This window comes from Paraburkholderia sp. EG286B (assembly GCF_040965655.1).
Lineage (GTDB): Bacteria > Pseudomonadota > Gammaproteobacteria > Burkholderiales > Burkholderiaceae > Paraburkholderia.
In genome coordinates, this window is record NZ_JBFRCF010000029.1 from 1 (window position 1) to 57671 (window position 57671).

Annotated in this window: 47 protein-coding genes and 6 pseudogenes (1 of these 53 running past the window's edge); 42 read left to right on the top strand and 11 right to left on the bottom strand. The window is 59.8% G+C overall.

The annotated features are described in order from the left end of the window. Positions 1 to 535 precede the first annotated feature (535 nt). Together AB4Y42_RS37445 and AB4Y42_RS37450 are read left to right on the top strand one after the other, a co-directional pair. A pseudogene (locus AB4Y42_RS37445) lies at positions 536 to 1207 on the top strand (reverse transcriptase domain-containing protein); the annotation flags it as partial. A 165-nt stretch (positions 1208 to 1372) separates the two neighbouring features. Further along, positions 1373 to 1845 (top strand): annotated as a pseudogene (locus AB4Y42_RS37450) (IS6 family transposase); the annotation flags it as partial. A gap of 158 nt (positions 1846 to 2003) precedes the next feature. Here the strand turns inward: AB4Y42_RS37450 and AB4Y42_RS37455 are convergent. Then, entirely contained in the window at positions 2004 to 2903 is a 900-nt protein-coding gene (locus AB4Y42_RS37455) for a LysR substrate-binding domain-containing protein (RefSeq protein ID WP_368697022.1), read from the bottom strand. Positions 2904 to 3015: 112 nt separating this feature from the next. Here AB4Y42_RS37455 and AB4Y42_RS37460 point away from each other — a divergent pair, with 112 nt between their 5' ends. The 8 genes and pseudogenes from AB4Y42_RS37460 to AB4Y42_RS37495 form a co-directional block, all read left to right on the top strand. Next, complete coding sequence (locus AB4Y42_RS37460; protein ID WP_368697023.1) at positions 3016 to 4263, top strand: acyl-CoA dehydrogenase; 1248 nt, start codon at positions 3016 to 3018, stop codon at positions 4261 to 4263. A gap of 41 nt (positions 4264 to 4304) precedes the next feature. After that, the gene (locus AB4Y42_RS37465; protein ID WP_324161447.1) at positions 4305 to 4886 is read left to right on the top strand and encodes a flavin reductase family protein; all 582 of its coding nucleotides are present in this window, start codon (positions 4305 to 4307) and stop codon (positions 4884 to 4886) included. Between the two features lie 66 nt (positions 4887 to 4952). Continuing rightward, complete coding sequence (locus AB4Y42_RS37470) at positions 4953 to 5924, top strand: VOC family protein (protein ID WP_368697024.1); 972 nt, start codon at positions 4953 to 4955, stop codon at positions 5922 to 5924. A gap of 325 nt (positions 5925 to 6249) precedes the next feature. Further along, positions 6250 to 7365, top strand: coding sequence for a porin (locus AB4Y42_RS37475; protein ID WP_368697025.1), 1116 nt, complete (start codon positions 6250 to 6252; stop codon positions 7363 to 7365). Between the two features lie 12 nt (positions 7366 to 7377). Further along, positions 7378 to 8658, top strand: coding sequence for an MFS transporter (locus AB4Y42_RS37480; RefSeq protein WP_368697026.1), 1281 nt, complete (start codon positions 7378 to 7380; stop codon positions 8656 to 8658). Positions 8659 to 8735: 77 nt separating this feature from the next. Beyond that, complete coding sequence (locus AB4Y42_RS37485; RefSeq protein ID WP_368697027.1) at positions 8736 to 9593, top strand: alpha/beta fold hydrolase; 858 nt, start codon at positions 8736 to 8738, stop codon at positions 9591 to 9593. Further along, complete coding sequence (locus AB4Y42_RS37490; protein WP_368697028.1) at positions 9590 to 10453, top strand: alpha/beta fold hydrolase; 864 nt, start codon at positions 9590 to 9592, stop codon at positions 10451 to 10453. The genes AB4Y42_RS37485 and AB4Y42_RS37490 overlap by 4 nt, the downstream gene beginning before the upstream one ends. Before the next feature lie 157 nt (positions 10454 to 10610). Then, positions 10611 to 11009: pseudogene (locus tag AB4Y42_RS37495) on the top strand (tyrosine-type recombinase/integrase); the annotation flags it as partial. Here AB4Y42_RS37495 and AB4Y42_RS37500 read toward each other — a convergent pair. The 5 genes and pseudogenes from AB4Y42_RS37500 to AB4Y42_RS37520 form a co-directional block, all read right to left on the bottom strand. Next, entirely contained in the window at positions 10998 to 11327 is a 330-nt protein-coding gene (locus AB4Y42_RS37500; protein ID WP_368697077.1) for an EAL domain-containing protein, read from the bottom strand. The pseudogene AB4Y42_RS37495 and the gene AB4Y42_RS37500 overlap by 12 nt on opposite strands. Continuing rightward, positions 11275 to 12564: pseudogene (locus AB4Y42_RS37505) on the bottom strand (putative bifunctional diguanylate cyclase/phosphodiesterase); the annotation flags it as partial. The pseudogene AB4Y42_RS37505 and the gene AB4Y42_RS37500, both read right to left, overlap by 53 nt. A 45-nt stretch (positions 12565 to 12609) precedes the next feature. Continuing rightward, a complete protein-coding gene (locus AB4Y42_RS37510; protein WP_368697029.1) occupies positions 12610 to 13116 on the bottom strand; it encodes an MHYT domain-containing protein in 507 nt (168 codons plus the stop codon). A gap of 148 nt (positions 13117 to 13264) precedes the next feature. Beyond that, positions 13265 to 13966, bottom strand: coding sequence for an IS6 family transposase (locus tag AB4Y42_RS37515; RefSeq protein WP_368697030.1), 702 nt, complete (start codon positions 13964 to 13966; stop codon positions 13265 to 13267). Positions 13967 to 14187: 221 nt separating this feature from the next. Beyond that, positions 14188 to 14808 (bottom strand): annotated as a pseudogene (locus AB4Y42_RS37520) (IS6 family transposase); the annotation flags it as partial. A gap of 130 nt (positions 14809 to 14938) precedes the next feature. Between AB4Y42_RS37520 and AB4Y42_RS37525 the strand changes: the two are divergent. The 4 genes from AB4Y42_RS37525 to AB4Y42_RS37540 all read left to right on the top strand — a co-directional run bounded on the left by AB4Y42_RS37525 (position 14939) and on the right by AB4Y42_RS37540 (position 18573). Continuing rightward, positions 14939 to 15487, top strand: a complete 549-nt coding sequence (locus tag AB4Y42_RS37525) for a hypothetical protein (protein ID WP_368697031.1) — start codon at positions 14939 to 14941, stop codon at positions 15485 to 15487. A gap of 65 nt (positions 15488 to 15552) precedes the next feature. Then, positions 15553 to 16599: an IS21 family transposase gene (gene istA, locus AB4Y42_RS37530; protein WP_368697032.1), complete on the top strand. Its 1047-nt coding sequence runs from the start codon at positions 15553 to 15555 to the stop codon at positions 16597 to 16599. Beyond that, the gene (istB, locus tag AB4Y42_RS37535; RefSeq protein WP_368697033.1) at positions 16596 to 17435 is read left to right on the top strand and encodes an IS21-like element helper ATPase IstB; all 840 of its coding nucleotides are present in this window, start codon (positions 16596 to 16598) and stop codon (positions 17433 to 17435) included. Before istA ends, istB begins: the two co-directional genes overlap by 4 nt. A 34-nt stretch (positions 17436 to 17469) precedes the next feature. Beyond that, a complete protein-coding gene (locus AB4Y42_RS37540; protein ID WP_368697034.1) occupies positions 17470 to 18573 on the top strand; it encodes a transposase family protein in 1104 nt (367 codons plus the stop codon). A gap of 47 nt (positions 18574 to 18620) precedes the next feature. Here the strand turns inward: AB4Y42_RS37540 and AB4Y42_RS37545 are convergent. Then, a pseudogene (locus AB4Y42_RS37545) lies at positions 18621 to 18725 on the bottom strand (IS6 family transposase); the annotation flags it as partial. Between the two features lie 630 nt (positions 18726 to 19355). Continuing rightward, positions 19356 to 21140 carry a diguanylate cyclase gene (locus AB4Y42_RS37550; RefSeq protein WP_368697035.1) on the bottom strand — a complete coding sequence of 595 codons (1785 nt, stop codon included), beginning with the start codon at positions 21138 to 21140 and terminating at the stop codon, positions 19356 to 19358. Between the two features lie 991 nt (positions 21141 to 22131). Here AB4Y42_RS37550 and AB4Y42_RS37555 point away from each other — a divergent pair. From AB4Y42_RS37555 to AB4Y42_RS37590, 8 genes are all read left to right on the top strand, one after another. Further along, positions 22132 to 22377, top strand: a complete 246-nt coding sequence (locus AB4Y42_RS37555; protein WP_368697036.1) for a LysR family transcriptional regulator — start codon at positions 22132 to 22134, stop codon at positions 22375 to 22377. 1094 nt (positions 22378 to 23471) lie between these two features. Next, positions 23472 to 24221: an electron transfer flavoprotein subunit beta/FixA family protein gene (locus AB4Y42_RS37560; RefSeq protein WP_368697037.1), complete on the top strand. Its 750-nt coding sequence runs from the start codon at positions 23472 to 23474 to the stop codon at positions 24219 to 24221. A 9-nt stretch (positions 24222 to 24230) separates the two neighbouring features. Beyond that, positions 24231 to 25163, top strand: a complete 933-nt coding sequence (locus AB4Y42_RS37565; RefSeq protein ID WP_368697038.1) for an electron transfer flavoprotein subunit alpha/FixB family protein — start codon at positions 24231 to 24233, stop codon at positions 25161 to 25163. Positions 25164 to 25499: 336 nt separating this feature from the next. Continuing rightward, on the top strand, positions 25500 to 27284 hold the full coding sequence (locus AB4Y42_RS37570; RefSeq protein WP_368697039.1) for a bifunctional 3-(3-hydroxy-phenyl)propionate/3-hydroxycinnamic acid hydroxylase: 1785 nt from the start codon (positions 25500 to 25502) through the stop codon (positions 27282 to 27284). An 18-nt stretch (positions 27285 to 27302) separates the two neighbouring features. Further along, the gene (gene mhpD, locus AB4Y42_RS37575) at positions 27303 to 28100 is read left to right on the top strand and encodes a 2-keto-4-pentenoate hydratase (protein ID WP_368697040.1); all 798 of its coding nucleotides are present in this window, start codon (positions 27303 to 27305) and stop codon (positions 28098 to 28100) included. Positions 28101 to 28133: 33 nt separating this feature from the next. Beyond that, positions 28134 to 29075 carry an acetaldehyde dehydrogenase (acetylating) gene (locus tag AB4Y42_RS37580; RefSeq protein WP_368697041.1) on the top strand — a complete coding sequence of 314 codons (942 nt, stop codon included), beginning with the start codon at positions 28134 to 28136 and terminating at the stop codon, positions 29073 to 29075. A gap of 12 nt (positions 29076 to 29087) precedes the next feature. Further along, complete coding sequence (gene mhpE / locus AB4Y42_RS37585; RefSeq protein ID WP_368697042.1) at positions 29088 to 30098, top strand: 4-hydroxy-2-oxovalerate aldolase; 1011 nt, start codon at positions 29088 to 29090, stop codon at positions 30096 to 30098. A gap of 23 nt (positions 30099 to 30121) precedes the next feature. Continuing rightward, the gene (locus AB4Y42_RS37590; RefSeq protein ID WP_368697043.1) at positions 30122 to 30598 is read left to right on the top strand and encodes a PaaI family thioesterase; all 477 of its coding nucleotides are present in this window, start codon (positions 30122 to 30124) and stop codon (positions 30596 to 30598) included. 32 nt (positions 30599 to 30630) lie between these two features. Here AB4Y42_RS37590 and AB4Y42_RS37595 read toward each other — a convergent pair whose 3' ends face one another. Beyond that, the gene (locus tag AB4Y42_RS37595; RefSeq protein ID WP_368697044.1) at positions 30631 to 32433 is read right to left on the bottom strand and encodes a sigma 54-interacting transcriptional regulator; all 1803 of its coding nucleotides are present in this window, start codon (positions 32431 to 32433) and stop codon (positions 30631 to 30633) included. Positions 32434 to 32796: 363 nt separating this feature from the next. Here AB4Y42_RS37595 and AB4Y42_RS37600 point away from each other — a divergent pair, with 363 nt between their 5' ends. The 11 genes from AB4Y42_RS37600 to AB4Y42_RS37650 all read left to right on the top strand — a co-directional run bounded on the left by AB4Y42_RS37600 (position 32797) and on the right by AB4Y42_RS37650 (position 45589). Next, positions 32797 to 33333, top strand: a complete 537-nt coding sequence (locus tag AB4Y42_RS37600) for a flavin reductase family protein (RefSeq protein WP_368697045.1) — start codon at positions 32797 to 32799, stop codon at positions 33331 to 33333. A gap of 16 nt (positions 33334 to 33349) precedes the next feature. Then, positions 33350 to 34543 carry an acyl-CoA dehydrogenase family protein gene (locus tag AB4Y42_RS37605; protein ID WP_368697046.1) on the top strand — a complete coding sequence of 398 codons (1194 nt, stop codon included), beginning with the start codon at positions 33350 to 33352 and terminating at the stop codon, positions 34541 to 34543. 90 nt (positions 34544 to 34633) lie between these two features. Then, positions 34634 to 35872, top strand: coding sequence for an MFS transporter (locus tag AB4Y42_RS37610; RefSeq protein WP_368697047.1), 1239 nt, complete (start codon positions 34634 to 34636; stop codon positions 35870 to 35872). A 10-nt stretch (positions 35873 to 35882) separates the two neighbouring features. Further along, positions 35883 to 37136, top strand: a complete 1254-nt coding sequence (locus AB4Y42_RS37615) for a CaiB/BaiF CoA transferase family protein (protein WP_368697048.1) — start codon at positions 35883 to 35885, stop codon at positions 37134 to 37136. Next, positions 37137 to 38210 carry an acyl-CoA dehydrogenase family protein gene (locus AB4Y42_RS37620; RefSeq protein ID WP_368697049.1) on the top strand — a complete coding sequence of 358 codons (1074 nt, stop codon included), beginning with the start codon at positions 37137 to 37139 and terminating at the stop codon, positions 38208 to 38210. It abuts the gene before it with no gap. 16 nt (positions 38211 to 38226) lie between these two features. Continuing rightward, on the top strand, positions 38227 to 39393 hold the full coding sequence (locus tag AB4Y42_RS37625) for an acyl-CoA dehydrogenase family protein (RefSeq protein ID WP_368697050.1): 1167 nt from the start codon (positions 38227 to 38229) through the stop codon (positions 39391 to 39393). Positions 39394 to 39421: 28 nt separating this feature from the next. Beyond that, positions 39422 to 40183 carry an enoyl-CoA hydratase/isomerase family protein gene (locus tag AB4Y42_RS37630; RefSeq protein ID WP_368697051.1) on the top strand — a complete coding sequence of 254 codons (762 nt, stop codon included), beginning with the start codon at positions 39422 to 39424 and terminating at the stop codon, positions 40181 to 40183. A gap of 48 nt (positions 40184 to 40231) precedes the next feature. Then, positions 40232 to 41176, top strand: a complete 945-nt coding sequence (locus AB4Y42_RS37635) for a 3-carboxyethylcatechol 2,3-dioxygenase (protein WP_368697078.1) — start codon at positions 40232 to 40234, stop codon at positions 41174 to 41176. A 73-nt stretch (positions 41177 to 41249) separates the two neighbouring features. After that, entirely contained in the window at positions 41250 to 42113 is an 864-nt protein-coding gene (locus AB4Y42_RS37640) for an alpha/beta fold hydrolase (protein WP_368697052.1), read from the top strand. Between the two features lie 154 nt (positions 42114 to 42267). After that, positions 42268 to 43455: an acetyl-CoA C-acyltransferase gene (locus AB4Y42_RS37645; protein ID WP_368697053.1), complete on the top strand. Its 1188-nt coding sequence runs from the start codon at positions 42268 to 42270 to the stop codon at positions 43453 to 43455. A 13-nt stretch (positions 43456 to 43468) separates the two neighbouring features. Further along, positions 43469 to 45589 carry a 3-hydroxyacyl-CoA dehydrogenase NAD-binding domain-containing protein gene (locus AB4Y42_RS37650; RefSeq protein ID WP_368697054.1) on the top strand — a complete coding sequence of 707 codons (2121 nt, stop codon included), beginning with the start codon at positions 43469 to 43471 and terminating at the stop codon, positions 45587 to 45589. Positions 45590 to 45915: 326 nt separating this feature from the next. On the opposite strand, the gene AB4Y42_RS37655 is transcribed toward AB4Y42_RS37650, so the two are convergent. Continuing rightward, positions 45916 to 46721, bottom strand: a protein-coding gene (locus AB4Y42_RS37655) for an IS5 family transposase (RefSeq protein WP_368697055.1) whose coding sequence is annotated in 2 segments (ribosomal slippage) — positions 45916 to 46391 and positions 46391 to 46721 — 807 coding nt in all. Because the reading frame shifts where the segments join, the coding sequence is not laid out codon by codon here. Positions 46722 to 46903: 182 nt separating this feature from the next. Next, a complete protein-coding gene (locus AB4Y42_RS37660) occupies positions 46904 to 47728 on the bottom strand; it encodes an IclR family transcriptional regulator (protein WP_368697056.1) in 825 nt (274 codons plus the stop codon). Positions 47729 to 47909: 181 nt separating this feature from the next. Between AB4Y42_RS37660 and AB4Y42_RS37665 the strand changes: the two genes are divergently transcribed. From AB4Y42_RS37665 to AB4Y42_RS37705, 9 genes are all read left to right on the top strand, one after another. After that, positions 47910 to 49073 carry an acyl-CoA dehydrogenase family protein gene (locus tag AB4Y42_RS37665; RefSeq protein WP_368697079.1) on the top strand — a complete coding sequence of 388 codons (1164 nt, stop codon included), beginning with the start codon at positions 47910 to 47912 and terminating at the stop codon, positions 49071 to 49073. Positions 49074 to 49078: 5 nt separating this feature from the next. Beyond that, positions 49079 to 49939, top strand: a complete 861-nt coding sequence (locus AB4Y42_RS37670; RefSeq protein ID WP_368697080.1) for a CoA ester lyase — start codon at positions 49079 to 49081, stop codon at positions 49937 to 49939. Then, positions 49936 to 51213 carry an acetyl-CoA hydrolase/transferase family protein gene (locus AB4Y42_RS37675; RefSeq protein ID WP_368697057.1) on the top strand — a complete coding sequence of 426 codons (1278 nt, stop codon included), beginning with the start codon at positions 49936 to 49938 and terminating at the stop codon, positions 51211 to 51213. The genes AB4Y42_RS37670 and AB4Y42_RS37675 overlap by 4 nt, the downstream gene beginning before the upstream one ends. Then, positions 51210 to 52439, top strand: coding sequence for a CaiB/BaiF CoA transferase family protein (locus AB4Y42_RS37680; RefSeq protein ID WP_368697058.1), 1230 nt, complete (start codon positions 51210 to 51212; stop codon positions 52437 to 52439). The genes AB4Y42_RS37675 and AB4Y42_RS37680 overlap by 4 nt, the downstream gene beginning before the upstream one ends. A gap of 42 nt (positions 52440 to 52481) precedes the next feature. Next, positions 52482 to 53816 carry an MFS transporter gene (locus tag AB4Y42_RS37685; RefSeq protein WP_368697059.1) on the top strand — a complete coding sequence of 445 codons (1335 nt, stop codon included), beginning with the start codon at positions 52482 to 52484 and terminating at the stop codon, positions 53814 to 53816. Between the two features lie 74 nt (positions 53817 to 53890). Beyond that, on the top strand, positions 53891 to 54658 hold the full coding sequence (locus AB4Y42_RS37690; protein ID WP_368697060.1) for an enoyl-CoA hydratase/isomerase family protein: 768 nt from the start codon (positions 53891 to 53893) through the stop codon (positions 54656 to 54658). A gap of 23 nt (positions 54659 to 54681) precedes the next feature. Then, positions 54682 to 55794, top strand: a complete 1113-nt coding sequence (locus AB4Y42_RS37695) for a nitronate monooxygenase (protein ID WP_368697061.1) — start codon at positions 54682 to 54684, stop codon at positions 55792 to 55794. Between the two features lie 315 nt (positions 55795 to 56109). Further along, on the top strand, positions 56110 to 57180 hold the full coding sequence (locus AB4Y42_RS37700; protein WP_368697062.1) for a porin: 1071 nt from the start codon (positions 56110 to 56112) through the stop codon (positions 57178 to 57180). A gap of 404 nt (positions 57181 to 57584) precedes the next feature. Further along, positions 57585 to 57671 carry the 5' end (the start) of an MFS transporter gene (locus AB4Y42_RS37705; protein WP_368697063.1) on the top strand. 1272 nt of this gene lie beyond the right edge of the window, so only the first 87 of its 1359 coding nucleotides appear in the window; the start codon lies at positions 57585 to 57587; its stop codon lies off the right edge, out of view.

Consider the following 57671-nt stretch of genomic DNA (forward strand, 5'->3'; position numbering starts at 1 on the left):
ACAGCCTCTTCAGCTACATCGACCTACGGCTTATGCGGTGGGCTCGGAGAAAGTACAAGCGGCTGCGGCAGCACAAGCGACGTAGTGCGGAATGGCTACGCAAGGTGAAGTCCGCCCACCCCTGGTTGTTTGTCCACTGGCGTGTCGTCGGGGTATCGGTTGGATAACGGGAGCCGAATGAGTCGAGAGGCTCACGTTCGGTTGTGTGTCCAGGTAAGGCTGGCGTGTTCAGCAGGAGATAGACCTGCCGGAGTAGAAGTCAGAAGCTCCGTAGCTGGGATAGCAGGGTGGCGGGAAACCAAGACTCTGAAGCCTATCGACGACCGTCTCCTTGGGGGACGTGCGAGTCATCGGGCCGTAATGAAGATGAGCGTGGATGTGGCCTCGAAAGTGAATAGATCCGAGGGCCGAGCCCGCAACCGTGAGGGTGAAGGCAGCATGGGTAGCCGAATTCTGACCGACACGGCTACGCCACTTCGGCGGGGTGGAAGCGACGGCACGATGACAAGGACATGCTAAGCAACTGGATGAACTGATGGGGCGCACCTACCGGCCACTGCGGGCACGGCGACAGGAGATACCGAAGGATGGGGGCAAGGTCCGCGTCCTTTCGATTCCTGCTATCCGCGACCGTGTGGTCCAGGGTGCGCTCAAGCTCATACTGGAGCCGATCTTCGAGGCAGACTTCCAGCCGGGGTCGTATGGCTATCGCCCAAAGCGTACCGCGCATGAAGCGGTGCAGCGAGTGGCGACGGCAATTGTTCAGTGGAAGACCCGAGTCATAGATCTGGATTTGCGTGCCTACTTTGACACCGTGCGGCATCATCTGCTGCTCGAAAAGGTGGCGCGTCGGGTCAATGACCGGGACGTCATGCATTTGCTGAAGCTGATGCTGACGGCCTCGGGTAAACAAGGCGTTCCGCAAGGCGGGGTGATTTCGCCATTGCTCAGTAACGTCTACCTCACTGAGGTGGACCGGATGCTGGAGCGGGCGAAAGAATCCACGCGCAACGGGAAGTATACCTACGTCGAGTATGCCCGCTTCGCTGATGATCTCGTCGTGCTGATCGATGCACACCCACGCCATGACTGGCCGCTGGGGGCGGTAAGCAGGCGACTACGGGAGGAGTTTGACAGGCTACAGGTCGAGGTGAACGAGGAGAAGAGCCGCACCGTGGATCTGAGATGCAAGGAGAGTTTCGGCTTTCTGGGGTTTGACTTCCGTCAACTCCGCAGCTTCGGGACACGGGCGTGGCGAGCGCACTACACGCCAAAGCTGAAGAAGCGTACGGCGTTACTGCGCAAGCTCAAGGAGGTGTTCCGGCGATACCAGTCACAGCCGGTCAATCGGGTAGTCGAACTGATTAATCCGGTGCTGCGGGGCTGGGTGTCGACGAGACCTACATCAAAGTCAAAGGGCAATGGAAATATCTGTACCGCGCCGTCGACAAGGCCGGCAACACGGTTGACTTCCTGCTGCGAGCCAAGCGGGATAAGGAAGCGGCCCGACGGTACTTTGAGAAGGCCATCGATCAGAATGGCGCGCCCGAAACCGTCACCATCGACAAGAGTGGTGCCAATCTGGCCGGGCTGGACGCCGTGAACGCCGAGCGGGAGACGCCTATCAAGATCCGCCAGGTCAAGTATCTCAACAACATCGTGGAACAAGATCATCGGGCGATCAAGCGCCGTACCCGACCCATGTTGGGATTCAAGACATTTCGCTGCGCCCGGATCCTGCTGGGTGGAATCGAGACCATGCACATGATCGCGAAAGGCCAGATGATCGATGGCGCTGGACCGAAGCGCTCCGCTGCCGAGCAGTTCTATTTCATCACGATGTAAGTCGTCCTATCTATATCGTCTCGCTCCGGCCGGACTTTCTTACCGCGACAGAACCGCCAGATGAAACATGGCCGAACAAACGCTCAGATGCTGCTAGTCGAGGCATTGGAAACCTCATCTTCGCCGAACAGCCCGGCAGATTGGCTGCGATGCCGCCATCAAAGCCCATCAATTGTCTTCCGCAATCGCGCCAGCAGCCATTTCTTGAAAGTCTTGACCCTCGGATTGAGGTCTTCGTCTTTGCGGTGAATGAAGTGGTAGCCCTGATGGGTTTGACAGGTATGTGGAAGCACGCGTACCAGCCTTCCTTCCCGAATATCCCGCTGGAAGAGAAACAAGGGCACCACCGTGAAGCCAAGGCCTGAGATGGCGGCTTCCCGCATCATCAGCACTTGCAGGAAGCGTGGAGATTTGCCCAGGTCGGGCATTTGAAGTCCGTTGTGCTCGAAAAAATCCTGCCACGGGTCGTGGCGCGCACCGGCAAAGCTGAGCAAGGGCTGCTTCAGCAAGTCGGCGGGTTCCCGCACCTGATCCAGGTTCTTCATGTGCGGGGAGCACGCTACCACCATTTCAGCGCTGTAGAGCAAGGTGGTTGAATCGTAGCCCGGCCAGGGCGGCGAGCCATAGCGGATATGTGCGTGGATGCGCGGATCGTTATCGATGTCCCCGAGCTCGTGGAGCATGATGTCGATTTGAATATCGGGGTACCGGGTGCGGAAATCGCTGATGTTGTGCACCAGCCAAAGCGAAAAACCGGCGTTGACGGATAGCGTGAGCGCGGGCATGTCCGCACCGCTGCGCAGCGCATGGCTCGCTTCGGCGATCTGGTTCAGGCCCGCCGTGATCTGCTCGTGATAAACCTTGCCCGCTGGCGTCAGGGAAATCCAGCGGCCGTTGCGCTCGAACAGACGGGCTTCGAGCTGCTCCTCCAGCGTCTGAATCATGCGGCTGACGGCGCCCTGGGTCACGTGCAGCTCCGCAGCGGCCGCCGTAAAGCTTTGCAGGCGTGCGGAAACCTCGAAATACCTGACTGCCGTGAGGGAAGGAAGGGGCTTCATACCAGTTCGTGTTGCATGAGTTCATCTCATTCTAACGGACAAGTAATCGTTTTAACTTGCGGACTTGCCCCACCTACACTGTGTCCACTCGAACGACATCAACAGAGACACCATGGACGCAGTGATCGAAACCCAGCCTTTCACGGTTGCCGATGGCGAAGGTTACCGCCAGCGCGCGCTGAAATCCGGCGCGGAATTCCTGAAGGCAGTCGACGGCATTCTGCCCGTTCTGCGCGCCGGCCGCGAGCAATCCGAGCGCGACGGCCGTGTGCCTGACGCCAGCGTCGAAGCGATGATCGACGCTGGCGTGTTCCGCAGCTTCACGCCGCTGCAATACGGCGGTCTGGAACTCTCGCCCGCGGACTTCTTCGACGGCCTGATGCGGATCGCGCAGTGCGACAGCTCCGCTGCCTGGATCGCCGGCCAGATCACCTGTCATGCGCTCGAAATCGCCTCGATGGACCCGCAGCTGCATGAGGATTTCTGGGGCAACTACGGCCCGGATGCCCGCGCCTCCAGCTCCTACGCGCCGCTCGGCAAGACCGAGCCGACTGAGGGCGGCTATATCCTCGATGGCAGGTGGACCTTCTCCAGCGGCGTCGATTACGCCCATTTCGTGATGCTGGGCGGCGGTGAGCGCAACTTCATGGTGCCGATCGAGGATTTGACCATCGACCACAACAGCTGGGACGTGCAGGGCCTGCGCGGCACGGGCAGCAAGGCGGTCATTGCGAACAAGGTGTTCGTGCCGAACCATCGCATTCACGTGCTTGCGGATGTCATCAACGAAAACAACGCCGGCTACGAAGTGCTCAACACGCCGTTGTACCGCGGCGTTTCCTGGCTGACGGTATTCTTCTCGACCGCCGCCAACACCGTGATTGGCACGGCAATGGAAGGTGTGAAGCTATTCCAGGAACAGTCCCGTAATCGCCTGACGAAAATGGGGACCGGTGCGCGCCTGACCGATAATCCGTTCCTCCATCTCAGGTTCGCGGATGCGCTGACCCGGGTGAACGATATTCGCAACCGCACGCTGAACACCTGGCGCCATGTTTTCGATCAGGCCTGCAAGGGCACGCCGGTTTCGCTCGTGGATCGCCTGCGTGTGCGCTACGAATCGGCCGACGCGTTCGCTGCCTGCTTCGATGCGTTCCATGACATCTGGCCGCTGGTTGGCGCGGTGGCTTCGCTGAGTACCAACCCCATGCAGCTGATATTCCGCAATCTGATGGCTGCCCGTGTGCACGGTACGGGTGGTAAGGAATTCGCCGCGGGCTTGTATTCGCGAGCGTTGATGGGCCTGCCGGCACCCGAATTCAAGGTCCAGGACTTCGCCGCCGCCAACTACTGGCGCTGATGGCGCGTACCTCACGGACTGACATGAAGGAGCAGAGACAAATGACGGTGGAACAACAGACACAACCGGTACAAGCGGCGGCCGTCAGCGGGCCGTGGCCCGTGGTCGATCGCGGACAACCGCTTGAGGATAGCCGCGCGTTTCGCCGCTGTCTGGGCCGGTATCCGACGGGCGTGACGGTCATTACAGCGAGGCATGGCGACAATCTGGTCGGCATGACGGTGAATTCTTTTGCCTCGGTTTCGCTGGATCCCCCGCTGATTCTGTGGTCGATCCGGCGCGAATCGAAGCAGGTCGAGGCCTACCGGAACGCGGAGCATTTCGCGGTGAACATGCTCGCGCACGACCAGATGCAGGTCTCGCAATGGTTCGGCAAGGGCCTGCCGGAAAAATTCGAGCGGGTGTCGTGGGAGGCTGGCCTCGGGGGCGCGCCGCTGATTCATGGCGCGGTCGCGCAACTGGAATGCGAGCGCGTTTCGGTGCAGGAGGCAGGCGACCATCTGATCCTGATCGGCGAGGTCAAGCAGTACGCGCACTTCGACGGCAAGCCGCTGACCTTCAGTAACGGCGAATACGTGATGACGCAAGGTTTGCCGAGCGAGCAGACCGCCCGCCCGAACTGATCGGGTGGAGATCGGTGCGGCGGGCGCGTACCGTCGCGTCTACTGAAAAGGATAGAGGAGAACGAATTGAAGATCGACGAAATCGGTTATCTGGGCATCGACGCTACCAATACCGCCGAATGGCGTGCGTTTGCGTCGGATTATGTGGGCTTCGAGGTCCGTGATCTGGCAAACGAGTGCCTCGGCCTGCGGATGGACGACTACGCCTGGCGCATGCTGGTGCAGCCCGCACAGCGCAATGGCGTCGGGTTTCTCGGCATGAAAGTCGAGAGCCTGGAAGCCCTGGAAACGGTGCGTAGCGAATTGACGGCAGCGGGCGTTGCCGTGCACGAAAGCAGCGAGGCCGAGCGTGCCGTGCGCGGCGTGCAGCATATGCTGTGGGCGCTGGATCCGGATGAGAATCGCGTCGAGTTCTTTGCTGGCCGTAGCATCGACGAAAGCGAATTCAAGCCGGGCCGCCCGATTGGCGGCTTCCGTACCGGTTCGCTGGGGCTCGGTCACGTCGTGCTCGGCACACCCTTGCTGGTGGAAATGGAACATTTCTACATGAAGTTGCTCGGGTTTGGTCTGACAGACTACCTGGACACAGAAATCAAGGTGCGTTTTATCCATACCAACGATCGGCATCATTCGCTGGCGCTGGTCAAGACGCCTTCCAGGTTCCTGCACCACGTCATGGTCGAATACAAGTTCATGGACGACGTCGGCCGTCTGTACGACAAGGCGTTGACGATGCCGGGCATGGTTCAGACCAGTCTCGGCCGGCATGCCAATGATCATATGCTGTCGTTCTACTCCAAAACGCCCGGCGGGTTCCTTCTGGAAGCGGGTTGGGGCGGGCGAGCGATCGACCGTGCCACCTGGAAGCCCGAGGAGCTTTGGGGCTTCAGCTTTTGGGGGCACGTACGCAGTTGGGAAACGCCTGAAAACCAGGCCAAGCAGCGCGAACACATTGAGTCTGCCGCCAGGCTGGGTTTGCGCGCGCCGGTCGAAGTCAACGGCGAAGGCGGTTTCGTGAGCCGGACGATGGCCATTTAAGGGCGCGATGCGTGTTTGCCCGGCGGAAAGGCCACGACGTTGTCGTTCCGCACGCAACTAAAACGTCGTGGCCTCCCTTGTTTCTGGGCATTCGTTACAATACCGCCTCCATGATTCTGGCTCATTCAAGGTGCAAAAATATTGTTTTGAGGGGTGGGTGACACCCCGTATGCTTTGTTGACCCCATCACCGGCAATGGCGCAGGACGAATGGGTGGAAAACGCTGGGCACCTGATGGCTAACTGAGTTGGGCTCGGTGCATGCGGCATCCAAAAGAGCAGTCAATAAAAATGGTATTCGGAGACGGAAGTTGAAGCATCGGGTAATGATGGCAGCGGTCGCTGCGATGTTCGCCGGCACTGCGCATGCACAAGGCAGCGTCACGCTCTACGGGGTGATCGACGACGGTATCACCTACATCAGCAACGCAGGTGGTCACAGTAACGTCAGGATGGACAGTGGCGTGGTGTCGTCGGACCGCTGGGGCCTGACCGGCAAGGAAGAGCTGGGTGGCGGCCTGAAGGCAATCTTCACGCTGGAAAACGGCTTCGACTTGAATTCGGGCGCGGCATCGCAGGGCGGTGCGCTGTTTGGCCGGCGGGCATTCGTCGGTTTGTCGAGCGACCGGTTCGGTACGCTGCTCGCCGGCAACGACTACGACTTCATCTACGACTATGTGACGTTCTACACGAACGCCGGACAGATCGGTGGTATGTACTCGTTCCATCTTGGCGATGACATCGACCGTCTGGCTGGCGAGCAGGTGCACAACGCGGTTCGCTACGAAACGCCGAATCTGGGTGGTTTTGCTGCCGGGGCAATGTATGGCTTCAGCAACGTGGCAGGTGCATTTGGTGGCACGCCTACGGTGCCGCGCACACTCAGCATAGGTCTCAAGTACAGCCCGACGGGCAGCTTCAACGCGCCGTATTCGTTCGGCGCGGCGTTCACGAAGGTGGATGGCGGCAACGAAGCACCGGGCGTGGGCACGATCGCCCAAGTCGCGCTGAACGCACAGTCGATCTATACCGCAGCCTTTGGTGGGCTCGTGAAGTTCGGCGACTTCTCGGTCAACGCCGTCTACACCTATACGAATGCATCGAAAAGCGCCTACGGCACCGTGACGGTGAACGCCTATGAAGGCGGCCTGAGCTGGCATGCCTCACCGGCACTGACGATGGGCGCCGGCCTCGCCTACGTCAATGAACGCAAGCTCGGCAAATTCGATATCGCGACGTTCGGCATGGACTATCGCCTGTCGAAGCGCACCGGTGTGTTCGCCGTCGGCACCTACCAGCATGCATTCGGTGGCGCGAGCAACGCGGGTAACTTCTTCGCGGTGACTCCGTATTCGATATCGCCCTCGATGCCAAACGGTGTGGGTTCGTCGTCGACGTCGAGCCAGACGGTCGCGCAGATCGGTATTCGTCACCTGTTCTAACAGGAGAGCTTCATGAGCAGTCCACTAAGTACCAAGATGATGCCCTCCGCGCTGGAGGCCGTGTCGCCCATAAGCAAGGCCACCAGCATATGGATCGTCTGCGGTGCCGCCATTGGCCTGATGTTCGGCTTTGGGCCGATGTTTTTCAGCGTCACGGGCGTCTTCCTGAAACCGATGGCAGCGACGTTCGGATGGGGACGTGCCGACGTTGCGGTATTGCCGATGTTCTCGATGGTCGGGACCGCACTGGGTGCGCCTGTCGGCGGCTTTCTCGCTGACCGTCTGGGCTGGAGCAAGGTCGTGGCAGGTGCGATCGTGTTCATGGCGATATCGATGGCCGCGCTTGCCGCTGCCCCCGCCAATCACGCCTACTTCGCCATTGTCGGGCTCCTGATCGGCTTCTTCGGGGCCGGGACGACAGCGGCTGGCTATCTGGGCGTGTTGCCGCGCGTCTTCGACAAGCGCCTGGGGATGGCGCTCGGATTCGCGATGATCGGTACCGGTTTGGGTGGCTTCCTGGCGCCGATCGCGGCCAACCGCTTTGGCGCGATGATGGACTGGCGCCAATGGTATGGCGCGAGCGCGTTGGTCGCGCTAGTGCTCGGCATCGCGGCGCATCGACTGATGTTCCGCAATCTCCCGGCGCAGCAATACTCTGCCGCGGATGTGCAGGCGGCCGCTTCGGTCGAGGCGGGGCTCACGCTCCGCGAAGCGATGCGCGGCTATCGTTTCTGGTTGCTCGCGAGTGTCATGTTCGTGATATCGGGCGCGATTCTCGGCGGCTTCGTGCATCTTGCACCGTTCGCCAGTGACCGCGGTCTCGGGCGCACGGTCGGCGCGGAGGCGGCGGGTCTCGTAGGTGCGGGTCTGGCGATTGCGCGGGTCGGGCTGGGCGTGGTGCTCGACCGTGTGTTTGGTCCGTTCGTGGCCTGTGCCGCCTTTCTCGTCGGGGCGCTGGGCTTCGTGATCTTCGTGACCAGTGCGTCGCATGTGCCCTCGATGATCCTGCTGGCCGCGCTGCTCCTGGGCATTTCGACGGGCTCGGAAGGCGATCTGATTCCGTTCCTTGCGCGCCGGTATTTCGGCAAGCGCTCATTCGGCGCGATTTACGGCTGTCTGTTCGGCGCGGCGACGCTGGGCGGCGCGGCTGGTCCGTTCGTGTATGGCCTCGCGTTCGACCGTCTCCACTCTTATACCCTGGTGCACGAGGTATCGCTGGCAGCCTGTCTGCTCGGTGCAGTGGGGATTCTGGTGATGGGCCGCTATCCGGCGGAAAAGGCCGGCAACGCATGATGGCTGGACCGTGACGGGTGCGCCAGTGTGCGGTGCCGGCTTGCACCACCAGCAATGAAACTACGGAGTACATATCAATGACCTTGACGAGAGATAACACCTCGAAATTCGTGCAGGCCGGTGCGACCCGGGTGCATTACCACGAAGCCGGTTCCGGCCCCGTGCTGCTGTGTATTCACGGCGGCGCACCGGGCGCTTTCGGATGGGGGAATTTTGGCCGCAATTTGGCAGCGTTGTCGCGTCATTTCCGGACGCTGATCGTCGATCTGCCCGGTTACGGCAAATCCGACAAGCCGCAGATAGACGGACCGCGCACCAGTTTCTACGCGAATACCTTCCGCGACATGCTGGACGCGCTGGGCATCGACAAGGCACATGTGATGGGTCTTGCGACCGGCGGTTCGGTAGCGCTGAAGATGGCACTCGATTTTCCCGAGCGGATCGATCGCCTGGTGGTGATCAGCTCGCCGGGTGGCCTGTCGCTGTTCCAGCCGATGCCGCCCAAGCCGTCCACGCACAATTACTATGGCGGCGATGGCCCAAGCATGGAGCGCATGCGCGCCAATCTCGAAGCGCTGGTCTATGACAAGACGATCCTGACCGAAGAGGTAGTGCGCGAGCGTTACGAGGCCAGTATCGAGCCTGAATTCATGAACCAGGCGCCGGAAGGCAAGGGTGGCGCGGCGGGACAAACGCTGGAGCCGTTGTGGCAGGACCTGCACAAGATCCAGGCCGAGACGCTGATTGTCTGGGGCCGCAATAACCAGACGATTAACTATGACAACGCCCTGTACATGCTGAGCCGGATTCCCAAGGCGCGGGTACATATCCATGGCAACTGCGGCCTGTGGGTGCCCTACGAAAAGATGGAAGAGTTCAATAGCAATGTCACCGGCTTTCTGACGGTGGATCTCACCGCGAGACCTGCATCATGATGAAGCACACCAGCATCTGGCAACACCTGTTCAAGACGCCGCACAAGTTGGGGTGGGTCGATGTCGGCGGCGTTGGCACGCGCTATCTGGAAGCCGGCCCTGCCGATGCGCCGGTGGTGATCCTGTTGCACGGCACGGCCGGCAGCCTGGAGAATTTCAGCACGAATTATGCGGCCTATGCGCGCCATTTCCGCGTCGTCGGCCTGGACATGTTGGGCTGCGGTTGGACTGACAAGCCGGATCACGATTATCTGATCAAGGATTACGTCGAGCACGTGCGCGGCTTCATGGACGCACTAGGCATCGCCAAGGCGTCCGTGGTTGGCGTTTCGCTGGGCGCCTGGGTCAGCGCGGCGCTCGCGTTGGCGTATCCGACGCGCGTCAAAAAACTGGTGCTGGTGGCGCCGGCGGGCATCATTACCGATCCGGAAGAAGAAAGGCGCTATGGCGACGCGGTGCGTAAGAGCCGCTCTTCCGCTGCGGCGGAACCGACCTGGGAGATGGTCTCTGGCGCGCTGACGAAGCTGATGCTGAATCCGGAAACCCTGTCCGACGAACTGATCGCCGTTCGCCTGGAGATTTACCGTGATCCACGCATGAAGGCGGCCATGCCGCGTCTGTTGGCGTTCTCGCTGGGTGGGCAAGCGCTCAGCGAAGAGCAGTGGCGCAGCCTGTCTCAGCCGATGCAGGTGATCGCCGCGGTAGATGCTCCGAACATGTTCCTCGGCAATGCGCATGCGATCGCCAGGATCGCGCCGAACGCACAGTTGCTGGAACTGAAGGGGTGTGACCACTGGGCTCAGTACGAGCAGCCGGATGCGTTCAACGAGCACAGCATCGCGTTCCTGCAGGGCGTTTAATTTTCGCTGACTGATGAGCGGCTCAATACCATTGCCACCCTGAGCTGATTGAATGCCGAAGGTGGCGACGCGCCAACGCAAGCGCGCGACAATGCGTTTTGCTTGAACGGCCGCTTTCCGCATCAGAGTGTGACCGCTTCAGGTCCGCTAGAGGCCGTTCGAGATCACGGAGCAGACCCGTCAGAGTATTGAAGCCTGGATCAAGGTTCGAAAATTAAAACCCATCGACTATCTGTTTCCTAGTCGGCTCCAGGCGTCGCCGCATCTTTCGATGCGCCAAATTGCTCGGCTGGTCCACCGATGGATTGCGTCCATCGGTCTCGACGACACGGCGTACGGCACGCATACGATGCGTCGCAGGAGGGCTTCATTGATTTACCGACGAACGAAGAACCTTCGGGCGGTTCAGTTGCTGCTCGGTGTCGCTCGACGTTGGCTGTTCAGGTCAGGTCGCCAGCGGTTTCCTGGCGGGCAACTTGAGGGCTCCCTCCGACGGTGTTCGCACCGTGGAGGCTTCCTGCCATCTCCCAACAGCGCGTCTGCTTTAGCTTCTTAGTGCAAGCGAGCCGGCCATTGCGCGCCGGAACTCGCGGCCAGAGAGTGGCGATCCGCAAAGAAGAACTTGCATCTGATCGCAGTCGAGCGCGAGCAGCTTGAGCGACTGCGAGACGGTCTCGACGCCGTCGGCGATGACCTCGATGCCGAGCACGCGCGCGAGCGCCACCACCGCGGAAAGCAGCGCCGAACTGCGCGACGACGTGTCGTCGAGACTGCTCACGAACGCACGATTGATCTTTGTCTGATCGACTGCGAAAATCCCGTAGATGACCAAGGCTCGAAAGCGCCGCGCCGAAGTCATCGAGCACCACGGCATAGCCGCGCTCGCGCAGTGCCTGCACGACCTGGCTCGTGCGCCCCAGGTCTTGCATCGCGGTGGCCTCGCTGATCCCGAACATGAGCCGCTGCGGCGCCACGCCCTCTTCCGCTACGATCGCGTCGACACGATCGACGATGCGCGGCAGGTTGAACTGCATCGCCGTGAGGGTCGTCGCGACGGGCATCGGCGCGAGCCCCTCGCGATCCCATTCGACGATATGCGCGCAGATCCGGCGCAGCACCCAGTCGCCGATCGCGACCATCGGGCCCGCATGCTCGGCCACAGGAATGAATTCGACTGGTGGCACGTTGCCGAGTACTGGATGCGTCCAGCGCAACAGGGCTTCAGCGCCCATCATCGCCTTGCCATCGACGGTGAGTATTGGCTGGAACACGAGATCAAATTGCTCGCGCATAAGCGCAACCTGCAGGTCGCGCTGGATGTGCAGCGAGCGCATCGTGGATTGGCTCATGCTGTCCTCGAAGCGGCGGAACGTGTTGCGGCCGCTACGCTTGGCGGCATACATCGCGCAATCCGCTTGGCTCAGGAGTGCGTCGAGCGAGGCGCCCGCGCCATGCGCGAGCGCAATGCCGATGCTCGCACCGATGCGGACAGGAATCGAGCCGTCAAGCACGAATTCTTCTGCGAGGGTCGTCAGGATCTGCCGCGCGACGGCGTCGGCGGCATTGACGGCATCATCCCTGCCGGCGGCCGGCGGCCGGCGGCCGGCGGCAGGCAGCCCTGCGGCCACGACCACGAACTCGTCGCCGCCCAGCCGCGCCACAAGATCACCCTTGAGTGCGCAGCCCGAAATGCGCGCAGCAGCCTGCCGGAGCAGATCGTCGCCGACCTTGTGGTCGAGCGTATCGTTGATGGCCTTGAATCCATCGAGATCGACGAACAGCACGGCCAGCGCCTCGCCAGTGCGTGCGCTGCGCTGCAAGAGTTCCTTCGCGTGAGCCATCAGATAGACACGGTTGGGCAGGTCGGTGAGCGCGTCGTGCGTGCCGAGATGACGGATGGTGTGGGTCGCACGATCGAGCGAAGCGGACAGGCGACTCGCCTGCGTGCCGAAGATCCACAGCGTGCCGATCAGAACGACAGTCGAGGCCACACCCACGGTAAGCGCGAGCGCGTTGGCATCTACCTTGTGCGTGCTCAGGCAGCGGCTGCCTTCCGCGAAGGTGGCGGCGCTCATTCCCGTGTAGTGCATTCCTGTTATCGCGAACGCCATGATCGCGGCAGCGGCGAGGCGCTTCCAGACGATGTAGTCCCGGTGCTAATAGCGCAGATGGAACGCTAGCCAGAGCGCGGCGATAGACGCCCCAATTGCGATGGCGATCGATAGCGCGACGCGCGCGTGATCGTAGTCGATGGATGGCGTCATGCGCATGGCAATCATGCCGGTGTAATGCATGGCCGCCACACCGAGCCCCATCGCGGTGCCCGCCGCGAGCAACCGGCGCGCCGAGAGACAGCCGCGGCTCACGGTGGCGAACGCGACGAGCGCCGCGAGCACGGCTAGCACGGCTAGCACGAGCGAGACGGCGGTTACATCGATGTCGTAGCCCACGGCGATCGGCAGCGTGAGTGCGATCATGCCGATGAAGTGCATCGACCAGATGCCGATGCCCATCGCGCATGCGCTGGCGGCGAGCCACACATGACGCCAGCGGCTGCTCGTCACTGTACTGAGCGTGGCCGAGCCTTCGAGCGCGGTAAATGATGCGAGAAAGGCAACCACCACAGACAGGCATGTCAACAGCGGATTGTAGATACCATTCATTCGCGGCCCTCTGCGTGCTCGTTCTCCTTGCGCATCGTTCTGGCTGGTTCTATTGCCCGCAAGGAGGGTACGGCTCCGGTCCATCGCGGCGCAGGTTCTGTCGCGGTAAGAAAGTCCGGCCGGAGCGAGACGATATAGATAGGACGACTTACATCGTGATGAAATAGAACTGCTCGGCAGCGGAGCGCTTCGGTCCAGCGCCATCGATCATCTGGCCTTTCGCGATCATGTGCATGGTCTCGATTCCACCCAGCAGGATCCGGGCGCAGCGAAATGTCTTGAATCCCAACATGGGTCGGGTACGGCGCTTGATCGCCCGATGATCTTGTTCCACGATGTTGTTGAGATACTTGACCTGGCGGATCTTGATAGGCGTCTCCCGCTCGGCGTTCACGGCGTCCAGCCCGGCCAGATTGGCACCACTCTTGTCGATGGTGACGGTTTCGGGCGCGCCATTCTGATCGATGGCCTTCTCAAAGTACCGTCGGGCCGCTTCCTTATCCCGCTTGGCTCGCAGCAGGAAGTCAACCGTGTTGCCGGCCTTGTCGACGGCGCGGTACAGATATTTCCATTGCCCTTTGACTTTGCTGTAGGTCTCGTCGACACGCCAACTCTTACCGCCCGGGCGCTTGCAGCGGCGGAACGCCTTTTCAACCACAGGCAGAAGCTTGATGGCCCACCGGTGCACGGTCGAATGATCGACCGAGATCCCGCGTTCCGCCATCATCTCTTCCAGATTGCGCAAGCTCAGCGGGTAGGCCACGTACCAACGCACGCACACCAACATTATCTCGAGCGGATAGTGCAATCGCTTCAGCACTTTGGCTACTGCTGGACTCGGCGCTTTCATTATCGTTCACATCATTCTGTATGGTACAGCAGCATACCAGCCTCCGCTATTGCAACAGAACCTCAACAAAAGTCAGTTGGGCGAGATAGACACCTGCTGCTCATGCTCGATCTGAACGAACTGAATCTTGCCGCGGCCGCCTGCGTTTTTGCAGCCAGGAAAGGGATCTGGTGTAAATTGGTGGCGTGTTCGCGATAGCTCCCATAGATAGGGATACCTTATCAATTGAAGAGGACGGCGTTCCAGACGGAGGGCGCAGTGATGCCTTCGGGCGCGAGTGCGGAGAGGTCGAACTGCTCCTTGCGAATGCGACGCGTCAACTCGATACCGGAAATCGTGGTCGCGGCACTTCTGAACCTCTTGAACCCGAGCATCACGTTCGTTCTGAACTTGATATGGCGATGGTCCTGTTCGACCAGGTTGTTGAGGTACTTCGATGAGCGCACCTTCGTGTCCTTGGGAGGCAGGCCATCAATTTTCATCTCACGTACGGCCCGGTGGGACGCGGCGTACCCATCAAGCGTGACCGTCTCCGGTGGCTGGCCGTGAAGCTTGATTGCCTTGCTGAAAAAGGCCTTCGCTGCTGCCACAACGCGCTTCGCCCTGAGCATGAAGTCGACCGTCTGGCCGCTCCGATCTACCGCCCGATAAAGATAAACCCATTTGCCCCAGATTTTGAGATACGTCTCGTCAACCCGCCAAGGCCGTCCCGCAGAGGTGGCGAAGTGGATCCAGCGCTTGATGAACTCGGCCGTATAGCGCCGCACCCAACGCAGGATCGTCGTATGAGAAAGCGACAACCCTCGCTCAGCCATCATCTCGACTAGATCGCGCAGGCTGAGTGGGCGGCGCCAATTAACTTGGCCGGCGCATTGACTCAGGATATTTGTTACCCAACCGTGGTCGTTGCCTCATGTATTTTGCTACCTGCCAGATGGCTGGCAGGGGCGACTTATGGCGAGGCGACTCAGCATGGCAACAAGAAGGGAATTGATAGAGGCAGTCGGCGAGCGTTACCGGGGAGCGGGCCGGGATAGCAAGCGTCAGATTCTTGATGAGTTTGTCAGACTGACAGGCTATCACCGCAAGCACGCGATCCGCGTGTTGTGCAACGAAGTCCGGACACCAAAGGCTAAGCCAGGCCCGCAAAGGCGATACAACGACGAAGTGCGTGCAGCGCTGATCACTCTATGGGAAGCGGCTGATCGGATCTGCGGGAAGCGCCTGAAGGCCGTGATTCCGACTCTGATTGAGTCGATGGCCCGGTATGGTCATCTGTCGCTGTCGCACGACCTGCGCGAGAGGCTGCTCGAGGTCAGTGCGGCCACGATTGACAGACTGCTCGCCGACGTTCGTGATCAGGCCTTCGATGGTCAGCGCAAACGCTCCGGTGGTATCGGCAACGCGATCCGTCGCGCCGTCCCCATCCGGACCTTCGCGGACTGGAACGATCCGTTGCCCGGGTATCTGAAGATCGACTTTGTCGCGCGCAGTTGTAAATTGATACAGCAACGCAGTTAGGAATTGATACACCTCGTTGTAGGGTTGCTCCTTTTGGGCGGCCCGTGATCAGCTACGAGGAGTACATGGAAATCGAGATTCTGCGTCGCCAGGGAAACAGCCTCCGGGACATCGCGGTCGAGACCGGCATGTCAGTCAACACAGTCAGGAAGTATCTGGAATCGGGTCCGCCGCAGCGTAAGGCCCGGCAACCAGTCGCCGGCAAGCTTGCACCCTTCAAGGTCTATCTGGAGGGCCGGGTCGAAGCAGCGAAACCGGACTGGATTCCGGCGACGGTGCTCAAGCGGGAGATTGAGGAGCGCGGCTACACGGGCGGGTTACGCCGGGTGCAGGAGTATCTGCAGAAGCTTCGACCCGCTGCACGCCCCGATCCAGTGGTCCGGTTCGAGACAGAGCCGGGCCATCAGATGCAGATGGACTGGATCGAGTTTCGCAAGCCGGGGCACAAGCTCGGCATGCTCGCGGCGTTCGTTGCGACGTTGGGCTACAGCCGCGTCAGCTACGCGGAGTTTGTCACCGACATGCGTATCGAAACGCTGCTGGCTTGCCATGTGCGGGCATTCGAGGCATTTGGCGGCGTCACCAGAGAGATCGTGTACGACAACATGAAGACGGTGATCCTGAAACGCGATGCCTATGGCAAGAAGCAGCACCGATATCATCCGGGGTTCGCTGACTTCGCCAAACACCATGGGTTCGTGCCTCGCGTGTGCAAGCCATACCGCGCGAAGACGAAGGGCAAGGTCGAGCGTATGAACGGATATCTGCGCTACAGCTTCTGGGTCCCGTTGGTTTCAATGCTTAAACAGGCAGGGCTCACAGCCGACTGCGGCCTGTGCAATGAGCGCGTCAGACTGTGGTTGCGCGACGTCGCCAACGTCCGTGTGCACGGCACTACCAAACGGGTTCCAGCCGAGGCGTTGCTCGAGGAGCGGCCGCATCTTCTGCCACTGCCGGCACCCTACGTGGGACGATCGGTTAGAACGGGCGCGACGCCACATCAGCAGCCGAAACCAGCATCACGGTACGCGAGCCCGGAGTGGAACAGACCGTTGCAGCACCCGTTGTCGGTCTACGACGCGTTCAGCCGCGCGCAGGAGGTAAGCGCATGACGCCACAGATCGAACGACTGACTGTGTTGTGCAAGCAGCTCAACCTGCTGCACTTGCCGACACAGATTGCACATCTCGGCCAGATGGCCGCGAAACGCGAACTCGGCTATCTCGACTTCCTCGAACAGGCCTTGAAGGATGAAGCGATGGCACGCGCGGAACGAATGCGCCGGATGCTGACGCGTCTGGCTGGCTTCCCGGCAATCAAGACGCTTGATGAATTCGACTTCGAATTCGCACTCGGCGTGCCGAAAGCACTGGTTCTCGAACTCGGCAGTCTTGCCTTTGTGGAGCGTGCCGAGAATGTGGTGCTCCTCGGACCCAGTGGCGTTGGTAAAACCCATCTTGCTGTCGCGCTTGGATATCGTGCAACGCAGGCCGGGTTTCGCACTCGCTTCATCACTGCCGCCGATCTGCTGATGCAATTGACGACAGCGTTGCGCCGCAACCAGCTCGAGGAAACCATCAAGCGGATCACGAAGCCCTACAAGCTTCTCATCATTGACGAGATGGGATACCTGCCCATGGACCGGGAGCAGGCGAACCTGCTCTTCCAGGTGGTCGCCAAACGATACGAAACCGGCAGTCTCATCCTGACCAGCAATCTGCCGTTCGGCCAGTGGGACCAGACCTTCGCTGACGATGCAACGCTCACGGCGGCGCTCCTCGACCGGCTTCTTCATCACGCACACGTCGTGCCGATCTCCGGCGACTCGTACAGGTTGAAGGAAAAACGTCAGGCCGGCATGATCAACCGCATGCCACCACCGCACCTAAACGACGCAGACGACATCAAACGCAAACGCAATTCGAAGGAGGCAGCCCCCAGTCATTAACCGCATGAGCGGGTGTATCAAATTACGATTGCGTTTGCGTCCGAAGCTGTATCAACTTGAGATTGCGTTTGACAACTTCGTTGAACATTGCGGTGGCGTCAAAGTCGACGGTGACTTTGTGCACAGTTTGGTGATGACGGACATCGCGACAGGCTGGACCGAGTGCCTGGCGATGCCATTCCGTAACCACGCATTCGTCATTGAGCTTGTCGAGCGGGTACGGGCCGTTCTGCCGTTTCCCCTTCGGGGCCTCGACAGCGACAACGACACAGCGTTCATGAACGAGGCCGTGTTCGACCTCTGCAAGGCGACAGGTATCGAGCTGACGCGCTCGCGCGCCTACAAGAAGAACGATCAGGCGTGGGTCGAGCAGAAGAACGGTTCGATTGTGCGACGGCTGGTCGGCTACGGCAAACTGAGGGGCATGGAAGATACCGAAGTGCTGGCGTCGCTCTACCCGAGCTCGCGGCTGTACATCAATTATTTCCTGCCGTCGTTCAAGCTGAAGTCGAAGACGCGCCACGGCGCGCGCGTAACGAAACGCTACGAGGCTCCGCTGACGCCACTTGAAGGTGTTCTTCGTTCGCCCGCTGTCCCGGAAGTAACGAAACAGCGATTGCGCGAAGAATTCCGCTCGCTTGATCCTGTAGAACTCTTGCGCCGCATGCGTGACGCGCAGCGCCGTCTCGCGGAGTGCCAAGCCACGGACGGAATGGTGGCAGACGCCGGTTCGGCAGCGGACTTGACGGTCGATGAGTTCGTGAAGAGCCTGGCTACTGCATGGCAAGCTGGCGAGGTGCGCCCGACCCATCGCAGGAAGGCTCGGGTGCTGCACGACTGGCGCACCCGAGAGGATCCGTTTGAGCACACGTGGCCAAAGATCCAGGCGTGGCTCGAAACGGAACCTGGCATTACCGCGAAGCGCCTGCAGGGCCGTCTCATCGAAATGGCGCCGGCAATGTATTCAAGTGCGCAGTTACGCACGCTGCAGCGACGTGTAAAGGCATGGCGGGCAAACCGCGCGAGGGAGCTGGTAACCCGAATCCTCGGCGAGCCCGACGCGATGGAAGCTGGCACTGCTACGCAATGCCAGCTTCCATCGCAAGACAAACCCGAGGTGGCGAACACACCAGAGTAACATCATCCCGTGAGGCAACACGACCGGCCATGCTGCTTGATGCTCTCTAGGCTGAGTTTGTAGCGAAGATACCGGCGCACACAAAGAATAATCACGTCGCGGTCAAAGTGACGGCCCGCGAACAACCCGTCCAGATCCTTCAGTTTGCTCATAGCGGGCCTCAAAATCGGTCAGCCCGCAACTCTAACCGATTCGTTGATCGTTGTTTGCACCATAACCGTTGAGAACAGCAAGACTCATGAGGTCGATATAAGCCGCTAACCACCCTACAGTACCGGCCTTGCCCGCTATCATGGAGTTTGACCTCGAGGATGAGGGGCGCCCTTTGGGGCGCTTTCCCGTTGGGGGAGCACACCGACCGCATCGAATCTGCCAGTAGGGCTCTCGTCGCGCGCAAACGCTGAAAAGGGCTTGGCGGGGAGTCGCCGCAAAGCATGTCACTGCAGCGCCGCAAAGGGCAATGTCGACACCGCAAAGCTTGGAAACTCTGCGCGAGACTTTGTCGATACCCCTTTGTAAGGCTGGGTCATCCGCGTTTGCACGCGTGTTTGAAGTCCTGCGAGCGCGCGACGACGCAGATTGGAGCCGGATATCTAGTCGCGCTCGCCAGCGCCGCTGCGTGCCATGCGCCGATAATCCCGCAGAGCACCTTAATCTTTTCTCTCGGATAGCCAAGATTGCGGAGCAATACATGGCCCCGACAGGACTGCCAGATATCTGCAGTCATCGACTGCTCGTATACGAGCGCGGTTCCTCTCCGATTGTCTGCGTATTCGAGCAAGCTAGCTGTCCACCGGGGCCTCGTCAACTCCATCTGCCACGCATGTGCAATTGCGACCTTGCCGTTTTGCGGCATAGAGCGCCCGGTCCGCTGCAGCCACCAGGAGCGTCGGGTCGTGACCATCGCTCGTGTGGAGGACGGCGACACCGAGGCTGATGGTAACAATCCCGGAATTGCTCCCCCGGTGCGGAAGACGGAGGCTTTCTATCGCCTGTCGGATTCGCTCGGCTACGACTAGTGCGCCATCCCGGTCGGTGTCGCGCAATATCAACGCAAATTCCTCGCCGCCATATCGCGCTACGGTGTCAGTAAAGCGCGCGGCCGACGATGCAATTGTTCCGGCGACGATGCGCAGGCATTCATCGCCGCGTTGATGGCCGTAGAAGTCGTTATAGCTCTTGTACGCGTCAACGTCCGTCATGATGACGGCCAGATATCCCCGCTTGTCGGCACGCGATTCCTGTTGCCAGTGATGCCCCAGCTCGCGGTCGAAATGGCGCCGATTGAACAGTCCAGTCAGTCCATCCCGGAAGGCGAGGCCGCGTAACTCGGCTCTTTCGTCAGCGGCACGTTTCTCCAATAGCCTTCGTTCAGTGATGTCTCGGACCGTAGCGGTCAGAGAATCGGGCTTTCCCGAGAACGGTTCGATTACGCAGCGCAGGTGGGCCTCCATCCATAGAGCGCTACCGTTCATGTGTCGGAGGCGACTGGTTTCAGAAGCTTCGACCTCACCCGAGGCTACTTTCGCTATGGTCGCTGCGAGCGCATCGCGGTCATCGGCTAACGCCAGGTCGATCAGATGCGTACCGGTGAGGTGCTCGGGCGAGTGCCCCAACAATGAGGTGATACGCGGAGACACGTAGGTCATCCTGCCGTCCAACCCGAGACTCATGACGATATCAGTCGCATTTTCGGCAAGCACCCGATATCGACGTTCGCCGTCACGCAGCATCATGAAGAGCCGGTTGCGCTGGGCCTGGGTGGCGGTGATGGGCAAAGCGATGCCCAATGCGGCGACGAGGAAAAGCTGCAGGCCGAAGATGCGACCTTGCATCGTTTCATATGGGAAGACCCATAGCGGGCCCGTTCCGCGCAGGGTGAGCGAGACGGCGATTGCGAGGCACAGAAGCAGGCCAACCATGACACCTGCAAGGTCGGCCTGAAATGCGAGCAGGACGATGGGTGGGAGCGCCCAATACAGGAGCGGAAAACGGCTTTGGCCGAACACGCCTACCGTGGCAATGCAAACCACCAGTAACAGGAATGCAGTCTTGCGGCGCTGGTCGGCGCGCAGCAAATGAGCCACGTCACCAGTCCAGAAAACAAGCGCGGCAGGCGTGAAGATGGCGAGACTCAGGGCATCCGAAATAAACCAGTTGGCCAGGTCGGGCAGCAGCCGCCCACTTAGTCGTCCATGCAGTAGCGTCATCGCAAGGACGCCCGACACGGCAGGCGCCAGCAGTACGCCGCCCGCCACAAATCTCGTCAGTGGCCTCACCCGAATCATCTCGGAAACCGTCGAGATGCGTGGTGCAAAAGCAAGGGCGATAAGTACCTCAACGATGTCGGCAGACGAATAGGACGCAGATACGCCGAAACTCTCGCCCACGTAAAGATTGGCAGTCAGATTGCCAAGAACACCGCCGGCGAAAACCCAATACCGTCGCCGAGGCGGTGAGACCATCAGTTGTGACAGCAGCACGGCGTTGGTTAGCCATATTGGCGCGATTTCTCCCGCCATGGTCTTGAGCGCTCCGCTGGCGAGACAGGTGAGCGTTGTTACCATGAACGCTAGCAATAGATGCCTGACGACCGGAGGGTGCCCGGCAAGACCTGACGACCGCGAATCTGCTCGCAAATCGGGCGAGCGGTGAGCAGCCGAATTCCCCATCTTTGTCTCTCTGTATTCTTGGTCTTCGCTTGCATCCCGGATGGATGCGCGGCGCCCATGTGCATGTTAGGAAGGCACGTTAAGCAAGATGTCTTGCTGCCTCACGAATCCATTTATCGGCTAGGGACGGCGAAACTTTACGGGGCACCATGCTGGACGGCCCTAGTTCCGTGGACCGTCTGCGGAAAATACCTGTGTACGCCGCCACTGCTGGCACCCCCGCAAGCGGACCGCGAAGAGAAGGCCACGGAAGTCCGTTCTGCTCAATCCGAACTCGTCCAAAACTGATTGCGAATGCGCTGTCCTTGAACAATAGTCAGAGTGTATTGCGTCGCTCGTGCAATCGATGTAGTTGCGTGCACAACTATAATGGATTTAATTATAAAACTTGTACTTGACCTTAGGAAAACATTTTCTCCGTGGTTCCCCCGTATGAACACAGTCTTCGCCGCTGCCTGGTTCGCTGGGCCGTTTGTGCTCCTCGGTTTTCCGCCTTCTCAAACAGGTCGACGAGGAGCGCAATGGTCTTACTGCACCAAGCACTTATCGGCGCCCAAGCAGAATCGAACGCTTTGATGTCCGCAATGCGGCCCTGCGCAGCGACGCTCTTGAATGGGAGATAACTGGACGGAAAGATGCATCGCAAAAGTGCTTGACTTCCATTGCCCCATAGAAGTCTTACTGTGTCACACAATTAGTTGCGCGCTCTATTGTCGCAGAGGAAGAGAGCCGTCGTTGCATGAGTCTTTGTGCAAGCAACTCTCGCCCGATGGTGAGCGCTGGATTGCTTGCCGGCCCGGCTTTTTCCTGTGGGGTCCACTTTACGATCTGGGTCCTTTCATGCAACAGGTGGTGCGTCCCTTGCGCGTGGCGACGTCGTCACCCAATGAACCTCGAACAGCTCAAAATCTTCGTCGAAGCGGCACGTCATGGCAGTTTTACGTTGGTTGCCGCCAGTCTTGGCGTGACTCAGTCGGCGATCAGCATCTCGATGCGCAAGCTCGAAGAAGCCCTCGATGTCGTGTTGTTCAATCGCATCGGCAACGGCCTGTCGTTGACCGATGCCGGCAGCGCGCTTCTTAAGGAACGTGATCCGCGTAGCCTGAGACTCAACTACTGCTCGACGCGATAGCAAGACGAGGTTGGACCGAACGGGAGAAGAAGCCGGCAATTCTGTTGGCGAGACACCACCGCGTGATGCTCAATGCCTCATGCCTGTTCGCCGGTTTTCAAATAGGGTTCTCCTGGGCGGCTCATATCGTGGCCCGCCCGAGACGATTCGGGCAACAAGGCCGTTTGCAAAGACGCAGTCTGTTTCTGGTATTGCTTCGATGCGACAGCAGCAGCCGACTTGAGGAAAATGAAATTACTACTCCAACCGGCCCACCTGTATGTGCACGTCAAATGTCTGCAAGCGTCGAAAAATCAAACCCCGACCTTGACTCTCGGGAGAAGTCCTTGCAAACAGAATCGGTCGATCCCGGTCCGACACGTTCGGCTCAGTTCGACCCACTCCGATCAGATAACTTTCCCCAAGACCCGGTCAGCACAAAGATGTTCTGCATCTGGTCGCTGATGGATGATGGTTGACGGTTGCTGATTTCATGAAATCAGCAACCGATAGTGGCCAGCGTCGGCGGCCGATTCATGAATTTCTGAATTAAGGTCGTACCACTCGCTTCCTCCGACCTCCGTGGTTTTCCGGATAGACAAGACTGAAAGCCCTGAGAAATCAGCAAGTACCGACAATTCAACCAAGACTGGCACGCACTTTGCTTATAGAGTGCCATGCGCGAAAACATGAATGTGTTCGTAACGAAGGGCAATTATCGGCGGACATAATTGGAGACAGGATGAATAAGAGGGTGGCGCTTTTGGCACTCTTGATGCAGGCACCCTGCATTTGCATTTGCATTTGCATTTGCTCAGGGCGCCGTGACGCCTCGAAGTTTCAATAATTTCTCGACCACCAAGAATCAGGTCGCCGTGCGAGTAGGTCTTCGCCGTGTGTTCTGACGCGACGTGGATAGCTTCGCATAGTAGTCCTACTCGTTGGCGTGATAAGGCATCCATGTCATATTGCGCTATGACGGATCTGCACCCGCACTCGACGGCCTCAAAGTGGGAGGGCAGGTGGCAACACCATCATCGGAATTCGTGAATGTTGATACATGGCTTGGTTGGAGTCTCTGGCATTTATTTTCTAACACCAGGTAAAGACTAACTATGAAGATATTGGTGGCCGTAAAGCGCGTGGTTGACGCGAATATTAAGGTCGGCGTGAAGTCGGATGGTACGGGCGTCGACCTGAGCAATTTGAAGATGTCGATGAATCCGTTCGACGAAATCGCGGTGGAAGAAGCGGTTCGTTTGAAGGAAGCGGGTGTCGCGACCGAAGTGATCGCCGTTTCGGCGGGTGTGACGCAAGCGCAGGAAACGCTGCGCACCGCGCTGGCCATCGGCGCCGATCGCGCGATCCTCATCGAATCGAATGAAGACCTCCAGCCGCTGGCTGTGGCGAAGCTCCTGAAGGCGCTGGTCGACAAGGAACAGCCCTCGCTGGTCATCCTCGGCAAGCAGGCCATCGACGACGATTCGAACCAGACCGGCCAGATGCTGGCTGCTCTGGCGAATCTGCCGCAAGCGACGTTCGCATCGAAAGTGGTGGTTGCCGATGGCAAGGCCCAGGTATCGCGTGAAGTGGACGGCGGCGCGGAAACGCTGTCGTTGACACTGCCGGCCGTGGTCACGACGGATCTGCGCCTGAACGAACCTCGCTACGTGACGTTGCCCAACATCATGAAGGCGAAGAAGAAGCCGCTGGAAACGATCAAGCCCGCAGACCTGGGCGTTGATGTGACGCCGCGTCTGAAGACGCTGAAAGTCGCCGAGCCGCCCAAGCGTTCCGCCGGTGTGAAGGTGCCGGACGTGAAGACGCTGGTCGAGAAGCTGAAGACCGAAGCTAAGGTTATCTGAGGATTAAGCATGACTACCCTTGTTATCGCTGAACACGACAACCAGTTGATTAAGGCTTCGGCGCTGAATACTGTTGCGGCGGCCCGAAAGATCGACGGTGAAATCCATCTGCTCGTCGCAGGTTACAATGTGCAGACGGTAGTGTCTGCTGCTTCCAGAATTGAAGGCGTTGCGAAGATTATTGTCGCCGACGCGCCGCAACTCGAGCAGGGTCTTGCTGAAAACGTCACGCGTGTTGTTCACGATCTCGCGTCCGCTTATACGCACTTTCTGTTCCCGGCAACTTCACAAGGCAAGAACGTAGCCCCTCGCGTTGCTGCTGTGCTCGACGTCGCGCAAATCTCAGACATTACTGCAGTCGTAGACGCTAATACGTTTGAGCGTCCTATCTACGCAGGCAATGCAATTGCTACGGTCCATTCGCAGGATGCCAAGAAGGTCATTACAGTTCGCAGTACAGCATTCGACGCCGTAGCTATGAACAACACGGTAGATGACATTACGTTCCTGAACGCCCCGCAAGATAGCGGACTCTCTGCATTCGTAGGCCGCGAAGTGACGAAGCTGGATCGTCCGGAACTCACGAGCGCGAAGTTCATCGTCTCGGGCGGCCGGGGTCTCGGCTCGGGCGAGAACTACATCAAGGTTCTGGAGCCGTTGGCAGACAAGCTCGGCGCGGCACTGGGCGCATCGCGCGCGGCCGTCGACGCGGGCTTCGTGTCGAACGACTATCAGGTTGGTCAGACCGGCAAGATCGTCGCGCCGCAACTGTATGTAGCGGTCGGCATCTCGGGTGCGATCCAGCATCTGGCCGGCATGAAGGACTCGAAGGTGATCGTCGCAATCAACAAGGACGAAGAAGCGCCGATCTTCAGCGTAGCCGACTACGGCCTCGTGGGCGATCTGTTCACGCTTGCGCCTGAGCTCAACGCTGCGCTGTAATTGCCCCCGTAGCTAGTTCGCCAGATGCCGATGTCATGGGCCACTCGGCCTTCTACTCGGAAACATCAAAAAACCAGGCATGATGTTGTCCCGCGATCAATCGGGACGATACCTGCCGGCGGTTGATGAACTGGCTCCCCTTGATGGTGACCGCGCGCCCCGATCGTGATCGATCGGGGCCGGTCGTTTCGCGGAGTACACGCCCGAGATTGGCGGGGCGCTCATGGACCTGTACACAGAGTGCACTGGTCGAGAAATCCTTTTTTTGAAGCGATGGGGCGGGGTTTCGATTCGCTCCCACTAACTATATGAAATTTTCAGCAAGACGGGAGGCACATGAGTCTGGAAGTTGAAGCCAGGGGAAGCAATCGCCTGCCGGATATCGAGACGGATGTCGCCATTGTCGGTGCCGGTCCGGTCGGCCTTATGATAGCCAACCTGCTCGGGCAGTCAGGCGTACGCGTCTTGATGATTGAGAAGCTCGAACAGATCATCGATTACCCACGCGCCATTGGTCTGGATGACGAATCGTTGCGTGTGTTTCAGGCGATCGGCCTCGCCGATACCCTCGTGCCGCACACGACGCCCGACCACTGGATGCGCTTCACGACCGGCGATGGCTATTGCTTCGCGTCGATCGAGCCACGCACCGACGAATTCGGCTGGTCGCGCCGTAATGCGTTCCTTCAGCCGCTCGCAGATAACGTTCTATGCGAAGGCCTCAAACGTTTCCCGCGAGTTCAGGTGCTGTTCGGCCACGGCGTCGAATCGTTCGAGCAGGACGCGCATGGCGTGACGATCGAAGCGCGCGACGTAAGCGGCGCAACGCGGCGTATTCGCGCGGGCTACATGGTCGGTACGGACGGTGGCAACAGCTTCGTGCGCCGTACGCTCAATGTGTCGTTCGATGGCCGCACCAAGCCGAACAAGTGGATTGTCGTGGATGTGCGCAACGATCCCGTGGGCGAACCGCACATATATCTTGTGTGCGACAACGAGCGCCCGTATGTATCGGCTGCGCTGCCGCACGGCATTCGCCGCTTCGAGTTCAAGGTCATGCAAAACGAGACCGAAGAAGAACTATCGAAGCCGGAAAACATGGCCAAGCTGATTCGCAAACTCGTCGCCGATCCCGACAAGGTCGACTACATCCGCAAGCGCGTCTATACGCACAACGCGCGCCTTGCCGACACCTTCCGCGTCGGCCGCGTGCTGCTCGCTGGCGACGCTGCGCATATCATGCCAGTGTGGCAGGGCCAGGGCTATAACAGCGGCATCCGCGACGCGAGCAACCTCGCATGGAAGCTCGCGATGGTGGTCAATGGCACGTCGCGTCCGAGCCTGCTTGACAGCTACACGGCAGAACGCCGCGCCCACGCGCGCTCGATGACCCATCTATCCGAGGTCGCGGGCGACATCGTCGCGCCGGAAACCAAGCTCGGCAAAGCCATGCGCGGTCTGTTGATCAAGAGCTCGGCGGTGTTTCCCAGCGTGCGCCGCTACTTCGTCGAAATGCGCTTCAAGCCGATGCCGCGTTACGAGCGTGGCATTGTGCTGCTGCCTGAGCCGAAGAAAACGGGTGGCTGGCTGGCGCGCCGTCTGGAGCGCGCGGGTAACGGTCCGCTCGGACGTCTTCTGAATCTGATGTCGCAAAACCGCGCCTCGCTCGTGGGCCGCCTCGCTTATGGCCGCGACCCGCTCGAGAAATCGCCGGTGGGCCGCATGTTCATCCAGCCGCGCGTGCGGACGCCGGAAGGGCAGATCGTCCGTCTCGATGATGTGATCGGCAACAACTTCACGGTGTTGGCTTGGGGCGCGGACCCGACCTTCGGCCTGACCGACGGAGCGCGCGTGATCTGGGAACATCTCGGCGGCCGCTTCGTGTTCGCGAAACCTGACGTGCAGATGTCCCACAGCGACGATGTGCCCGCTGGCGTGCTTGCGATCGGTGACGTACAGAATCGCCTGAAGGACTGGTTCGGCGCGCGTCCGACCTCGGTGGTGCTGTTGCGTCCGGATCGTTTTGTAGCCGGCGTGTGCTCGCCGCAGGAAGTGTCGAACGCAATCATCGAACTGGCAGGCAAGCTCGATCTTGTGATGCACGCGAATCAGTCAATCTGAATCAAAGGAGAACAGGGGATGACCCAGCAGAACATTGAAGCTATCGCGGCACGCCTGCGCGAAGCGCAGCGCACGCGCAAGGCAATCGAGCCGGTGCGCGGCGAGATCGCACTGGGCGGCATTCCGCTCGACGACATGGCGACAGCCTACGCGGTGCAGCAGGCCAACGTCGATGTGCGCATCGCTGCCGGCGAGCGCATTGTTGGCCGCAAGATCGGCCTGACTTCGCTCGTTGTGCAGAAGCAGCTCGGCGTCGATCAGCCGGACTTCGGCGCGCTGTTCGCGAACATGGCCTACGGCGACAACCAGCCGATGCCGCTCGCGAGCCTGATCCAGCCGAAGGTCGAAGCTGAAATCGCACTGGTGCTGAAGCACGACCTCGTACGTGAAAAGCACACGTATGTGGATCTGATCAATGCGACCGACTACGCGCTGGCCGCGATCGAGGTGGTGGACAGCCGCATTCGCGGCTGGGACATCCACTTCGTCGATACGGTCGCCGACAACGCGTCGAGCGCGCTGTTCGTGCTAGGCAGTCGCCCTGTTCCGCTCGCCGATGTCGACCTGTTCAATGCCGCGATGATCCTCGAACGCGACGGCGAAGTGCTGTCGCGCGGCGGTGGCGCGGCTTGCCTCGGCAACCCGCTGAATGCCGCAATCTGGCTCGCGGACCGCATGGCGCAGCTCGGCACGCCGCTGCGCGCGGGCGACGTGGTGCTCACCGGCGCGCTCGGCCCGATGGTCGTAGTGACGCAGCCGGGCACTTATACGGCGAACATCGAAGGACTCGGCAGCGTACGCGCGACGTTTGCTTAACACACTGAGCACTCAATTCATCAGGAAATCGACATGGCTTCGGCAAAACTCAAGGCCGCGATCATCGGCTCGGGCAACATCGGCACGGACCTCATGATCAAGATCATGCGGCATGGCAAGCATCTGGAAATGGGTGCGATGGTCGGCATCGACCCGAACTCGGATGGTCTCGCGCGGGCCGCGCGCCTCGGCGTGGCAACCACGCACGAAGGCGTGCAGGGGCTCGTGAACCTGCCCGTGTTCAAGGACATCGACGTGGTGTTCGACGCCACCTCGGCCGGCGCGCACATCAGGAACGACGCGTTCCTGCGCCAACCCAAGCCCGGCATCCGCGTGATCGACCTCACGCCCGCCGCGATCGGTCCGTACTGCGTGCCGGTCGTGAACCTCGACGCGCAGCTCGCCGCGCCGAACGTGAACATGGTCACCTGCGGGGGGCAGGCCACGATCCCGATGGTGGCGGCCGTCTCGCGCGTCGCGAAGGTCCACTACGCGGAAATCGTCGCGTCGATCAGCAGCAAGTCGGCGGGCCCGGGTACCCGCGCGAACATCGACGAATTCACGGAAACGACCTCGAAGGCGATTGAAGCCGTTGGTGGTGCCGCGAAGGGCAAGGCGATCATCGTGCTGAACCCGGCCGAACCTCCGGTCATGATGCGCGACACCGTCTACGTGCTCTCGGAAGCCGCCGATCAGGCGAAGATCGAAGCCTCAGTCGAGGAAATGGCCAAGGCCGTGAACGCGTATGTGCCGGGCTATCGCCTGAAGCAGAAGGTGCAGTTCGACGTGATTCCGGAGAGCGCACCGATCAACATCCCGGGCCTCGGCAGGTTCAGTGGCCTGAAGACCTCGGTCTTCCTCGAGGTGGAAGGCGCTGCGCACTATCTGCCGGCCTACGCGGGCAACCTCGACATCATGACCTCGGCGGCGCTCGCCACGGCGGAGCGCATCGCAAGTTCGGTCGTCGCCGCATAAAGGACAACGCACATGAGCAAGAAACTCTATATCTCCGACGTGACACTGCGCGATGGCAGTCACGCGATCCGTCACCAGTACTCAATCCAGAACGTGCAGGACATTGCACGGGCGCTCGATAAAGCCAGGGTCGATTCGATCGAAGTCGCGCACGGTGACGGTCTGCAGGGGTCGAGCTTCAACTACGGCTTCGGCGCGCACAGTGACCTCGAATGGATCGAGGCGGTGGCAGACGTGATCTCGCACGCGAAGATCGCGACCCTGCTGCTGCCCGGGATCGGCACGATTCACGACCTGAAGGCCGCATGCAACGCGGGCGCGCGCGTGGTACGCGTGGCGACGCACTGCACGGAAGCCGATATCTCGAAGCAACACATCGAGTACGCGCGCGAGCTCGGCATGGACACGGTGGGCTTCCTGATGATGAGCCACATGACCACGCCGGAAAACCTCGCCGTGGAAGCGAAGAAGATGGAAAGCTACGGCGCGACCTGCATCTACGTGGTGGACTCGGGCGGCGCGCTGACGATGAATGACGTTCGCGACCGGTTCCGCGCGGTGAAAGCCGTGCTGAAACCCGAAACGCAAACGGGTATGCACGCGCACCACAACCTGTCGCTGGGCGTGGCGAACTCGATCGTCGCAGTGGAAGAAGGTTGCGACCGGATCGACGCCTCACTTGCAGGCATGGGCGCAGGTGCGGGTAACGCACCGCTCGAAGTGTTCATCGCGGCAGCGGAGCGCATGGGCTGGAATCACGGCACTGATCTGTACACGCTGATGGACGCCGCCGACGACATCGTGCGTCCGCTGCAGGACCGGCCGGTGCGCGTGGACCGCGAAACGCTCGCGCTCGGCTATGCGGGCGTGTATTCGAGCTTCCTGCGTCATTCGGAAGTGGCCGCGAAGAAGTACGGCCTGAAGACCGTTGATATCCTTGTCGAGCTGGGCAAGCGCCGCATGGTCGGCGGTCAGGAAGACATGATCGTTGACGTCGCGCTCGATCTGCTCAAGCGGCGGTGAGACAAGGGGCAGGCCGGCGCTGTGTGCGCTCGTCTGCCCTTATTCCGATCAAAAGAAAAGGACACCATTTTATGGAACCATCAATAGAGATCGTTGAAGAACGGGTTCTCGCGCGCCTGTATGGCGAGCGTGCGGCGCCGCCCATCACGGTAACGCTCGGCGCGTCATTTGTTTCATTGAGTGATAACGCGCTAGAAGCCGAGTACGTGGGCACCGCGGCGTTCCTGAACCCTGCAGGCCAGGTGCAGGGGGGCATGCTGTGCGCGATGCTCGACGATGTAACCGCGACGCTAGTTACCTCCTCGCTGGGCGAAGGCGAGCATTGCGCGACGCTGAACCTGAACACATCGTTCCTGCGGCCCGCGAAGGCCGGCAAGCTGATCGGCCGCGCAACGCTGGTGCGCAGGGGGCGCGGAATCTGTAACGTCAACGGGGAGCTCTGGCAGGACGACAAACTCGTCGCGACGGCGACCGCGGTGTGCATGATCGTTGTACGATGAGTCACCCATTGATCAATGGATGACTCCCACTGTCAGGCCTGCGCGCGTCCCCGGTACTTGAGACGATAATCGAGTTGCGCGCGTGTCAGGCCGAGCAAGGTCGCAGCTTTTGCGACGTTGCCACCGGTTTCAGCCATGGCAGCTTCGATCAGCGCAGTTTCGACCTCGGTAAGCCTCGCCGTTTGCTGCTGAATCGCGCTACGGGCCCACTGGTTGAGATCGGTCGGAGGACTGACAGCTTCCGACGGACCGGCACACAGCGATTCGTCACCCGTATTCAATATCTGCTGTCTGGCCAGATGGCCCAGCTCGGTTAGCCGCATCAAGCTGGCATTGCCGAGGCTCGTATCAACGCTGAACAAATGTCGCAGATCAAGTGATTCACCATCATTCGCGACGATAATTCCGCGCTCGATCACGTTCTCGAACTCGCGGATATTGCCCGGCCATTGATAGTTCAGCACTGCTTGTAATGCGCGCGGCGTGATACCCGGAATGTGACGGCCGTGCAATGTTGAAAGCCGCTTGATGAAATGCTCGAGCAGCAGAGGCAGGTCGTCGCGCCGATCACGCAGGGGCGGAATGCGGATTGGAAACACGTTGATCCGGTAGAACAGATCTTCACGAAACCGTCCTTCCTTGACGGCTTGGGGCAGATTCTCGTTGGTGGCGGCCACCACGCGCACGTCGAGCTTGATCGTCTTGTTGGAACCGAGTCGTTCAAACTCACCGCTTTGTAGAACACGTAACAGTTTGCCTTGAGCGCTGAAGCTCAGAATGCCTATTTCATCCAGAAACAGGGTGCCGCCGTTGGCAGATTCGAAGCGCCCTGGCCGGGATTCGGCCGCACCTGAATAAGCACCGCGTTCCACGCCGAACAATTCCGACTCGAGTAACGATTCGGGGATCGCTGCGCAGTTGACCTCCACGAAGGGGGCGTTGGCGCGCTTGCTCCAATGGTGGGTTTCCCGCGCGACCGCGCTTTTCCCGACGCCGCTTTCTCCGAGCAGCAGCACGGTGGCCTGCGTGCTCGCCACACGGTGCACCTTGTGCAACGCCGAAGTGAAACTGACAGACGAGCCCACTAGCCGATCGGGTTCGCGGGTGCTGCTGTCGTCCGACGCCTTGCTGGTGGATTCTGCGCCTGATTGAGGCGCAACGGACTTGCGCGTCGCGCGATTGGGCTCGGCGCTCAGGTAGTGCAGGTCTTCCTCGGCGTTATCCCAGTTTTCCGCCGGCTGCGCAATGATGCGGCACTTGCTCTGACCCATCGCACGGCATTCGACTTCACGGGCAAGGATGCGCTTGCCCATGATCTTGCTGAGGAATCCAGACGTATAGCCAACGCTCATCCAGCAGGCTGGCTCATGGTCTTGACCATAATTGGCCAGATGGATTTCGTCCTCGACACTGTCACTCCAGAAGAACTCCGAATAACAATAGCCTCCCGTACTGTCGACCTCCACATGAACGGGTTCCGTCTTCACGTAGCCTTCCAGCGCATGTAACTGCACGCCGGCGGAGATGATGTCCCGCTGGGACAAATGACTGCGCATCCTCCAGGCGAGTTCGGCATCGCGCGAGCCGGCGACATAACCCATCCGCGTGAGCAAATGCCGGGCAGCCTGCTGACCGACGACTTCGATCAGTTCTCGCCGCAGCACACCAAGACTCTCGGTCGCAAGCAGGAGCATTCTGCGATCGCGCAGCCAGATGCGGCCTTCCACCGGATTGAAGTGCAGGTTTTCGAGAATGTCACTGAAGTCCATCGCATCGAGCGATTTCAGTTCTGGTGATGACCTGCGGGGCTGGCTGTCGAGAGGTGATGCAGTCATTGAATATCGGTTAAAGGTAATTGGGGAAAACTGCCATTACTGTACAAAAGGAGTCGGGATGCTGATATTCATGAAATCCCGACCCTGATGCCGAAATTCGCGTTCCCAGTTCATGAATTTCTGAATTTCGGCGCCGTGGCATTCTCGGTCGAATCTGCTGGTTATACCGGATAGACAAGGCTGGAAGCCCTGAGAAATCGGCAAGCACCAGAATTTTCATCAAGACTGGCGCGCACTTTGCTTATAGAGCGCTCTGCACAAAAACATGAATGTGTTCGCAACGAAGGGCACTCATGGATGTGTTGCATGGTTTTCTGATAAGCGGAGATGTGGATGGGAGAGCCTCACTTGGAGCTTCAGGCGATGACTACAGCCGAAGTTGTTAAACGTATTGATTCATCGTTATTTCGCGCAGGTATGCGTCGACTGGCTGGCGCATGTACGGTAATTGCCTCGCGCGGAGAATCGGGCAGAGCTGGCTTGACTGCGACCGCAGTCTGCTCCGTTAGTGCCGAGCCCGCACGCCTGCTCGTGTGCGTGAACAAATCGGTGTTCGCGCATACGGTCATCGTTGAATCCGGCCGGTTAAGCGTGAATGTTCTGGCCGCACATCAGGAAGGCATCGCAAGGCGTTTTGCGGGCATGGTTGCCAATGTCGCTGGCGAGGATCGCTTTCTTGGCGAGGGCACCTGGCGCGAGGGCAAATTCGGGATTCCGATTCTCGAGGGCACGCTCGTTTCGTTTGGTTGCAGGGTGGTAGAGCAGATCGAGGCAATATCGCACACCGTATTTACGTGCGAGGTCGTTGAGGTTTGTTGCGACGAGGAGAGTACATCGCCGCTGGTGTATTTCGAAGGGAATTTTTCTCAGCTAGAGCAGGAAAAAATCAAGAATTCTTGATATCGAGGAGATAGATATGAATACAGCGAACAAGCGGGACATCCCGACCGAAGAAGTTCTGGTAGAACGCGCGAAAGCACTCGTGCCGATGCTGCTGGAACGCGCGGCGGAGGTTGAGAAGAATCGCGCGGTTCCCGCCGACATCATCGCGGCTTTCAAGGAGGCGGGTTTCTTCCGTATCCTTCAGCCCAAGCGCTGGGGCGGATATGAGATGAATCCGTCGGTGTTCTACAAGGTGCTGATGGAACTCGGCCGCGGCTGCTGCTCCAGCGCCTGGAACGCGATGATTCTGGGCGTCCATCCGTGGGAATTCGGGCTCTTTCCGCAGCAGGCTGGTGACGACGTATGGTCGGCCAAGGATGATGTGATTGTTGCGTCATCCTATGCACCGGTGGGTTCGATCAAGAAGGTCGAGGGCGGTTACGTCCTCAGTGGCCGCTGGCCGACTTCGAGTGGTACCGATCACGGCGAATGGGTGATTCTCGGCGGGTTCGAGCGCGACGATCAAGGCAAGCCCTTCAACAAACTCAGCTTTCTGGTTCCACGATCCGACTATACGATCGTCGATGACTGGCACGTATTTGGTCTGGCCGGCACCGGCAGCAAGAGCGTGGAATTGAAGGAAGCGTTCGTTCCCGAACATCGGACCCATAGCACCACCGATTACCTCATGAGCGACCGGGGCGACATGTACCTGTATTCGTTCCAGCAGGTGTTTTATTCCTCGGTGGCGTCGGCCATCGTCGGCATGGCCCAAGGTGGGGTGGATGAGTTCATTCGCCAGATGAAAACCCGCGTCAACGGCAGCAATGGGCTCAGGGCGGCACTTAGCCCGTATGTGAAGGACCGTCTCGGCAATGCGCAAGCGCGGGTGCGCGCGGCCAGGGCCCGGATCCTGAACATCGCGCAGGAGACGACTCGCTATGTTGAATCCCGGCAACTGGTGCCGCTCAGCGAACGCGTCGCGATCAATCTCGATATCGCCCGTTGCGGCCGCGAATCCGAAGAGGCTGTCATGCTGCTGTTCAAGGCCACGTCGGCCCGAGGCATCTACCTCGACAATCCGCTGCAGCGTATTCTGCGCGACGTCATCGCGGGCGCGAATCACATTACGCAGAACGCTGACGATACCGCCGGTATCCTCGGGGGTTATTTGCTCGGTGAGCCGTTGCCCCCGCTGCTGTTCTCGCGTGATCCCCTGCCGCAATAAGTCACGAGATAAATAAAAACACGGGGTAAGATGGGAGATGTATGCCCGTCTTACTCCGGTAAGGTCAATAAATTCCGGAGACGAATCGCCGTGCAAATAAACAATTCTGGCAAAAACTGGGATGTGAAGTACGAAATTAAAGCTGTGCTTCTGCTCGCTTTGGGCTTCGCCCTGGTCACGCTGGATCGGAATCTCATCTATCCGCTGTTTCCTACGATCGCGAAGGATCTTGGTCTGAATTATCGCGATCTCGGAATGATTTCTGCGAGCCTCTCTCTATGCTGGGGCCTTGCGGCGATGTCATCGGGTCGTCTAGCCGACAAGTTCGGTACCAAGCGAGTGCTTGTGCCGGCCGTGATCCTGTTTTCGCTGCTGGTCGGTTTCGGCGGTTTCGCTAGTGGAATGGTGAGCCTCGCAGTGATGCGGGGTCTGCTCGGCATTGCCGAAGGGGCGTATCAGACCGTCGGCGTTGCCGCCACGGTGGAGGCGTCGAAGCCAACGCGACTTGGCCGGAATGTAGGCCTCCAGCAGATGTCGGGACCGCTCGTCGGCATGGCGATCTGCCCGCTGTTCGTTGTCTGGGCGCTCAACGTATTGCCGAGCTGGCACTGGGTCTTTGTGATTGTCGTCCCGCCGGGCCTGATCATCGCGGCGCTGCTCGCGAAGGTACTACGCTCCTTCGGGCCTGCTCAAACCGCCGAAGAGGCAACGAAATATACGTGGCGAGACGTAATTCTGCACGGCAATGTGCTGCCCGCTACGCTGCTGCAGTGCTGTTCCATGTCGGGCCTCGTGGTGCTGTCGGCATTCCTGCCGCACTACCTGACCGATCATTTGAAGCTGGATCGCGATTCGATGGGGACAGTGCTGTCTGGCTTTGGCCTGGGCGCTACCATCGGCCTTGTTGCAGTGCCTGCGTTGTCCGACTGGCTGGGCCGTAAGCTGGTGATCGTGATCGCGTTGCTGGTCGAGTGTATTGCGCTCTGGGTGTTTCTTAATATCGGCGCCGCTCCGCTACAGCTGTTCTTCGCACTGACCGTGATCTCGTTGCTTCTCGCGGGTGTCATCGGCACCACGATCGGACCTCTGGCATCCGAATCGGTGCCGCACGGGCTTGGCGCGACGGCGACCGGTGCAATCGTCGGTTTTGCGGAACTGATCGGCGGCGTAATCATGCCGGTCGTGACGGGCAGTCTTGCTGTGAACGACGGGATTTCTGTGATCGTGAAAATCGCTGCGGGCACCGCCGTGCTGGGACTGATCGTGGCCGCGCTGTGGATCAGGGAACCGCGCCGCGGATCGCCTGCTCAAGGTATCGCTGCGCAATAAGGAACTGGTAATGTCGAGAAAAAATCGTCCGCTTGACGGCCTCATGGTACTGGACCTGGGACAGGTCTATCAGGGGCCTTATGCGACGTACCTGATGGCCAAAGCTGGCGCTACTGTCATCAAGATCGAGCCGCCCGGCGGTGAGCCGGTACGGCAACGTGAAGCGATCAGCAAGGGGGCCGGAGTTCCATTTGCACTCCTGAACGGACATAAGCAGTCCATTACACTCAATCTCAAGCACGAGCAGGGCAAGGCCGTACTGAAGCGCCTGGTCGAAAAGGCCGACGTGCTGCTCGAAAACTTTGCGCCGGGCGTTATGGACAGGCTCGGGGTGGGATGGTCGGTGCTGCAAGGGATCAATCCGCGTCTCGTGTACGCATCTGGTTCGGGTTACGGCCTGTCGGGCCCAGACCGATTCAAACAGGCCATGGACATCACCATCCAGGCGGCGTCCGGCATGATGAGCGTGACGGGCTTCCCGGATGGCCCCCCGGTCAAGTCAGGCCCGGCCGTAGTCGATTTCCTGAGCGGTATTCACCTGTATGCAGGTGTGCTGACCGCTTTGTATGAACGGCATTTCACTGGTAAAGGACGTCTGGTCGAAGTCGCCATGCTGGAGACGGTCTACCCCACGCTGGCATCGAATCTGAGCTTTTATTACGACTTCGATGAGGTTCCGCCCCGCACCGGCAATGAGCACGGCGGACGTTCGGCAGCGCCTTATAACGTGTATGCTGCCAAGGATGGCCACGTCGCCATCATCGGCGTGACTGAAGGGCACTGGAGCAGTCTGTGCAAGGCGATGGGCCTCGAGCATCTAATCGAGGATCCGCGCTTTGTCAGCAATGTCGAGCGCGTGCGTCATATGAAGGACACCGATGCACACGTTTCGGCTTGGATCAGCACGCTCACACGAGACGAAGCCTGCGCCGTGCTAGAGGCACACAAGGTGCCGCATGCGCCGGTGCGCAATGCGATCGAAGTCACCAACGATCCGCATATGCATGAACGTGGCTTCCTTGAATGGATCGACCATCCTCAATATGGCCGGATCGCCGTCGCGGACAGCCCGTTGCGCCTGCACGGTACCGACCATTTGCCGGCGGCAGCTTCCGCGCGCCTCGGCGCACACACGCGAGAAGTCATGACGTCGGTGCTGGGAGTCGATGCGGAAGACTTTCTTTCGTGGCAGGCGGCAGGTGTGTTCGGTCCTCAGCCAGAACTGACTGCCGCTGACACGGCTAGCGCAATTGCAGAGAATTGAATGAACGAGGTTCCCTTGACAGAAGAAAACACTCTGGTACTGGACGCGGCAGAACGTATCTTCACGGATCTGGCGAATCCGCAGACCATCCTGCAGAGCGGTTCGGATGACTGGAAAGTTCCGTTGTGGCAGGCATTGAATGAGATGGGTCTGCCGCAGGCGTGGCTGCCGGAATCGTCCGGCGGATATGGGCTCTCCCTGGCGGAGGGTTTTGCGGTAGTACGCGCCGCAGGCCGGTCCGCGCTGGCCATTCCGCTCGTGGACACGATGGCGGCCGGATGGATTGCCGGTCAGGCTGCTTTGTATTTGCCGCCGGGCGCCGCAGTAGTGATCGTGGCAGGCAGCCGCGCGTCGGTCCAACTGGACGGCACCGGAAAACTTGAGTTGCACGCAACGCATGTTCCGTTTGCACGAGAGGCGCAGTCTTTCGTCGTGGTCGTTGATGACGGCGAAGCTGCTCGCATCGCTGTGGTGCCCACCAGCGATTGTGAAATCGTAGCTGGAACGAATCTCGCGGGTGATGCCGCAGATGAAGTGCGAATCGTCTCCGAAGTGCAGACCAGTGCGCGAGTGCCGGGTCTTTCGGCAGACCAGTGCCTGGCCCTGCTCGCCACGTGCCGCGCATTGCAGATCGCGGGCGCATTGCAGGCGGCACTCGACATCAGTGTGTCTTATGCGAAAGAACGCGTGGCGTTCGAGAAAACCATCTCGAAGTTCCAGGCCGTACAGCAAAATCTGGCCCGACTCGCCGGTGAAGTTGCAGCGGCCGTAGCCGTATCGGAATCGGCTGCGGATGCGCTGACGCAGTCGGACCTGTCAGCGGCGGAACGCCTGCTCGAGGTCGCCTCGGCCAAGATCCGCTGTGCAGAAGCCGCAGAGATTGGCAGCCGCATCGCCCATCAAGTGCTGGGCGCGATCGGCTTTACTGAAGAACACATCCTGCACCGCTTCACCTTGCGAGCCCTGTCGTGGCGCGATGATTACGGTAATGAATCGAGCTGGGCGAAGCGTCTCGGTGCACTCGTGAGCCGCGGTACTGGTACCGATCTGTGGCACCTGCTTGCGGCCCGGTGAGACTGAGGAGATAGGCATGACTTTGCAATTCGATCCTGTACGTTTGCCTGCACGCTGCCAGGCCCTGCGCGAAGAAGTCCGCACGTTTCTTGCCGAAGAAATCAAGGCCGGCACGTTCGATCCTGAAAATCCTGGTGTCGACGAAACCAACAGCGTGCTCTTCGCGAAGAAAGTGGCTGCGAAAGGCTTGATTGGCATGACCTGGCCGAAGGCCTACGGTGGACAGGAGCGCAGCTTTCTTGAGCGCTACGTTGTGACCGAGGAAATGCTCGTGGCAAGAGCGCCGACGCGCCACTTCTTCGTGGCCGACCGTCAAAGCGGCCCGACCCTGATCCGGTATGCGAGTGAATCTATCAAACAGGACATCCTGCCGCGCATCGTGCGCGGGGAGCTGTGTTTCTGTATCGGTATGAGCGAACCGAATTCCGGATCGGATCTCTTTGCCGCGAAGGCGAAAGCAACTCCGGTCGACGGTGGCTGGGTGCTGAATGGCACGAAGATCTGGACCACCCTGGCGCATAAGGCCGACTACATGATCGGCCTGTTCCGGACCTCTGCGCCCACCAAGGAAAACCGGCGCCACGGGCTGACCTCGCTGCTCATCGACATGAAGACTGCAGGCATTACCTGCAATCCTATTGCCCAAATCGGTGGAGAGAAAGAGTTCAACGAGGTGGTGTTTGAGGATGTCTTCGTTCCGACTTCGCACCTGATCGGCGAAATCGACGGCGCATGGAAGCAGGCCACGAGCGAACTGGCCTATGAGCGCAGTGGACCCGAGCGTTTCCTGGATACGTTCAGCGCACTCGATGCCCTCGTGGATGCTGTCGACGGTGTCGATGGTGCCGAAGATGATGCACGTTTCACCGTTGGGGTGGGACGTCTTGTGAGCCAGCTGCATACCTTGCGCCGCATGTCGGTATCGGTGGCCGGCATGCTCGCGTCTGGTAGGGAGCCCATCGTCGAGGCCGCGATCGTCAAGGACCTCGGGACGGTCTGGGAACAGGAATTGCCTCATCGCGTGCGCGATCTGGCAGCATTCCTCGATGAAGCACGGCCGGCGGTGCAGGCTATACAACGACACGTGACGCACGAGCTGCACATTGCGCCCAAGCTGACCGTACAGGGTGGCACGACCGAAATCCTGCGCGGCATCATCGCGCGCGGTCTTGACTTGCGCTAACGATTTTCCTTGCAGGAGTTGAATACTTATGAGTGGTATCGAAGTCACGTATTCGGATCATGTCGGCATGATCGTCATTCAGCGGCCGCCGCATAACTTTTTCGACGTCGAGCTGATCCACGATATCGCCAACGCACTCGAACAATTCGATCAGGATGCACAGGTACGTAGTGTCGTCCTGGCTGCCGACGGAAAAGCTTTCTGTGCAGGTGCGCAGTTTTCCGGGGCAACCGGTGCAGCCGCAAGTGCCGAAGGAAAGCACCTGTACGCACAGGCGCTGCGTATCTTTGAATGCCGCAAGCCGATCGTGGCGGCGGTCCAGGGACCTGCCATCGGCGGCGGACTGGGCGTCGCATTGGCGGCCGATTTCCGGATCGCCTGTCCGGAGGCACGGTTTGCGGTGAATTTCACGCGCCTTGGTATCCATCCCGGCTTTGGTCTTTCGGTGACTTTGCCCGAGCTCATCGGTCGCAACCAGGCCGAACTGTTGTTCTATACCAGTCGTCGCATCGGTGGCGAAGAGGCTTTTGCGATCGGCCTCGTCAACGAACTGGTGGAACAGGAAAAAGTGCGCGAGCGAGCCGTGGCACTGGCAAAGGAAATTGCCGAGTGCGGACCGCTGGGTGTGCTTTCCACCCGGGAAACCTTGCGCGCTGGACTCGCCGACCGAGTGCGCGCGGCAGTCGCCCGCGAACTGTCGGAGCAAGAGCGCCTCATGTCCACCGAAGATTTCGCCGAGGGTGTGAAGTCCACCGCCGAACGTCGGCCTGCGAACTTTATCGGCCGCTAACTTCACTGCTCAACCACAAACCATCGCTGAGATGGCAGGAGACTCATGATGTCGATTCTCGTCGAATGTATGTCGCATACCCCGCTGCAGGGCCATTACGATCCCACGCCAGAAATCGTGGCCGAAGTTCAGGGTGTGATAGCCGCTGCACACGAGCGCGTACGCGCCTTCAATCCGGAACTGGTCGTGGTATTCGCACCGGACCACTTCAACGGATTCTTTTACGACCTGATGCCCCCGTTCTGCGTTGGCGCTGCGGCGAGCGGAGTTGGTGATTACGGAACCCCGGCCGGCGACTTGCGGGTGCCGACCGATATCGCCAAGGCGCTGGTCGAAAGCGTGCAGGCGGCCGACATCGACGTATCGATTTCCTATCGCATGCATGTCGACCACGGTGCGGCCCAGGCGCTGGAACAGCTCGTCGGCGGGCTCGATACCTACCCTGTGGTGCCGGTCTTCATCAATGCTGCGGCGCCGCCGCTGGGCCCGATCCGCCGTTCACGGCTCCTTGGCGAAGCAATCGGAAATTTCCTCCGGCAGACGGGCAAGCGTGTGCTGGTGATCAGTTCGGGCGGCATCTCGCATGAACCGCCGGTGCCGGAATTGGCCACTGCACCGAAGGAAGTCGCGGAAGCCCTGATCGGCGGCGGCCGCAACCTGTCGCCCGAGGCCCGGGCGGCACGTGAGCAGCGCGTGATCAACGCCGCCAAAGCATTTACGGCCGGACAGGCTCCCCATATGCGACCGTTGAATCCTGAATGGGATCAGGCGTTCCTCGCGCGCCTGCAGAAAGATTTGCTGTCGGTCGATGCGATGAAAAATGATGAAATCGCGCGAGACGGTGGCAAGTCGGCGCATGAAATCCGCACCTGGGTCGCTGCTTTCGGCGCACTTTCCGCGTTCGGCAAGTACGATGCACAAGTTGATTATTACCGCGCGATTCCTGAGTGGGTTGCCGGATTCGCGTTCATGCACGCGCAGCCGGCAGGTTGAAGCAGCACGGATCTCCGTCGTTTTGACGGAGATCTGAATTTTCAAGTGAATGATCTACACCACGGAGACATAGATGAGCGTCTACACAGAAGCAGATACGAGCCGGTTCACGAAGGTGCTCGACGGCGACACCGAATTCAATGTGCACTACAACGATGCTGGTCCAGCTGACGGCCAGGTCGTCGTGATGTTGCACGGCTCGGGCCCGGGTGCTACCGGTTGGGCGAATTTTCACCGCAATGTCGACCCGTTCGCTGCGGTCGGCTATCGGGTCATCCTGATCGACTTCCCGGGCTGGGGCAAGAGCGATGCGGTTCAGATCACCAGCGGTTCGCGTGGTGAATTCAACGGCCGGATCGTTAAGGGTGTGCTCGACAACCTGGGCGTCAAGAAGGCGTCTGTGATCGGCAACTCGATGGGTGCCCACAGCACCACGGCATTTGCTCTCGCGAATCCCGATCGTGTTGAAAAACTGATTCTGATGGGTGGCGGTAACCACAGCGTCAGCGCGTTCGTGCCGATGCCGACCGAGGGCATCAAGCTGCTGAATCAGGCTTACCGCGAGCCGACGCTCGATAACGTCAAGCGCATGATGGACGTCTTCGTGTATGACACGAGCGCGTTGACCGACGAACTGCTGCAGCTGCGTGTGGACAACATGCTGGCACGCCGCGATCACCTCGAAAACTGGGTCAAGAGCCTGGCTGCGAATCCCAAGCCGTTCAACGACTACAGTACGCGCCTGCCGGAGGTGACGGCACCGACGCTGTTGATCTGGGGTCGCGATGACCGCTTCGTGCCGTTCGATTCGGGCCTGCGTTTGCTGGCGGGCCTGCCGAATGTCGAGCTGCACGTGTTCAGCCGTTGTGGTCACTGGGCCCAGTGGGAGCATGCGGATAAGTTCAACCGCATCGTGCTGGACTTCCTGGCGAACTAATCGCTTCGCGTCGGTAGGAACCTAGGTTGCCTACTGGCACGCAACCGTGCGGTGGTACTCCTGCTGCACAGTTGCCTACAGTGTGCTGCCGGCGGTTCAATTGCAGTCGTATCGGTTATCGGTTTTCCGTTTTTATTTTCTATTGCAGGATCTCATGAGAGAAGCCGTCATCGTCTCTGTCGCGCGGACCCCGATCGGGCGCGCGTACAAAGGGGCGTTCAATGCCATCAAGTCGCCGACCCTGATGGGTCACGCTATTGACCACGCCGTGATCCGTAGTGGCGTGGAGCTGGGAGAGGTCGACGATGTTGTGGTTGGCACAGCATTGACCGCTGGCACTGCCGGGATGAACCTGGCACGCAATGCGGCGCTGGCGGCCGGTCTCGGAGACACCGCGGGTGCCCAGACGATCGACAGGCAATGTGCTTCTGGTTTGATGGCTGTGGCGACTGCAGCCAAGCAGATCATGGTGGACGGTATGCGCGTGGTCGTCGCCGGCGGACAGGAGAACGTTTCGGCAGTTCAAAAACGCTATCTGGACTGGGTTGCGACGGAAGTCGATCCCTTGGTCATCGCCAAGGCGCCGCACGCTTATATGCCGATGCTGCAGACAGCGGAATTCGTCGCACGCAAATACGGTATCACTCGCGAAGCCCAGGATGATTACGCGTGGCAGTCACAACAGCGAACGGCAGCGGCACAGCGTGCGGGACGATTCGACGCTGAGATTGTTCCGTTGACCTCCTCGAAGGCCATCGCTGACAAGGAAACCGGGCAGATCAGCTATCAAGAGGTGACGCTGACCCACGACGAAGGCAATCGTCCTGAAACGACGCTGGAATCGCTCGCGGCCTTGAAGCCGGTGATCGAGGGCGGCACGGTAACGGCCGGCAACGCCAGCCAGCTCTCGGACGGCGCGGCCGCGTGCGTGCTGATGGACGACGCTCTGGCGGCACAGCGTGGCCTGAAACCACTTGGGATCTACCGGGGCATGGCCGTGGCGGGTGTGTCTCCGGAAGAAATGGGCATTGGGCCCGTGCTGGCCGTTCCGAAACTGCTCAAGCAACATGGCTTGACGGTGGATGACATCGGCTTGTGGGAACTGAACGAAGCCTTCGCCTGCCAGGCGCTGTACTGCCGCGACAAGCTTGGAATCAATCCGGAAATCTTTAACGTCGACGGCGGCGGCATTTCCGTTGGGCACCCGTACGGGATGACCGGTACACGATTGGTCGGTCATGCGCTCATTGAAGGACGACGCCGTGGCGCGCGCTATGTGGTGGTGACGATGTGCGTGGGTGGCGGCATGGGTGCTGCTGGCCTATTCGAAGTCGTGGCATGAGGAGGCGTTGACCATGAGCGCTTCCATCACATTCAAACGCGAACAACGCATCGGTCTGATCCTGATCGATAATCCGCCGGTCAATGCCATTTCCGGATCGTTTGTTACCGGACTGGCACAGGCTATCGATAGCTTCGAGTCGGCCGATGATCTTGATGCACTTGTGCTGTACTGTGCGGGACGAACCTGGGTCGCCGGCGCTGATATCGCGATGTTCGAGGATCCTGCGGAGCTCCAGCAGGTTCAGCCGTTCAATTCGCTGCTGGCCCGGCTGGAGTCACAGAGCCGGCCCGTAATCGCGTCAATGCACGGCACGGTGCTGGGCGGTGGCCTGGAACTGGCCATGGCGTGTCACCATCGAGTGGCACAGCCATCCACTCGTTTTGGTCTGCCTGAGGTGAAGATTGGTCTGATTCCCGGTTCGCTGGGCACGCAGCGTTTGCCCCGTCTAGTCGGCGCCGAGCTCGCACTGGACATGATTTCCAGTGGCCGTATGATCGGTGCGGCACGAGCGAAGCAAGCCGGATTGATCGACGTCCTGATCGATACCAATGATGAGGCTCTCGCTGCTGGCCTGACGGCAGCGAAAGCGATCCTTGCAACGGGAACTCCGCTGCGTCGCAGCCGCGACCTGGCGACGGTGTCTGCCCCGGCCGATGTATTGGACAAGGCCGAAGCCACTGCAGCGCGTAAGCCGGGCTGGCCCCAGCTCGCGGCCATAGTGCGTTGCGTACGTGCGGCCCAGTCATTGCCGTTTGCGGACGGTGAAGCCGTAGAGGCCGCCGAATTTGCAGCACTGGTGCCTTCGTCTTCGTCCAAAGCGCTTCGGCATCTGTTCTTCACTGAGCGGGAAGCAGCGAAGATTCCTGGTCTGCCGCGCGAGACCGCGCTTCGACCCATTCGCAAGGTAGGCATCATCGGCGCTGGCACGATGGGCGGTGGCATTGCGATGAACTTTGCCAATGCGGGCATTCCCACGGTGATCGTCGAAGTCTCCGATGAAGCATTGCAGCGTGGAATATCCCTGATTCTCAAGAATTACGAGGCTAGTGCCATAAAGGGACGGCTTACGGCGGATCAATTGGCCGAACGCATGGCCCTGCTCGAAGGTGCGCTTGATTACACCGCACTGGCAGAGTGCGATTTGGTCATCGAAGCCGTGTTCGAAAACCTCGAACTGAAGAAAGAAGTGTGTGCACGGCTTGGATCTGTGGTCAGGCCTGGCACCATCATTGCCACTAATACGTCCACCCTGGACGTGGATGTGCTGGCGCGCGCCACGGGCCGCCCGGCCGACGTGGTAGGTATGCACTTCTTCAGCCCGGCCAACGTCATGCGCCTGCTGGAAATCGTGCGTGGCGCTGACACTGCGCCGGCTGTACTGGCCACCATTCTTAAGCTTGCCGCCACCATTGGTAAAACGCCGGTGATTTCCGGCGTGTGCTACGGATTCATCGGCAATCGCATGACCGAAGTTTATATTCGGGAAACCGAATTTCTCGTCATGGAGGGCGCCGATCCCGCGCAAGTGGATGCGGTGGCCGAATCGCTTGGCATGGCCATGGGACCCTGTCGTATGGTCGACATGGCCGGTGTGGATGTGGGTGCCAAGATGGTCATCGAATATGATAAGGCCGGTGGCTTGCCGCCTGATCCCAGCTACCGCGCACTGGTGCAGGAACTGTTTGCACGAGGGCGTCTTGGCCAGAAGAACGGCAAGGGCTTTTACCAGTACGAGGGACGTACGCCAGTACCAGATCCCGAGCTGACCACCATCGCGCAGGAAATCGCCGCTGAGCACGGTATCGCCCGGCGCCCGGCGGACACCATCAGCGAAGCCGAGATTGCCGAACGCCTGTTTTATCCGCTGATCAACGAAGGCCTGAAGATCCTGGAGGAGGGTATTGCGTATCGTCCAGGTGACATCGACGTGGTTTGGGTTGCGGGTTATGGATTTCCGGATTTCCACGGTGGCCCGATGTGGATGGCGGACGTGATCGGACTGAAAGCCATTGCTGAACGGCTGGCACACTATGCCACCACTCGCGGTGATCAGTTTGGCTACTGGAAACCCGCCAATCTGCTGACCGAGCTGGCAGCCCGGGGCACGTCTCTGGCACAGTGGCGACGCTAAAATCTGGTGGACGTCGTAGCGTCCTCCCCTACACCTGCAGGATGCTACGGACTCGATCGCCAACAAAAAAGCGACCCTAGGGTCGCTTTTTCTCCATGCTCTAATTTGTTTTTTATTGCTTCACAAAGTTCATTCCGGTTGGCGATTGAATGCTGCCGTCATTCAATATTGTGAGGATTTGCGTCCCCTCGGATGAAATCAACTTCAAATCTTGTCCGTCGACTTTGTACGGAACCTCGACTTTCCCCATTCCAGTGTCAAAGATCACCTTGTCGCCTGATTCGAAGATGATCTTGGCGCCGCTCGTTGAATTAACATAAGAACGGCTAACACAAGTCATCCACGAATCGCGAACAGATAACGGCAGCGGCCAGGGATAGCAACGCAACATGTATATCGAGACGACGTTCGAAGCGAATACGCAGTTTGCCGAAACCGGCAAACCAGGCATGCGTACGCTCGACCACCCAGCGATGCCGCCCGGGCCTCTCCTTGCTCTCCACGCCGCGCCGCGCGATGCGGGCCGTGATACCGCGCAGCTTCAGATAGCGTCGACAGCGTCCGAAGTCATAGCCTTTGTCCGCATGCAACTTGGCGGGCCGTTTACGCGGCTGGCCATTCAGGCCCGACACCGCCGGAATGCCGTCAAGCGTGGGCTCGAATGCCATCGAATCGTGCCGGTTGGCACCCGTAACCGTGATGGCGAACGGAACGCCGCGTGCATCTACGACGATGTGCCGTTTCGACCCGAGTTTGCCCCGCTCCGTCGGGTTAGGGCCGGTTTCCTGGCCCCCCGGGGGCTGGCAACACTAGCGGCATCAAGACTCGCCCGTTCCCAATCAATCTGGTCATGCTCACGCAATCGGCGAAGCATCGCCAGATGCAGTTGCTCCCACACGCCTGCGGCCTGCAAGTCTCGTAGCCGTCGCCAGCATGTCATGCCGCTGCCGAAGCCCAGTTCCCTGGGCAGGTATTCCCATGGAATGCCTGTTTGCAGGACAAACAAGATGCCGTTCAATGCCGCGCGGTCGTCCACCGTTCGGCGACGGCCGCCTTTGGGTGAGGGCGTAAATACCGGAATCAGCGGCTCCAACGCCGCCCATAGTTCGTTGCTGATTTTGCGTCTGGACATGCCGCCAGGATATGGCTTTCGTGGTTTCATGTCCAGGTTGTGTTAGCCACTCTAAGTTCCGCTGAGTTTCTGCCCGCACGCAGCGAGAAGAAGGGTAACGGTGAGGAACGCAAGAGTTTTCTTCATGAGATGTTGGATAGTTTGGTGTAAGGGTTTCATTGCAACGACAAAAGTTCTACCTGTCAATATCGGCTCGCATTTTTCCAGGCGAGCCTGATATCTTCGGCCAGCGAAAGTGCGATGGTGCTGTGTTTGGCGATCAATTCTCCACGCGTCGCTTCGTTGACCATGAAGCTGACTGTACTGCAATAAACCGTGCCGCTGCGTCCCATCAGCGGCACGGACAACCCGATGTTGTCGGGTTGCCATTCCCCGATGCTAAAGCCATGCCGAGCCACATGCGCGATGCCCTCATACAGTCGGGCGCTGCGTGCTTGTGCATTCGTGCAGTGCGCTGGGATCAGTGTGTCGACGATTTTTCTTTGTTCGTCCGCGGGCAGGCTCGCCAGATAGGCGGCCCCGGCTGAGCTAGTTTCCATCGGCATGCGCGATCCCCATGTCGCCTGGCGAATCATGCCGCTTTTCTCGTTGCGGATCGTGGTCAGGTACATCATGTCTTGCTGATCCGGCACGGCCAATCCGGCGTTGATCCCGGCCTGTTCCGAATAGCGACGCAGCAGCGGCTCGGCAAGCTTGATCAGTTGCAGGTCGCTGTGAAAAGTCTTGGCCAAACTCAGGTGAACCGGGCCCAACCGGTAGGCCTTGCAACCGATGTCGTACAACAGAAAACCCGAGTCCACCAGGGCATGGACGAGGCGGCTCACGGTCGGTCGTGGCAGGCCGGTGCGCTCGGCAATTTCCGCGTTGGTGAGCAGTGGGGTGAGCATAAATGCACGCAGGACTTCAAGCCCGCGAGTCAGCGACTGGTTTCCTGGTGTGGAGCGCACATACCGGCCGGTATCGTTGGTCTGCTGCCGGGTTGATGGAATTGTTGCATGCGTAACCATCTTTATCTCCAATTTCGACAGTCGAAATTATGATCTGCCTCGCGCTAATTGGTAGACGCATAATCCCTAGCCCAACGTATCTGATGTGCCGGAGTCCAGGCTGGCGCGGTGCACGCGCTGTCAGCCGACATCGGCCTTACGATTTCGAGGCCTCCCTATGAGCGACACTGCCAACAATAGCCTGATTCATCCGCTCACGCCCGAGCAGCAGGAAATTCGCAATGCCATTCTGAAGCTGTGCGGCCGCTTCGGCGACGATTATTGGCTGGCCCGAGACGCAGATGGCGAGTTTCCCTGGGAATTCCGCCAGGCGCTTGCCGATGCGGGTTTTCTTGGCATCTCGCTGCCGGAGACTTATGGAGGCGGTGGCTTGGGCCTCACCGAAGGCATGCTCATGATGCAGGCCATTGCCGAGTCGGGCGCCGGCTTCAGCGGGGGTACCGCGGTGGGCTTCGGTGTGTGGGCGCCACGCATTCTGGTGAACTTTGCTTCGGAAGAACAGAAGGCGCGCTGGCTACCGCCGATCATTCGGGGCGAGATTCTTTCAAGCTTTTCTGTCACCGAGCCGGATGCAGGGCTAGATACCACCAATATCAGCACCTTCGCCCGTCGCGACGGGGATCGATATATCGTCAACGGCCGCAAGGCCTGGTGTTCGGTGGCACAGCGAGCCAGCAAAATCCTGTTGCTGACCCGTACTTCGCCGCGCGATCCGGACAATCCGACCGAGGGCATGACGCTCTTCTATACCGATCTGGATCGGAACCGGATCGAGGTGCGCGAGATCCAAAAGATGGGCCGTAAATGCGTCGATTCGAATCTGCTGTTCATCGACGATCTGGAGGTTCCGGTCGAGGATCGCGTGGGCGAGGAGGGCAAGGCGTTTCGCTATCTGCTGATGGGCTTGAATCCGGAACGCATCATGATGGCGGGGCAGGCAGTTGGTCTTGGGCGAGCGGCACTGGCGAAAGCGACTCAATATGCGCGCGACCGCGTGGTTTTCGGCCGCCCCATCGGGCAGAACCAGGCGATCCAGCATCCGCTCGCGGTCAACTGGATGCAGCTGGAAGCAGCGCAGCTCATGACGTTGCGCGCGGCCGCATTGTACGACGCGGGTCAATCGTGCGGTGCTGAAGCGAATGCCGCCAAGTATCTGGCGGCCGAAGCCGGTTTCGAGGCCTGCACGCGCGCCATTCTCATTCACGGTGGGATGGGTTATGCCAAGGAGTATCACGTCGAGCGTTATCTACGCGAAGTCATGATTCCGCGCATTGCGCCGGTGAGCGCCGAGATGGTGAAGAACTTTATCGCCGAGAAGGTTCTCGATCTGCCTAAGTCCTATTGAACATCATGATCCGAAGCCTTCTGTTTGCTCCGGCGAATCGACTCGATTTGCTGGCCAAGATGCACCGCGCAAACGCGGATTGCAATGTTATCGATCTAGAGGATGGCACGCCTGAGGCCGACAAGTTGAGCGCACGGGCACAGCTTGACCAGGGCGTGCGCGGGTTGAGGGAATCGGGTGTGCGCGGTCTGGTGTATGTACGTGTCAATGCGCCCCGCAGCGCGCACTTTTTCGATGACGTGCGGGCGGCGATGGACGTGCGTCCCGATGGCATCGTGATTCCGAAGCTCGAAGCGGTCGAAGAGCTCGAGGCTCTCATCGCGGCGGAACGCAGCGGCGGACCAAAACTCCCGGTGCTGGCCGGTATCGAATCGATGCGCGGCGTGGCCAATATCTATCGTTTGTTAGCCGATGCCCCTCAGGTGCATGCGCTTTATTTCGGTGCGGAGGATTTCGCCTCGGAAATAGGCGCACGCCGCACCCCTGGTGGTCATGAGGTGCTTTACGCGCGTTCACGCGTGTTGATGGCGGCGCGTATCAATGGCGTGATCGCGATCGATCAGGCGGTGGGCGAAGTGCGCGACGATCAGCGGTTTCGCGATGATTCAACCGTGGGCCGCGAGCTCGGCTATCAGGGAAAGATTTGCGTCACGCCGCGTCAGGTCGAGTTGACCCACGCCACCTTCACCCCGAGTGACGAGGAGGTCGCGCGTGCGCGACGCATGCTCGACGCCTACCGCGAATCGGCAGCGCGGGGCCTGGGGACGGTGGTGGTCGACGGCATGCTCGTCGAGGGGCCATTGGTTAAGCGTGCCGAAGGTGTGGTGGCTCTCGCCGACCAACTCTCCAAGGGACATGATCCATGAAGACACTGACTGTTGAGCAACTGAACTGGACCGAACTTGTACGTCCGGGCGATACCGTGATGTGGGGGCAGGTGTGCGGCGAAGCGCAGACGCTGACCGAATCGCTGGTGGCACAACGCGCGTCGATCGGGCATTTCCGTGTATTCGTGGGTGCACGTTTTTCGCGCACCCTGCGTCCGGAGCACGTCGATCACATCGAAATGACCGGCCTCGGCGCCGGCGGCACGAACCGGGAGCTCGCGCGAGCGGGCGTACTGGAAGTGATTCCGATGCATGTTTCCCAGGTCGGCCCCTTTGTCGAGAGCGGTCTGCTGCCATGCGATGTAATCTTGCTGCAGCTTAGCCCTCCGAACGAACGCGGCGAGTACAGCCTGGGCCTGATCAGCGACTATCAGCATGCGGCAATCCGGCGCGCACGTCTGGTGATCGCCGAGATCAACGATCAGGTACCTTGGGTTCCGTGCGACAATCCGATTCGGGCCGAGCAGATTCATATCGCCGTCCACACGAGCCGTCCACTGCTTGAAATGCCTATGTCGCCGGTGAGCGAGATCGATCGCCGCATCGCTGAGCTGGCGATGCCGTTGATTCCTGATCGTTCGACGCTGCAAATCGGCGTCGGTGCGGTACCGGAAGCGATCGTGTCGATGCTGAAGGACCGTCGTGACCTCGGAATTCATTCAGGCATGCTGATCGATCGGGTGATTGATCTGATCGAGTCGGGAGCCGTGACCAACGAGTACAAAGGGATCGACGAGGGCGTGAGCGTGAGCGGTGCCTTGTCCGGTACACGCCGGCTTTACGATTTCTGCCATCAAAATCCGGGCATCCGGATGACGCCGACGTCTCATACGCACGATCCGAAAGTGCTCATGCAACTGCGCAATTTCGTGTCGATGAATTCCGCGCTCGAAATCGACATCACCGGGCAGGTGAATTCGGAGGCGATCGGCAGCGAGTACGTAGGCTCGATCGGCGGTCAGGTGGACTTCATTCGCGCCTCGTATCTGTCACCTGGCGGCCGCTCGCTGATGATGCTTCCTGCCAGCGGAGCCAAGGGAAGCCGCATCGTTCCCCGCTTGTCCGGCCCGGTCACGACGGCACGCGCCGATCTCGACGTGGTCATCACCGAACACGGGGTTGCGCATCTGCGTGGCCGCACCTTGCGTCAGCGCATCCGCTCGATGATCGATATCGCTGCGCCGCAGATGCGTGAAGAACTTGAGCGTGCCGCGTTCGATTTCATTAAAGCTAGCCATGGAGCTACGCAATGAAGAATTCATCTCTGAAGCCGGGCCCCCTCGATGGAATTCGCATTCTCGATCTGACTTCGGTCATGATGGGGCCCTACTGCACGCAGGTGCTGGCCGACATGGGGGCTGACGTGATCAAGATCGAAGCCCCCGCGGGTGATACGTCGCGCGGCGTTCCTCCGTTCCGCGATTCTGGTACCGGCTCCCAGTTCCGCTCCATGCATCGCGGCAAACGCGGCATCGTGATTGACCTGCAGAAGCCGGACGGCCTCACGGCCTTTATGGATCTGGTGGGTACCGCCGACGTGGTGGTGCATTCGATGCGTCCGCAGGCGGTGGCGAAGCTGGGTATTGCCTATGCCGATCTGGTGGCCGCGAATCCGTCGATCATTTGTTGCAATTTCCTGGGTTTCGGCCGGGGTGGCCCCTACGCTGGCGGCGCCGCGTATGACGACATCATTCAGGCATGTAGCGGTTTGGTGATGCTGCAAGACGAATTGCTCGGCGAGCCGAACTACATACCGACGGTACTGGCCGACAAGGTGACGGGACTGACGGGCGTATACGCAATACTGGCAGCACTACTTCACCGTGATCGAACCGGCGAGGGGCAAGATGTTGACGTGCCGATGTTCGAGACCTTGACATCCTTCGTCCTGATCGAACATCTGGCAGGCCAGGGATTCGAGCCGCCGATCGGCCGTCCCGTGTATCCCCGCGTGGTGACGCCGAGCCGCAAGCCGTTCCGTACCGCTGACGGATATTTGGCGGTACTCGTCTACAACGACAAGCAGTGGCGCCGCTTCGCAGAACTTGCCGGGCGGCCGGAATTGATCGACGATCCGCGTTACGCGACATTGACCGCGCGCTCGAACAACGTTCTGGAATGGAACGGCACGGTCGCGGAGATCCTGGCGACGCGGACCAATCAGGAATGGATGCAGCTGTTATGGGCGGCCGACATTCCCGCCATGCGTCTGAATCGCACGGATGATCTGTTCACTGATCCGCATCTTGCGGAAGTCAACTTTTTCCAACTGGTTGACGATCCGGTCGACGGCACCATGCGCTTTCCGAAGCCGCCTGTGCAATTTTCCCGCACGCCCGGAGGCTTTGATCGGGCAGGTCCGCTGTTGGGCGAGCACACGGTCGAAATCTTGCGTGAGGCGGGAATCGACGAATCTCGTATCACCGCGATGCTGGCTAATGGTTCGATCGCGCAACCGGAGCGCCCGCCGCGGGCATAACACCGGATATTGCTGAATTAGTAGTAAAAAACAGGAGACAATATGGACGTTCGTGAAGCGATTCGTACCCAACCAATGCGACGATTGCAAATCATCGCGGTATTGATTTGCGTGGCTGTGTGCATGATGGATGGGTTCGAAATGCTGATGGTGGGGTTCATCGCCCCGCATCTTGCCAAGGCCTGGAGCCTGAGCCAGATCCAAGTCGGCTACCTGCTCAGTGCCAGTGTTTTTGGAACGGCAATCGGCGCGGGAGTGATCGGGCCGCTGGCCGACCGTATCGGCCGCCGGCGTCACGTGATTGTGTGCCTGCTCTTCATCGTCGTGTGTATGGTGCTGTCTGCCCTCGTCACGTCGATTGAGGCAATGATCGTGCTACGGGCCATCACCGGACTATTCATCGGGGCGATCGTAGTGCCCCTGCATGTGACCGTCAGCGAATATTCTTCCGACCGGTGGCGCGGGCCTGTCATGGGGCTATACGGCTTGGGTCTGCCTTTTGGAGCGTCCGTTGGCGGCGCGGTCAGCGCTGCATTGGTCGGCCAGTATGGCTGGCAGGCCGCATTCGCGTTTGCCGCGGTACTGTCCGGCGTGGTGTTTATCCTGGCCTATTTCCTGCTGCCTGAATCGATCGAGTTTTTGCTCGAGCGGCGCCCCGTCTCCGCGTTGAAGCAGTACAACGCAATCGCCTCCAAGCTCGGCTATCCGACCGTTATGACCTTACCGGATCCGATCGCGAAGAAAGCCGACCGGACTACCGTAACCGCAATTTTCGGCGGGATCATGGGAAAACGGACGATCTTGCTGTGGATCGCCAATACCTTGATGGCCTGCGCGCTCTATTTTGCGAATACCTGGACGGCCAAGCTGATTGCCGATGCCACGGGCAATCTTCAACTCGGTGTCAAGGCCGCACTTCTGGTGCCGGTGGGCGGCATGGTCGGGGCTCTGGCGTTCGCCGGGCTGTCGACCAAGATGCGGCCGCGTCTTGCGACCGTCGTGATCATGATCATCGGCGTTGTGTCCTATACGCTCTTTTCCCATAGCTTTGGGAATATTTCGCTCGCTATGGCACTGGCGCTGCTGGTTGGTGTGGCCGCCAATGGTGGCGCAGCCGCTTATCTGGCGATCTCGCCATCTGTCTATACGGCGGATGTGCGCGCGACCGGGGTGGGCTGGATGATCGGGGTGGCCCGCTTCATTTCGATCGGGGCGCCAATCGGCACTGGTTATCTGCTGACCGCTGGATTGAAGCCGGCTGACGCCTTTCAGTTCTTTGCCGTAGTGCTGGCGATCTCGGCCGTGGCGTGCTTGCTGCTAGATCGGACCTATCGCGATGAACGCGGCGAGTCGGCCGCCGTCCGCGGCGTGTCGTGATTGAACCTGATACAGCGCGTCTCAGAGCGGATGTCGAGTGTCGCGCTTTTATTTTTGCCACGAGGGAAATTACCGTGAGTGACGCCGTGCTTTATGAAATGCGGGATCGTGTTGCGATCATCACGATCAATCGCCCGGAATCGCGCAACGCTATCAGCGAGGATGTCAGAGTCGGTCTATTCGAAGCATTCCGAATTTTCAACGAAGACGATAACGCGCTGGTGGCGATTCTCACCGCGGCTGGCGATCGTGCATTCTGCGCCGGGATGAATCTCAAGGCGCTGGCGAATGCCGGCGGAAAGATCCCACCTTGGCGTGAGTTCCTGCCGGTGCTGGGGGAAGCGATTCAGGTGGGCAAGCCCGTGATCGCCGCGGTGAATGGCGCGGCCAGAGCGGGTGGATGGCTGCTCGCGCAGATGTGCGATCTGTGCGTGGCGGCGGAGAACGCGACGTTCGGGATTAGTGAAGTGCGCGTCGGCCGCGGTACGCCGTGGTCGGCACCGCTGGCCCAAATGCTTGGCCGCCGGCACTACATGGAACTCGTGCTGACCGGGGAGCCGATCGACGCTCAGCGTGCTTATGAAATCGGCTTCGTGAACAAGGTCGTGCCCTCAGAGAAGTTGCTGGACGAGGCTCTCGCGCTGGCCGACTGCATTACGCGCAATGCGCCGCTGAGCGTACGCGCTGCCCGTGAGCTGGTTTACCTGACCGGCGAAATGGGCACCAACGCCGCGACGCGAGCAGCCGACCATCTGTTCGCCACCGTGTATGCGAGCGAGGACGCGGTCGAGGGGCCGCAAGCCTTTCAGGAAAAACGTGCGCCGGTCTGGCGCGGCCGTTGAAATCGCTTTGTGGAGAGAATCGGATGAACACCAGTATTTGCGAAATGTTTGGTCTGGAAGTTCCTATCGTTGCTTTCTCCCATTGCCGGGATGTGGTGGTCGAAGTATCGCGCGCCGGAGGCCTGGGGGTGCTCGGGGCGGCGCGCATGAGTCCGGAGCGTCTGCACGAGGAACTGGCCTGGATTGATGCGCATATCGATAGTCGCCCCTACGGCCTCGATGTCTTGATGCCGACGACTGCCGCGAGCGCCGGCGATCACAAGTTTGACGCCGACAAGCTGTTTCCGCCCGAGCAGCTGAAATTCGTCCGGGAGATGCTCGATTCGGCCGGTATTCCGCAGTTGCCGCCAGAGCTGGAGGCACAGCTCAAGTTCGATCTGTTGCGCGAGAATACGTTCACGCGCGAGGAATCGATGCGCATGATCGAGGTGGCGCTCTCGCATCCGCTGGTGGCGCTGGTGAGCGGACTGGGCACGCCGCCGAAGGACGTGATTGACATGTGCCATGCGCGCGGCATCAAGGTTGGTGCGCTCGCGGGGCTGCCCAAGCACGCGGTGCGTCACAAGGAGGCCGGCTGCGATTTCGTGGTGGCCGTGGGTACCGAAGCCGCGGGCCATACCGGCAACGTGACCTCCATGGTGGCCTGGCCCCGCATTGTCGATGCGGTGGCGCCAATGCCCGTGCTCGGCGGTGGAGGTGTCGGTCGTGGCCGGCAGGTGGCTGCGGCGCTTGCGCTGGGCTGCGAAGGCGTGTGGTGCGGCTCGATCTGGCTCAAGACCGTGCAGAGCGAGGTCACGCCCGATATCAAGGCCAAGATGTTCAAGGCAGATACGCAGGATGCAGTGCTCACCAAGAGCGTGACCGGTAAGCAGTGTCGGACCTTGCGTTCGACATTTACCGATGCGTGGGAGCGGCCCGATGCGCCTCCGACGCTGCCGGCACCGCTGCAGGGGCTGCTCTGGTGGGGCGAGGGCCGTCTGCGCGTCGAGCGTGCGCGCGCCACCGAATTTCTGACCTATCCGGTCGGCCAGATCGTGGGAGACATGAACGCTGAGACCTCGGTGCGCCAGGTGGTTCAGGAAATGCTCGAGGAGCTGGTCGAATCAAAAGATCGACTGGATCGGATTTTTGGTTAAGTCAGTGAGCGTGCGCACTGCGCTGTGCTGTCAATAATCTGTGTGGGTCAAGGACGTCTTCGAAATAGGAAATCCGATGGACTTCGGCGATTTGGGTATTGAAGCACGAGGTGCAGACAACTTATAACAGGCCATCCGCAACATGACTCAGGAAAAAACAGTTACGGCGCTTCTCGACGCTACAAAACCCTTGATCGACCAATAAAGGGGGAGGCTCGTGACAGACCGGGTGCTCAATGAGCAACCGCTGCGAATCGAACTCCCCAGACTGTTATCGCTTTTCCGCGGCAGAATAACTAATGGAGATATGACAGTATGAAGAAGACCGTTCTAGCAATTGCGTTGTTGCAAGCACCGATTTTTGCATGCGCACAAGGTTCGCTGACGCTTTACGGTATCCTCGACGCGGGTATTACCTACGTCAACAATCAGCAGGGGAAGTCGGTCGTAATGAGCGACTCAGGGATTCTTCAGGGCAACCGTTGGGGTTTCCTCGGCAAGGAGGATCTGGGCGGCGGTCTGACGGCCGTGTTCAACCTCGAGAACGGCTTCAACCTCGGCAACGGAGCGGCGGCGCAGGGAGGGCTGCTGTTTGGCCGTACCGCATACGTGGGTCTGGCCTCCGACAGGTTCGGAACTTTCACTTTCGGCCGTCAATACGACTTCATGACCGACTTCATGGTCGAGAACACGGCAGCGGCCAACGGTGCAACGGCAGTTTCGTTCCACCTGTTCGATGCGGATCGTCTGGCAGGTGAGCAGCTGAACAATACGGCAAAGTACGTCAGCCCGGTGTGGGGCGGTATCTCGTTCGGTGCAATGTATGGCTTCAGCAACGTCGCTGGTGAGTTCGCCGGAACCGATGCGGCTCCTCGTGTCTCCAGCTTCGGCCTTAAGTTCGCTCAAGGACCGCTCGTAGTTTCTGCGGCGTATACCGCGGTCACTGGAATGACGGGTTCGCTAGTGACGCTTGCACTCGGCGGACATAGTCAACGTATCTGGGCGGTAGGCGGGCGCTATCAATTCGACAAGCTCAAGGTGTTTGGCAACGCCACATCGACGCTGGTTCGGGCAACTGCCGCAGGCAATAACGCGACGATCAACAACTACGAGGTGGGCGCCGCCTACTTCGTGACACCGGCCGTCCCGCTGACGGGTAGCTACACGTATTCGACCTACGCTGGGCACTCCTATAGCCAGATTAACACGGCTGCGCATTACTTCCTGTCCAAGGCAACGGACGTCTATTTCGCCTTGAACTATCAGCACACGACAAGCCCCACGGGGGCAGGTATGTTCCTGGATACGACACCGGGCACCCTCATCGGCTTCTCGTCGACGGAAAATCAGCTCGGCGTGCGTGTCGGTCTTCGGAAGAGATTCTAAGCACAGGTGCCCCAAAATTTTCAGAACGGATGCTTGCTGAACTAATCTGAATTTGGATTTTGAAGTGCGGGAACTAGCTACGCTGTCTCGGCAGCGTAGCTAGTTCTTAAGTGGCCTGGTCATTCAGCCGAATCCGTAGCGATATTAGCGTCACTTTTGTCGAGCAACGTCCCTACGTTCAGTCCAGCATTCCGGCATGGGTCGCGGTCACGGTCAGGGCGTGATGGCTGATCGCACGAAAGAGCACTCGATTGATCCTTTGGCGATCAGTCGAGTTTTTGACACTTCAGGCAGCTTTGCTGCCGTATTGCTTAGAAGGCCATGCAGTGAAAAGCGAGCAGCTACCAGCGGCAGGCAGTGAGGCGGACCCCAGTCCTATCAGGAAGCACACGCGGCTGATTCCTATGATCGTCGCGATGCCGTTGTTTCTACAGAATCTCGATACGTCGATCCTGGGCACCGCTCTTAACTCAATTGCGGTCTCGCTCGAC

What these genes read in the sequence shown, in the direction of transcription:
- AB4Y42_RS37455 (WP_368697022.1), bottom strand. Translation starts at nt 2,903, where the DNA reads ATGAAGCCCCTTCCTTCCCTCACGGCAGTCAGGTATTTCGAGGTTTCC.
- AB4Y42_RS37460 (WP_368697023.1), top strand. Translation starts at nt 3,016, where the DNA reads ATGGACGCAGTGATCGAAACCCAGCCTTTCACGGTTGCCGATGGCGAA.
- AB4Y42_RS37465 (WP_324161447.1), top strand. Translation starts at nt 4,305, where the DNA reads ATGACGGTGGAACAACAGACACAACCGGTACAAGCGGCGGCCGTCAGC.
- AB4Y42_RS37475 (WP_368697025.1), top strand. Translation starts at nt 6,250, where the DNA reads ATGATGGCAGCGGTCGCTGCGATGTTCGCCGGCACTGCGCATGCACAA.
- AB4Y42_RS37480 (WP_368697026.1), top strand. Translation starts at nt 7,378, where the DNA reads ATGAGCAGTCCACTAAGTACCAAGATGATGCCCTCCGCGCTGGAGGCC.
- AB4Y42_RS37485 (WP_368697027.1), top strand. Translation starts at nt 8,736, where the DNA reads ATGACCTTGACGAGAGATAACACCTCGAAATTCGTGCAGGCCGGTGCG.
- AB4Y42_RS37490 (WP_368697028.1), top strand. Translation starts at nt 9,590, where the DNA reads ATGATGAAGCACACCAGCATCTGGCAACACCTGTTCAAGACGCCGCAC.
- AB4Y42_RS37500 (WP_368697077.1), bottom strand. Translation starts at nt 11,327, where the DNA reads ATGCCGTGGTGCTCGATGACTTCGGCGCGGCGCTTTCGAGCCTTGGTC.
- AB4Y42_RS37510 (WP_368697029.1), bottom strand. Translation starts at nt 13,116, where the DNA reads ATGAATGGTATCTACAATCCGCTGTTGACATGCCTGTCTGTGGTGGTT.
- AB4Y42_RS37515 (WP_368697030.1), bottom strand. Translation starts at nt 13,966, where the DNA reads ATGAAAGCGCCGAGTCCAGCAGTAGCCAAAGTGCTGAAGCGATTGCAC.
- AB4Y42_RS37525 (WP_368697031.1), top strand. Translation starts at nt 14,939, where the DNA reads ATGGCAACAAGAAGGGAATTGATAGAGGCAGTCGGCGAGCGTTACCGG.
- istA (WP_368697032.1), top strand. Translation starts at nt 15,553, where the DNA reads ATGGAAATCGAGATTCTGCGTCGCCAGGGAAACAGCCTCCGGGACATC.
- istB (WP_368697033.1), top strand. Translation starts at nt 16,596, where the DNA reads ATGACGCCACAGATCGAACGACTGACTGTGTTGTGCAAGCAGCTCAAC.
- AB4Y42_RS37550 (WP_368697035.1), bottom strand. Translation starts at nt 21,140, where the DNA reads ATGGTAACAACGCTCACCTGTCTCGCCAGCGGAGCGCTCAAGACCATG.
- AB4Y42_RS37555 (WP_368697036.1), top strand. Translation starts at nt 22,132, where the DNA reads ATGAACCTCGAACAGCTCAAAATCTTCGTCGAAGCGGCACGTCATGGC.
- AB4Y42_RS37560 (WP_368697037.1), top strand. Translation starts at nt 23,472, where the DNA reads ATGAAGATATTGGTGGCCGTAAAGCGCGTGGTTGACGCGAATATTAAG.
- AB4Y42_RS37565 (WP_368697038.1), top strand. Translation starts at nt 24,231, where the DNA reads ATGACTACCCTTGTTATCGCTGAACACGACAACCAGTTGATTAAGGCT.
- AB4Y42_RS37570 (WP_368697039.1), top strand. Translation starts at nt 25,500, where the DNA reads ATGAGTCTGGAAGTTGAAGCCAGGGGAAGCAATCGCCTGCCGGATATC.
- mhpD (WP_368697040.1), top strand. Translation starts at nt 27,303, where the DNA reads ATGACCCAGCAGAACATTGAAGCTATCGCGGCACGCCTGCGCGAAGCG.
- AB4Y42_RS37580 (WP_368697041.1), top strand. Translation starts at nt 28,134, where the DNA reads ATGGCTTCGGCAAAACTCAAGGCCGCGATCATCGGCTCGGGCAACATC.
- mhpE (WP_368697042.1), top strand. Translation starts at nt 29,088, where the DNA reads ATGAGCAAGAAACTCTATATCTCCGACGTGACACTGCGCGATGGCAGT.
- AB4Y42_RS37595 (WP_368697044.1), bottom strand. Translation starts at nt 32,433, where the DNA reads ATGACTGCATCACCTCTCGACAGCCAGCCCCGCAGGTCATCACCAGAA.
- AB4Y42_RS37600 (WP_368697045.1), top strand. Translation starts at nt 32,797, where the DNA reads ATGACTACAGCCGAAGTTGTTAAACGTATTGATTCATCGTTATTTCGC.
- AB4Y42_RS37605 (WP_368697046.1), top strand. Translation starts at nt 33,350, where the DNA reads ATGAATACAGCGAACAAGCGGGACATCCCGACCGAAGAAGTTCTGGTA.
- AB4Y42_RS37615 (WP_368697048.1), top strand. Translation starts at nt 35,883, where the DNA reads ATGTCGAGAAAAAATCGTCCGCTTGACGGCCTCATGGTACTGGACCTG.
- AB4Y42_RS37620 (WP_368697049.1), top strand. Translation starts at nt 37,137, where the DNA reads ATGAACGAGGTTCCCTTGACAGAAGAAAACACTCTGGTACTGGACGCG.
- AB4Y42_RS37625 (WP_368697050.1), top strand. Translation starts at nt 38,227, where the DNA reads ATGACTTTGCAATTCGATCCTGTACGTTTGCCTGCACGCTGCCAGGCC.
- AB4Y42_RS37630 (WP_368697051.1), top strand. Translation starts at nt 39,422, where the DNA reads ATGAGTGGTATCGAAGTCACGTATTCGGATCATGTCGGCATGATCGTC.
- AB4Y42_RS37635 (WP_368697078.1), top strand. Translation starts at nt 40,232, where the DNA reads ATGTCGATTCTCGTCGAATGTATGTCGCATACCCCGCTGCAGGGCCAT.
- AB4Y42_RS37640 (WP_368697052.1), top strand. Translation starts at nt 41,250, where the DNA reads ATGAGCGTCTACACAGAAGCAGATACGAGCCGGTTCACGAAGGTGCTC.
- AB4Y42_RS37645 (WP_368697053.1), top strand. Translation starts at nt 42,268, where the DNA reads ATGAGAGAAGCCGTCATCGTCTCTGTCGCGCGGACCCCGATCGGGCGC.
- AB4Y42_RS37650 (WP_368697054.1), top strand. Translation starts at nt 43,469, where the DNA reads ATGAGCGCTTCCATCACATTCAAACGCGAACAACGCATCGGTCTGATC.
- AB4Y42_RS37660 (WP_368697056.1), bottom strand. Translation starts at nt 47,728, where the DNA reads ATGGTTACGCATGCAACAATTCCATCAACCCGGCAGCAGACCAACGAT.
- AB4Y42_RS37670 (WP_368697080.1), top strand. Translation starts at nt 49,079, where the DNA reads ATGATCCGAAGCCTTCTGTTTGCTCCGGCGAATCGACTCGATTTGCTG.
- AB4Y42_RS37675 (WP_368697057.1), top strand. Translation starts at nt 49,936, where the DNA reads ATGAAGACACTGACTGTTGAGCAACTGAACTGGACCGAACTTGTACGT.
- AB4Y42_RS37680 (WP_368697058.1), top strand. Translation starts at nt 51,210, where the DNA reads ATGAAGAATTCATCTCTGAAGCCGGGCCCCCTCGATGGAATTCGCATT.
- AB4Y42_RS37685 (WP_368697059.1), top strand. Translation starts at nt 52,482, where the DNA reads ATGGACGTTCGTGAAGCGATTCGTACCCAACCAATGCGACGATTGCAA.
- AB4Y42_RS37695 (WP_368697061.1), top strand. Translation starts at nt 54,682, where the DNA reads ATGAACACCAGTATTTGCGAAATGTTTGGTCTGGAAGTTCCTATCGTT.
- AB4Y42_RS37700 (WP_368697062.1), top strand. Translation starts at nt 56,110, where the DNA reads ATGAAGAAGACCGTTCTAGCAATTGCGTTGTTGCAAGCACCGATTTTT.